Below are 57,671 nucleotides of genomic sequence, written 5' to 3' on the forward strand. Positions count from 1 at the left end.
TCCTCCTGTTTTCACAGTTGACCTATTTATCAGCTGAATGATGATGCCCCTTTGCTCCATTTCCATTACAGAAGTTTCATCGCTACTACGAGCATCTCCCCCCTGTACACTGCATCTCTACTTTCGGCCTTGACTTTCTGTGCCTTGTACATTTTCGATTCTCATCAGTGCCCAGGTTCCTGCGTTCCACACCATAGCCTGTTCTATGCTCATGCCACCTTCATGCCGGATGCCAAGCAGACGGATTCAGGATTTTCCTCTGCTTTTATCCCTATCTGGTCCTGGAAGATAGGTTTTGACATCACTTTACGCTATCGATACCTCATCAGCGGTTCACTTGCGTTCATCTTCATAGAACCCACATGCTCATTTCATATGGACTTTTCCTTCGTTGCTCACTACCATAGCTTTTAACTACAGCAGCAGAAGGCTGTTTGGCAGGTCTGACTGACCAGTCCCTGCCGGAGGGCCTTCCTCCATCTTTGGTGCAGCTTTCGCAGCACACCAGAACCGTACGTGCGGTCTTCCCGCATACACCTCTTCTACACGCATGTACTAGTGCATTTCTCGCTCATCAAGTCCAGATATTTACCGTAATCTCTCTTGACATATCACCGTAATTTTCGGTGATTTTGTTATAGGCCATGAATTTTAGCAATAACGATTAGGCATTCAGCCAAACTCCCTATCAAAAACAAAGCCAACCATATTACAGCATTTAGTAAATATATAACCTGTCTATACAAATTTTTTAGACAGACTATTTTGATTATAGTAATATTATCGGTCATTAATTGCAAGCAAAATTTTGAGGAAATATACCGGCTTGACCCCTAATTTTGGAGATTATGCACTGAATTCTTCGATTTTCACACCGTTGCTCATAAATGCTTTATAAAACCTATCTATTAGACTAGTAAGCTCGAGCTCTTTTCCTCCAAGCAGTTTCTCTAATTTAATGTTTTCTTGGCTTACGGCTTTTAAGCGCATCTCCGCATATTGTTTTTATGTCATAAATTATTTGCACCCCTAACGTTTATTTAAATGTTATCGCAGTTAACGTTAGGGGCCTAATAATTATCATCTTCCTGTTATAATGTAATTTCCCATGTTATCAGGCGAGATCACTATTTTTTTCACATTATTAGGGAATAGAAATTCCTCGCCTTTTTGCCTGCTTATTATATATTCGCCTGATTTATAAAACTTACCTATCTCCAAGCTTTGAATATACTCTTCAAGGGTTAAACCTTTTTTATATATAATTTCAGAATGAGGCAGACCGACATACCTTATATGCCATGGTTCAAACTTCATACCTGTTATTCTCTTCTTAAATGGTGGATAACGAACAATAAAGCCATATTTCCAACAGTTCTCATACACAAATTGACCTGCTTCCGACTTGATAAATCCCTCTCCTGCAAAGAATTTAACATATACATCCAATGCTAAGCCTATTTCATGTTCACTAGAGCCTGGAGTAGTTGCTGTATTTTTATCTTCACTATAAAGGCTCTCCTGTTCTTCCTCTGAACGATAACTATCCATTATGTATAAATTTTTTCCGACTTGGCTTTTGACTGCTTCACTCAATTCGCCATATGCATCCGCAACTGATTCGTCCATTTTTACATCTGTATCTTTATAATCGACAATATTGGGGACTATGCCTTCGGAAATAGGATGATCTTTATTTACCAAAACTAATGAATTATTATAGACAATGTCAGCTTGATCGTCTTTTACACTTCCAATAGATACGGATTGTAAATCTTTCTCATCAATGGGTATCTCATGAAAGTCAGACTCTTCTCCCAACATTTCCCAAGTATTTTTAATTATAAAACGTATATCCGGACGTCTGTATATAAAAACTCCAACCACAATAATACTGATTACTAAAATCCATAATATAATTTTTCTCTTTTTCATGTTCATCAAAAATTGGCGCAGGAAACCCCATCCTCTGCAGGGTGGAGAGAAATGCTCCTTTGCTACCTCCCAATTTTATAACCAAAGTTATACTTGTTAAGCAATTCAATCCGATTAATGCATCTGCTTCCATCAAATTATAAATCGCTTATCTTTTTTTGTCAATTATTTTGGTTTAACATTATTATAATTTTATGATAATGTCATATTGAAATTATTTGAGAGGGTATTACGGTAATATGTAAAAATGGTAGGCAAAAAAATGGAGCTTTCGAAGGGACTCGAACCCTTGACCTGCTGATTACGAATCAGCTGCTCTACCAACTGAGCTACGAAAGCTTATCACGTATTATATTATGCCATAAAAGCACTATAATTTCAAGCACCTTTTTTCGCTTCTTCGACCTCTTGAGGCGGTATCAATACTATTTTGCCATCCTCCAACTCCACTTTTATCTTATTTACGCCATCCAAGCCCAGTGCTTCCAGATATTCTCTCGGTATTTGAAGCCTGCCCGCTCTATCCAATACGGCCAGTTCTTCGTGGGTTTCCTCTTCGCTTTGCTCTATACCCGCCTCTATCTCAGCCAATTCTTCGGCATAGGACTTGCGCCGTATCAATTCACTGCTGGTCTTGCCGTCCCTTATAGCCACTACTCTATCCACCTTTTTAGCCAAGCGCATATCGTGCGTAACTATGACAGTAGTTATCTTCATGCTTCGGTTCAGTTCACGCAATAAATCGAGTATTTGGTCAGCCATCTTGGTATCCACCGAGCCGGTCGGTTCGTCGGCCAGCAGCAGGCGTGGATTATTGGCCAACGCTATGGATATCGCCACTCTTTGCTGTTCGCCGCCCGATAGTTCACCCAGCTTACGGTTCATTTTACCCTCCATACCTACCCTCTCCAATAGCTCTCTAGCACGTTCCTTCAAGAGTTTTCCGGCTATAAGCATCGGCAATTCTACATTCTCCAGTGCTGTAAGATATGGTATGAGATTCCGGCCGCTGTTCTGCCATATAAAGCCTACCGTATCCCTTTTATATTTTACTAGGTCCTTATCGCTCATTTTAAGCAAATCCTTACCGTCGACAAACAGTCTGCCGGCTGTAGGTCTATCTAATCCGCCCAGCATATTGAGCAATGTACTTTTGCCACTGCCGCTGTTGCCTATGACGGCCAACAGCTCTCCTTCTTCCACTTCCAAGTCCAAACCCTGTAAAGCCACTACTTCTAAATCCGCCACTTTATAAATTTTAACCAGTTCTTCGCATTCTATCATCAACATCTGCTTTACTCCTCCCCCATCTTTATGGCCTGACTTATTTTTATCCGAGACAGTATATGAGCTAATATAGCCAGACCTGATCCCAACATTATACCTACCATTATATAAAGCTTCGCTCTATCACTAAAATACGATATTACCTTAAACGGTGGCACTTGAGCCACAGCACTGTATGCCACCTGAAGTAGCGGCACAAACAATGTACTGGTCAGTCCTCCGACCAATATGCCCGCTACTATAGCCATGCCCGAAGTCAGGATCTGTTCCCATACCATCATGCCTAAAAGTTGCGGCAACGACATGCCTATAGCGCGCAACACACCGAATTCAAATGTCCTGCCACGCATCGACAGTATCCAATACAACAAAAAGCCCAAAAACGTTATGATCAGCGATATGATAAATCCCAATGTCATAGCACCGTTAAGTCCAAGCTGCATAGGATCATTTTTTATTTTTATTATCTCCTGGCTGGCATCTCTCAAATCGCTTACTTGAAGGTTTTTATCCTCTATACCTTTATATAATTCCGCACTGGTTGCCCCTGGTTTCATCTTCAGCCATATTTCATAAGGTTCCAATGCGAGATGATTTTGTACATATTGAAGATTAGCTACTACAAGCATGGGATCGCTGGGGAGATATTCTGCGTTTAAGTTTTGGTCAGGGTCTCTGTTGGGATTCCACGACGGCCAATAATCGATGACCTCATATACTATAAAACTGGCGGCATCCACACCTTCCCAGTTTAAATATATATAATCTCCTTTATTTATTCCGTAAGCCTCGCTCATAGATCTCGAGATCAATACCGCACTAGGTTCCTGAGATAGCAAATTAAGATAATTATTTATGTGATATGGCTTCAGCAAATCATCCCTAAACCATGCTGTCAATCCAAAATCATACGGTTCTATTGCCATCAGCTGTACATCGCTCACCCTTTGTCCGCCTGCCGTCACATCCACCATGCCGCGTTGAAACACCTTGGCAGCATGTTCTACGCCGGGTAATTGCTGATAACTCAGAAATGGCGGCTCGGAATATTGTATCCTCTCAGGTGCTTCTGTTTCATTTCCCGCTCCCGATGCCGGTGCAGGCTGAGGGGTTGGTGACGGTACTGCCGCACCTGCCGGCGGAGCATTGCTCTCCCAAGCCGGCATCATAGCCACATCGGCACCTATTTGATAATATATACGGTCTTCTACGTTCTTATTAATAGTACGTGCAGAGTTTGCACTAAATAAGCCGGTGGCTATAGTCATTATAAGGAATACCATCAAAAACTGATATTGCCTAGATGAGCGGCTGACCTGCGTTAAGGTTTCATATAACGAAGGTGTCCACCACCTGTTACCCAATCTATATATAGCTTCTACGATCCAAGGATATATTCGCAAAAAGAATAACCCGATACCCAGTGCAAACAACGTAGATGCAAAAAACAGCAGAGGATTAACTTGCAATTCCGTAGCGCTGGCATTGGTTATAGCAAGTACCTGCTGATGCTGATTGAACGTGTATAAACCGTATCCTGCTATGAGCATAAGTATGACATCTATAAAAGACCTTTGCCACCATGAACTGCCGGTATATCTGGCAAGCTGCTGTTTATGGACAACAATGCTTATGTTGGAAGCAAAATAGGCTGGTATCAACAGCATTATAACTGAAGCTGCCGCAGCGATTAAGGCATATTTATATGCGCTGGCGTTCAACGCCACCGGCAAAGCCTTTCTATTAACAAACTCCATGAACCCGTTGGACATGCCTAGAAATTTAGTAAGCAAGAGCCCCAACGGTGGGCCTAATATAAAGGCTACGCCGGCCAGTATGATACCCTCTATCAAATATTGAGCCATGATATGGAATCGCCCGGCGCCCCTGCTGCGCAATATCGCTATCTCATTCTTATCCGAATCTATTATTAAAAACGATACCATAAATATATAAAAGATAAGCATGAGCAACACAGGTACATTTAGCGCCAAAAGCAGCATACTGACCTGTTTTTGTTGTTCGGTATATTTCTGAAGTATACCTATCATAGGTACATTGACGGTAAAACCGTTGTATATGTTGTTTAAATCCTTTACTATGGAAACATGGTCTGCCAACAGCCTGTTTATATCCTGCACCAGTATAGTATTGTAATCAAACGCATAATACCAGTTGCTGCTCTTTACCAATGCATGCGTTTGATTTATAAAATCCCTCTTGAAAAGGTCATAATCTATAATAAAGCTTTCGTTATAAACCGATGGGGCTCTAAACCAATATACATCCCTCTCATCTTTTGGTTCGAAAACGCCGACCGGTTTGATCTTTATGGGCTTAAATTGCTCATCCTCCGGATTATCAATTATAAACACATTGCCTAAGACCATCTCCAGTTTATTAAGCGCGCCCTCGGTAACTAACGCCTCATATACCCCGTCCACTTTATCTTTAGCAGGCATCCGGCCGTCAATAAGCTTTATGTGTTCCTCGAAATCCATTAATGCCTGTATTTTACCATAACGGTTGGGTCTTGGATCTACTTTATTAGGATCCTCTGGCGTCATCTTATATGGGTCTAATGAAACATTCTGCGTGTATATCAAATAAGGTTTATTTATTATACCAGGCACGTTCTGTTTTATATATCTGTCCAACTCATTATATATATCGGCTTTATCTTCAGCCTTGGTTTCTTCCTTATAATATAAACTGAATTGATATGAACCCGGATAGTTATTCGATGAAACCTGGTATTCTTCCAAATCTTTGGTTAATAACCTTTGCAGTACGCCGCTGCTATACATCGGTATACTGCTTACCAGCGCAACAGATATTATCAAACCCAGCAGCAAGCACAGCACCAGCCACCGGTTTTTGATCATCTTGCGCAAAACCATTACAACCGCTGCCATTAAGCCGCCCTCCTTACCTCAATATGACCTTTTGACCTTCTTTTAAACCTGACACTATTTCTACTTCTGTAGGAGATTCTATGCCCGTCTTTACATCTATCTCCTTTTTGCTGCTGCCATCCAATATCTGTACGTATTCTCTCCCCATGTAACTGCGCACTGCCTGGCGCGGTACTATAAGCGTATTGGATTTCTGCTGGAGTACTATTTCTATATCTGCACTATCGCCTAATTTCGCTTCTTTAGGAAGGTTATCGGCTTTTATGATAACCTGATTTTTATTTTTAGGATCCACATCAGCAGGCATATTGTAAGGGCATGAAATCACTTTCCCTGTAAGGTTTTTATCGTGTATGGTTATCTGTACCTTCATATCAGGTTTTATAAGCATAGGATCGTTAAGTAGGCCGGCATCATAGCTTATCTGGAGATCACTCGGATCAGCTACTTGCACCAGTGTTTGAAACGGCTGTACCACGTCGCCTTTTTTTATATTCATATCGATAAATACCACGATACCGTCTATGGGTGATTTTAATTGGGAATTAGACATTTGGCTTAGCAACGCATCCAGCCTGATCTGCGCCGCTTTTAAATCGATTTGGCGTTGATCCACATTGTATTGAGCGTTTTTCACATTATCAGATGCTTGATTTACAGCCGCTTGAGCATTATTCACGGCTTGTTCGGCCGCTGTCAGGGCCTCCCTTGCAGTGATTACATCTACCAAGGCGCTGACAGGTGCATCCTGAGCATTTGCAGCGGCTTGTGCGGCCGCCATCGTCTCCTTGGCAGACTCTAAATTCGCTTTAGCCTGATTTAATTGAGCCGGGGCTGAGCTTTGAGCAGCCTTCGCTGCTTTCAGATTATCATTTGCCTTGTCGAGTTCTATCTGAGCATTACGTAAATTTATTCTGGCCAACTCTATCTGGGTGTCTAAGTCGCCTATATCCAATTGTGCCAATACCTGTCCTTTTTTTACTTTATCCCCGCTCTGGACAGTTATAGTATCCAGACGCCCACCGGCTTCAAAATAAAGAGGATAATCTTTAGCTGATACCAGCGTACCGATACTCTTTACCCTATTTACTATATCGCCCCTCTTAACCTCAGCCAATTTGTATTCTTCCTGCTTTGGCTTAACAAGCGGGGGAGCCAATACCTCCTCTTCTTCCGGAAACATCGCGCAACCGGATAACAAACTTATAAATATAAAGGCTACAGAAATAAGCATCCCTCTAAAGCGCTTTGCTTTGTTGCTCTTGTTCATCCACGACCCTGCCGTCTTCCAGGGTATAAACATAGTCCGCCACCTCCATAATTATGGGATCATGGGTAGCCATTACGATCGTTATACCCTCTTTATCTACCAGATCCCTGAATAATTTCATTATCTGCAACCCCATACGGCTATCCAATTGTGCTGTAGGTTCATCGGCCAGTATGACGCTGGGACTATGGGCCATAGCCCTGGCTATAGCGACTCTTTGTTGTTCTCCACCGGACATCTCCATCGGTCTATGCTTCATTCGTTTGGATAAACCGACCAGTGCTAATACTTCTTCAGCCCTTTTGCGCCTTTGAGCGGCAGGTATCCCGGCTATTCTGAGACTGAACTCCACATTCTCATAAGCAGACATCAGTGGTATAAGGGCTGATGCTTGAAAGACAAACCCCAATTTACGCCTTCGCAATTCGTCTCTTTGATTTTCGGGAAGCTTGCCTATTTCTACTCCTTCGAAAAACACCTGCCCATCGGTAGGCCTATCTAATGCGCCTAATATATTCATGAGTGTGGTTTTGCCAGAACCGGAACGCCCGCGAAGCGCTACAAAAGTACCCGGCATAACAGAAATGGAAACATCATTTAAGGCATACACGTCCTCCCCTCCGGACTTGAACACCCTCTTAACAGAAACGGTTTTTATAACAGGTTCCATAACGGTAATTCTCCCCCACCTTCCCCTTGTCATATATAAAGAGTTTGGTTGCTAGGGATAATTATACTACAACGAATATGTAAAATCAAACATGATGGGATGCCTTCTTAACATTGTTAAATCCATCTATTGTACCCAACATGGACATAATAGGAAGAATTATGCAAAATACGCTTAAGACAATAATCGATATGCGTTCAAGTTCGGTCGCATAGCTGTATTTCACCATCTGCATATATACATATATAACATAGGCAGTATCAGGTATAATGCCTATAATGCCTATCAATAAACCATATAAGAACGGTTTGGCATCTAGATGAGAACCGAATTTTTTGCCAAAGATAAACCATATTACAAAATAAGGTATGCCAAGCAGCAGCAGCAATAGTCCCACCGGCTGCGGTACAGGTATGTACAGCGTCTGAAGGGCTGCCACCAATTTATATGCAACCTCCCACACAACAGCCGCCGCGAGCAAATAAGCGCAGCTAGCGGCCATCAAGCGCAATCCCTCGCGCAGCCAATAGCCGCTGACCGGCGTAAATATCTCAACGATTATCTTCCATAGTCTGTTCCATACATTCATCCAGAGCCATCCTCAATCCCCTCATAAATTCGTATATATCCCGATCGGAGGCTCCTTGTTCTATTCGCCGTACCAATGCGCTACCAACTATAAGACCGTCGGCCAAATGACCCAATCGGCGCATGTGTTGCGGCTCGGATATGCCAAAGCCAAGAGCTGTGGGAACTGCACTGTATAGATTTACCTTCTCCATAAAGGCGTCTATGTTGCTACCGAAAGCCTGTCTCTCACCCGTAACCCCCAGCGATGATACGCAGTACAAAAAGCCCTTGGCGCTCGAGGCTATTTCCTTTATACGTTGCGCCGACGTCGGCGCCACCATGGATATAAAGTATACCGGTGCATCATCCAAAAACGGCTTCAGAGCCTGTCGCTCCTCATAAGGCAGATCGGGTACTATCGCACCATCCACGCCCGCCTTGCCACATTGTTCAATGAATTTCTCCAACCCATATTGATATATACAATTATAGTATATCAAAAACACTAAAGGAATGGAAGTATTTAGACGAAGGTTTTGCACCATATCGAAGGCTATGTCCAGGTTCATTCCCTTTTTTAAGGCGCGCTGCGATGATGCCTGGATCACCGGTCCATCGGCCAGTGGGTCGGAATACGGTATGCCGAGCTCTATTATATCGGCACCGGCTGATTCCAAAGCCCTCACAGCATTCATCGTATACTCCACATCAGGATCTCCGGCTGTGATAAACGGTATTAGCGCCTTTTTGCCATGGCGTTTTAGCTCATCAAAGCGCTCATCTATCCTATTCATCGATGTTTACCCCCTTTAATCTGGCAATGGATTGTACATCTTTATCCCCTCTGCCCGATATATTTATCACTATGATATCGTCTTTTGATGTCTGAGGCACCAGCTTCACGGCATACGCCACCGCATGAGCGCTCTCCAGAGCCGGTATTATGCCCTCCATGCGAGACAACATCTCGAAAGCCTCCATTGCTTCATTATCGGTAACAGAAGTATAATGCACACGTCCTATATCATGCAGGTGTGCATGTTCGGGACCTACCCCCGGATAATCCAGACCGGCAGATATGGAGTAAACAGGCTGTATCTGACCGTATTTATCCTGTAATAGGTATGTCATCATGCCATGCAGCACCCCCACGTTGCCCTTGCTTATAGTAGCCGCATGTTTATCGGTATCGAGACCCAGACCGGCTGCTTCCACACCATATAACTTGACCGTATTATCGTCCACAAACGGATAGAACATGCCCATGGAATTGCTTCCGCCACCCACACAGGCTATAATATGATCAGGTAAGCGCCTTTCGGCCTGTATCACCTGCCGCCTGGTTTCATCGCCTATAATACGCTGAAAATCCCGTACCATGGTCGGATATGGATGCGGCCCTACCACAGAGCCTATAATATAATGCGTATGCTCCACATTGGACACCCAATCGCGTATGGCTTCATTGGTAGCATCCTTTAATGTGGCCGTACCAGATGTTACGGGTACCACCTTGCCCATACGCCTGGCCAATAGCCCCTGACCCAATGCATTGTTTATCTTGTGCGCACCTGTATGGTTCAAGTCTTCGCGTTTAAGATACACCTTACCGCCGCCAAGGTATTCTGTAAGCCGCTTGGCGAAATACAACGGTGTCGGCCTGCCTACATATTTGTCCAAATAATAATTTAATTCTTCTGTAAATGAACTGTCGGCCATGGCTTCGTTATACGCCCTCTCCAGTTCATCCAGCGCATTCATAAGAGTCTCGGGCACATATTGCCCGCCAAAACGCCCAAAACGTCCTTTATTCATTATCCTCTATCCCCCTTACTGCTTCTATAAACTCCCGTATTTTTTCCGCATCTTTGTGGCCATCGGTTTCTACACCGCTGCTGACGTCTACACCATATGGCCGAGCCGTAGCTATAGCCGCTTTTACATTATATGGATTTAACCCGCCTGCCAGTATTATATGACCTTTAAGCTCTACGTCATGCAATAAACTCCAATCAAAGGTATGGCCGCTGCCCGGCACCGCTCCATCCAGCAATAGAGCATCCACAGGCCACGCATCCAAGCCTTTGAGGTCGTCGCAGCCCCTGACTCTTATCGCCTTCCACACCTCTACGCCTGAAAATTTACCGCAGAAATTCGGCATCTCGCTGCCATGAAGTTGCACTACGTCCAGCCTGCAGGCCTTTATGACTTCATTTATAAAGGCCATGCTTTGATCGGCGAATACCCCGACGCGCTTTATATCGCTATTCAGCATATCACACATTTCGGCCGCACGCTTTATCGTAAGGCGGCGCCGACTGTTTTGCGCAAATACCAATCCCGCATAATCCGGTTTATATAGGTTCACCGCTGCTATGTCCCGTTCATCGGTCAAGCCGCATATCTTTACTTTAACCATATTTTTCCATTAAACCCCTGGCGGCCATTTTGAATTGCTTTATGGTATTTCCCGGGCAATCGGAGCGCATAAGCGTTTCCCCTATCAGCAACGCATCGATGCCTAGAGATGCCATATAACGGACATCGTCCGCATCTCGTATGCCGCTTTCGGCTACTACTATTTTATCGGACGGTATACCTTTCATAAGCCTTTGAGTAGTGGACAAATCCACGCTGAAATCGTTGAGGTTGCGGTTATTTATGCCTATTATAGAGGCTTCGGCCTCCAGAGCCGCTTCGAGCTCCCTCTCGTCATGGACCTCTACAATGCAGTCCATGCCCAGCATATCAGCTATAATGTGAAACTTTCTAAGCGATGCTTTGTCGAGTATGGCCGAGATAAGCAGTATGGCATCGGCACCCAGAAGGCGCGATTGATATATCTGCCATACATCTATTATGAAATCCTTGCGCAGTACCGGTATGGCAAGCCGACTTTTTATCATGCTCAGATACTGGTCGCTGCCCTCAAAGAAACGCCTTTCGGTCAAAACGGATATGGCATCAGCACCGCCGTCTTGGTACGCTCTTGCTGTTTCCAGCGCGTCGAAGTCGGCAGCTATAACACCCTTGGATGGCGAAGCTTTTTTTACTTCGGCTATTATGGAGAGCCCTTCCTTTTTTAAAGCTTCTTTAAAGCTGTACCTTTCATAGGATGGCATATTCTTGAGCATATATTTCATGCCGTCCAAAGATATATGTTGCTTTTCAATTTGCAATTGTATGGTTTTGGCCGCTATGATATCCTCCAGTATCATGGTACACCTCATGCCATTTCTTTTCGCCGTTGTATATCATAGCGGCTGCAAAATTCAATAAATTGGTTTAATTTGGCGCCGGCGCTGCCGTCATCGATGAGCTTTTGTGCTAAAGCGACAGCCTGTTCCAACGTTTCTGCTCTTTTGCCAACATATATTGCGGCGGCACCATTTAAGACGACAGCGTCGCGATAGGCCCCTTTTTGTCCATCGAATACCGCTCTTATTATAGCGGCGTTGTACTGTGCATCTCCGCCTTTCAACGCACCCTTTGCTGCTCTTTCCATCCCGAATAGTTCCGGCGATATGGTGTATTCGATGATGTCCCCGCCATTTATCTCGGCGATCATGGTTTCTCCGGATATCGTTATCTCGTCCAATCCATCTGTGCCATGAACCACCATTGCCCTATCGGCACCGAGTTTGGATAGTACCTGTGCCATCGGCCGCACCATTGCACCATCGTAAACCCCTAATACCTGCCCTTTAGTGCCCGCCGGGTTGGATAAGGGCCCTAAAATATTGAATATGGTCCTGATGCCGAGCTCCTTTCTGGGACCGGCGGCGTGTTTCATAGCGGTATGATACATCGGGGCGAACATAAAGCCTATGCCTATCTCTTTTATGCTTTGGGCCGTATAATATGGCGGCATGTCGGTTATTATACCCAGTGCTTCCAGCACATCGGCACTGCCACAGCGGCTGGATACCGAACGGTTGCCGTGTTTGGCCACCAGTACGCCGGCCGCTGCCGCGACAAAAGCCGCCGCCGTCGATATATTAAACGTCTCGGCCTTATCGCCACCGGTACCGCATGTGTCCACGCAATATACGTCCAGCTCCAGCTTTTGGGCTTTACTGCGCATAGCCAGTGCCGCGCCTGTTATTTCATCCACCGTTTCACCTTTTAGGCTCATAGCCGCCAAAAACGCCCCTATTTGAGCTTGTGTCGCCTGCCCGCTCATGATCATATCCACGCATTGCATGGATTCCTCTACTGACAAGTCCTGCCCTTTCACCAAACGATCGATAGCTTCCTTTATCATCTCATCAAAACTCCTCTCTTCTCAACTGATGCTATAGCCTCCAATAAAGCTTTGGCTTTATTACTCGTCTCCACATATTCGCGTTCAGGTACCGAATCGGCCACTATACCCGCTCCAGCCTGAACATATACTTTATCGCCTACAAATATAGCCGTCCTTATAGTTATACATACATCCATGTTGCCGTTGTAGGCTATATAACCTATGGCCCCTGCGTATGGGCCGCGCCGCACCTCCTCCATTTCGTCTATTATCTGCATGGCCCTTACTTTGGGAGCGCCGCTGACTGTGCCGGCCGGCAAACAAGCCGCCAACGCGTCGAAGGCATCTTTACCATCCTTGAGCCTGCCTTTAACATTGGTTACCAAGTGCATAACATGAGAATATTTCTCCACATGCATGAGGTTTTCGACCTTTACGCTGCCATACTCAGCCACCTTGCCTATGTCGTTGCGGCCGAGATCCACAAGCATGATATGCTCGGCCTTCTCCTTCTCATCGTTAAGCAGCTCGCTTTCCAGCTCAGCATCCCGTTCAGGCGTATCGCCACGCGGGCGGGTCCCTGCTATAGGACAGGTCTCCACCGTGCCATTCTCCACCCTGACCAACGATTCCGGTGACGAGCCGGCTATATGGTAGTACCCGAAGTTAAAATAATACATATATGGCGACGGGTTAAGCGTCCTCAAAGCCCTGTAGACATCGAACGGATGAGCATTAGTCGCCGTTTCGTATCGCTGTGACAGCACCACCTGAAATATATCGCCGTCGAGTATATATTGTTTAGCCCTTTCAACCCATTCTATATATTGTTGCCTGGATACATTGCTTATAGGCGATATGTCGTCTGTGCTTTTATGCAGTTCGACAGCCGCAGAGGCTTGCTGCGACATTATCTCGTCGTACATTAACTTTATTTTGCCTATGGCTCGCTCATAAGCGGCATCGTCTTCATGTTCAACATTAACATTAGTTATTATGATGATCCTCTGCTTTAGGTGATCGTATACTATAAGATCGTCACACGACACGAAGTGTGCATCGGGCAGCTCAAGGTCATCCTCAGGCATATCGGGCAATGGTTCAAAAAGCCTTACTATATCATAGGCAAAATAACCGGCACACCCTCCCGAAAAACGCGGTAAACCTCTCATCTGCGGACAATAGCGCCGGCCTATCCAATCCTTCATATAGGCTATTGGATCGGAGCACGGCACTTGACCAGCATCAGTTTTAAGCACACCGTTTTTGAATTCGAATGACACCGCCGGATTGATGCCTATGAAAGAATAGCGTCCCCATTTTGCTCCGCCTTCGACGCTTTCGAGCAGGAAACTGCCATGCCTATCGGCAAACCGTGAGAATATGGATATAGGCGTTATGGTATCTGCCATGAATTCGGCCCATACCGGCACTATATCGTATTTGGCCGCCATTTCATAAAAATGTCGTTTGTCCGGATAATACAAATAAGCTCTCTCCCTTCCAGAGAGGCCGAAAAGATATGCAAAAGGCCGAAACGATGTTTCGGCCGAAAGTTCATAAATTTATTCCCTATACTCTTCTCGGCTCATCTCATCTAAACTCATCTCAACTAAATCCAACTTGCTACTATAATACACCATTGGACAAGAGCATGTCAAATTTTTTTATGGGAAATTTTAATTCGAAATCGCAGGTAAAAACTAAGGAGAACGGGAAATATTTTTTGAACATTGAGCACAGATATGTTAAATTATAAATAATAGCAAATATCGTACATAATAGCAGGAGGAAATACAATGATAAACGCATGCGATCCGAACATGGGCTTTAAGCCGCCATCAGCATCAAAAGTGGAAATGACAGAAATGGTATTGCCCAATGACGCCAACGGGCTTGGCAATCTTTTGGGCGGCAGGCTTATGCACTGGATAGATATAGCCGGTGCCATAGTGGCTTCACGACATTCTGGTCATACGGTGGTAACAGTAGCAGTCGACAGCTTAGACTTTAAAGAACCTATAAAAGTAGGTGAATTAGTCATATTAAGAGGCAAAATAACATGGTCCGGCCGTACTTCTATGGAGGTAGCGGTGGATGTTTATGGTGAAAATCTGACCACAGGCCAGCAGCGTTTGACCAACGAGGCTTATCTGACGTTTGTGGCATTGGATGACAACGGGCATCCTACACCCGTGCCCTGCGTATCGCCAGAAACGCCGGATGAACATAAAGCGTTTCAAGATGCCGTAATCAGGCGAGAGCAGCGCCTAAAGCGCCGTTCGGCGGAATGATCATAGTATCTGAACCTCTATATTTATCACTAGATATTCGCCTTCGCCGCTTTCAATATAGTCTATTGCTTTATCTATTTCGCCGTTGGCAACCTTTCCATTATTGGATATACACGCTATACCCAAGACCGCGCGCTGCCAAATGTCCATATATTCCATCTCGGCGACAGAAACGTTGAAACGATTGCGCAGGCGGGCGGTTATACCCTTGACCACATGTCTCTTATCCTTGAGCGAATGAGCAAAAGGTATGGATATCTCTATCATGGCTACGGCCACAGGCAATTATTGCGCCTCCTTCCACCTTGCCGCCAAGCGTTCAAATCTGCTTTGGCTGTATTTATAAAACCGTTTGTAGGCATCGCAATAATATGTGCGATGCTGAGCTATCCCACCTTCACTCTGATAAAACTTGCGGCAGCCTCCCCAGCACATGGATAAATACTCACAGTTTTGACATTCATCCGCTATAGGTTGCTTGCCGTTGCGAAAGGCCTCATATTTATCCGACAGCAAGAGCTCTTTTAAAGGCTTATCGTTTATATTGCCCAAATGCCATTGCGGTTCTACAAAAAAATCACAAGGATAAATATCCCCGTTATATTCCGCCACCACAGTGCTATTGCAAAACGGCGAGCAGGTACACGATGGATGCCGCCCGGTCACATAATATATCATCAACTCGTCGAAATCGCGTATATAGCATTCGGGTTGTCCCATATTATACCACTTATCGAACATGCGGCAAAGGAATTCCCCGTAATCATCCGGCGACACGGAAAATGGCGCTATATTACCATGCTCATCGGTCTCCAGACACGGTATGAATTGCATATACCTTATACCCATATCAAAGAAATAATTGAAAAGCGCCTCAGGCTTCTTGGCGTTAACGTCATTTACGACCGTCAATATATTGAATTCCACCCCATGCCGTTCAAGCAATCTGACCGCTCGCAATACCCTGTCATGGGTAGGATTGCCGCCTCGATCCTTTCTATAAATGTCATGAAATCTAGCCCGACCATCCATGCTAATGCCTATGAGAAAATTATTCTCGGCAAAGAATTCAGCCCAATCATCATCCAACAATATGCCGTTGGTCTGAAAGGCGTTATTAACCTGTTGTCCATCTTTTTTATACTGCTGTTCTAAAGCTACAGCCGTTTTATAAAAATCCAGGCCCATAAGCGTAGGTTCTCCGCCTTGCCACGCCAGAGTGGCCACGGGACCGGCCACATCCAGATACTGCGCTATCATCTGTTCCAATGTTTCCGCATTCATGCGCGTTATACCGGGGTAAAGCTGCTGCTTGGGCATATAGAAACAGTATTGGCAGGCCAGATTGCAATCGGCCGAGGCCGGCTTTACAAGCAGGCTGAATCCTTCAAATAATAATTCTTTGTCTTCAGGCATGGCTTTTTTTACCCAACTCGGTCAATCCGAACAGTTTTACGGCGTTGTGTCCGGTTATGCGCACGACGTCATCGTATTGCATCCCTTTTATATCTGCTATCTTTTCGGCAACGTAACGCACATTCCCCGGGTAATTCCTTTGCCCCCTATGCGGTTCCGGCGATAAGTAAGGGCTGTCGGTTTCTATCATTATCAGCTCTATGGGAATCGCTTTGACCACATCTATAAGTCGGCGGGCATTTTTAAATGTTATATTGCCTGTAAACGATATTAAAAATCCGAGCTTCAAACATTCTTCAGCCATTTCCACGCTGCCGGAAAAACAATGCAACACACCTTTTTGATTTTTGCCGCGGCTCTTCAATATGTTCATCATATCGCCGTGGGCATCGCGGTCATGTATAATGACCGGTTTACCCGCTCTATCGGCCAATTTCAGTTGGCTCTCAAAGCAAACCTTTTGAACATCGCGTCCAGGCTCATCGTAATGGTAATCCAGCCCTATCTCCCCTATAGCCACTACTCTATCGTCTTTAGCCAATCTCTCTAATTCGGCCAAATCCACATCGTTTAAATGTTCAGCATCCTGAGGGTGCACGCCCACCGCAGCATATATGAACTCATATGCATGGGCTAATTCCACGGCCTTGCGCGAGGAAACCATATCAGCTCCGGGATTTATAACGCAGTCCAGACCGTCCTGCCTTATCTGTTGTATTACATGCTCTCTGTCCTCGTCAAAACGCGCATCGTCTAAATGGGCGTGAGTATCTATAAGCAATGTCATGCCTCCCTATTGTATCCTCGGAAATAGCGCCGGACCTTTTTTGACCATTGTTCCGGGTTCTATAGCACCGAAATCATATAAACTCCGCCATGATGTGGTTGGGCCTTCGGCAAGTCCTATTTGTTCCCATATCATAGGCGATGTATTGGGCATATATGGTTGTATCATGACGGATATCATGCGTATGACCTCGGTCAGATTATAGAGCACGGTGCCCAAACGGTCTTTTTGTGCTTCATCCCTGGCTAATACCCACGGCATGGTTTCATCTATATATTTATTGCTTCTAGCGACAAGCGTCCATATCTCTGACAAAGCGTTACTGAATTGGAGTTTATCCATCAGTTCCTCTATTTTCCTTGGGGTACTTAAAGCCATGGATTTTAAGCCGTCATCGATCGTTTGAGCGGTAGAGGGGGCAGGTAACACGCCATCGAAATATTTCTCCACCATGGCTACCGTACGGCTAACCAAGTTGCCTAGATCATTAGCCAAATCGGAATTTATACGATTGACCAGCGCCTCGTTTGAAAAATTACCGTCTGCCCCAAATGGCACCTCGCGCAACAGGAAATAGCGCACAGCATCCACGCCGTACTGTTCGACCAATTTGAGCGGGTCTATTACATTGCCTTTTGACTTGGACATCTTACCGCCATCCATGACCAGCCATCCGTGGCCAAATACCTGTTTTGGAAGCTCTATGCCCAAAGCCATCAATATGGCAGGCCATATTATAGTATGAAAGCGCACTATTTCCTTGCCTACCAAATGCACATCAGCCGGCCAGTATTTTCTAAATGCCTCGTCATGGTCAGTGAATGCGCCTAGTGCTGTTATATAGTTGCTGAGAGCATCTATCCAAACGTATATCACGTGCTTAGGGTCGAAGGTCACCGGAATGCCCCAGCTGAAAGATGTACGCGATACGCACAAATCCTCCAATCCGGGACGCAGGAAATTATTCAACATCTCGTTCCGTCGCGATACAGGCTGTATAAAATCAGGATGGGTTTCTATATACTCTATCAACCTGTCCTGGTACTTTGAGAGCTTAAAAAAGTAAGCCTCTTCGCGCACCTTTTCCACCGGTCTGCCGCAGTCCGGGCATTTGCCGTTAACCAATTGCAATTCAGTCCAAAATGCCTCGCACGGCGTACAATACCAGCCCTCGTACTCGCCTTTATATATGTCTCCCTGCTCATAAAGGCGGTTAAATATAGTCTGCACTATCTTCATATGTTCCGGATCTGTGGTACGTATGAATTGGTCATACGATATATCCATCATTTTCCATAGATTTTTTATCCATGCCACTATATCATCCACATACTGCTGCGGCGTCACGTTATGCTGCCTGGCTACTCTCTCTATCTTCTCGCCATGCTCGTCGGTGCCGGTCAGAAACCATACATCATAACCGGTCATCCGCTTAAAACGCGCCATAGCGTCGGCCGCCACCGTAGTATAGGAATGCCCTATATGCAGTTTATCGCTCGGATAATATATAGGTGTAGTTATATAATAGGTTTTACCCTTCGCCATATTTAGCTCCTTTCGGAATAAACAAATTAAACTATTATCAGTAGTATACCCCATTCCGTTGTTTTTGGCAATTAGGGCATCGTGAAACAGAGCTTTTTATTTTGCTGCCACGCCGGTTTTTCTGGCGGATTCGGCCACTGCTTTGGCCACGTTTGCGCTTACTTCTTTATTGAAAGCATAGGGTATTATGAAATCTTCGCTTAGCTCTTCAGCTTTTACCGAGCCGGCTATGGCATAAGCCGCCGCTATCTTCATCTCATCGTTTATCCGGCGCGCTCTTACATCTAATGCTCCACGGAATATACCGGGAAAGGCCAACACATTGTTTATCTGATTGGGAAAATCCGAACGGCCAGTACCCACTATTCTTGCTCCGGCGCTCTTGGCCTCATCAGGGAATATCTCGGGCACAGGGTTTGCCATGGCAAATACCATCGGCTCGGGCGCCATGGTACGCACCATATCTGCCGTAAGCACACCGGGCGACGATACGCCTATGAACACATCAGCGCCTTTTATAACATCGGCAAGCTTCCCTTTTTTCTTGTCCAAATTGGTTATAGCAGCCATTTGCCGTTTTATGTCATTAAGTCCATCTCTTCCTTCATATATAGCCCCTTGCCTATCGCATAGCACTACATCCTTTAAGCCCATCTTCATAAGCAATTTGGCTATGGCTACGCCAGCCGCCCCTGCACCATTGATGACCACGTTCAGATTATCCATGACCTTGCCCGTAAGCTTCAGGGCATTTATCATAGCTGCCAGCACAACTACTGCGGTGCCATGTTGGTCATCGTGGAATACCGGTATGTCCAGCTCCGCTTTTAAGCGTTGCTCTATCTCAAAACACCTGGGTGCCGATATGTCTTCAAGGTTTATGCCTCCAAATGCCGGCGATATCAGCTTTACGGCCTTCACGATCTCTTCCACGTCTTTGGTAGCAAGACATATGGGAAATGCATCTACATTACCAAATGCCTTAAACAGTACGGCTTTGCCCTCCATAACAGGAAGGCCGGCTTCAGGGCCTATATCGCCCAATCCCAATACAGCGGTGCCATCTGTTACCACCGCTATAGTATTGCCTTTAATTGTATACTCATAAACATCATCGCGGTTTTCATGTATCCTCCTGCATGGTTCCGCCACCCCCGGCGTATACGCAAGGCTTAAATCATAAGCGGATTCCACCTTTACCTTGGATGTTATCTCGAGTTTCCCTTTATGCTCTTTATGTAATTTTAATGCTTCTTCTTGTATATTCATATGCAGATATCCTTTCTACGATAGTTTTGCAAATACATGCCTGCGCTGATATTATAAATTCACCGCAATATATTTTAAATATGGAATAACGCCTATAGAATTTTTTATTTTCTAAGGCGTTATTCCATTAATCTCTTGATACAGCATGTCATTACAGATAGCTTTTCACTTTAATTGCTCAAAAACTCCACTATTGCTTTCATATACTGCGGTAAATCGGCCGGCGTACGTGACGTAATGAGGTTGCCGTCCACCACTACGGGTTGATCGATATATTTGGCGCCGGCATGGATAACATCATCTTTTATAGCCGACACACATGTCATTGTTCTGCCCTGCAAAATCTCAGCCGATGCAAGCACCCAGCCGGCATGGCATATAGCAGCCACTAATTTACCGCTTCTATTCATCTGGCGCACAATATCAAGGGCTTCTCTATGCCTGCGTATGCCGTCCGGAGCCCAGCCGCCCGGTACCAACACCCCGTCAACTTGGTCGGCTTTTACATCGGCAAATGCTACTGTCGCCTCTACAGGATACCCATGTTTGCTCATCACTGTGCCCGGCTTGGCTGCAGCTACTACAACCTCAGCTCCGGCCTCCTGCAGCCTTATAACAGGATACCATAGCTCTAAATCTTCATAATCGTTGGCCGCAAGCATTACCAGTTTCTTTCCTTCCAAAGCCATATAAACCAGCTCCTTTTATATTGATTTTTATATATTATATCATATATCCAGCCTTCGTAATAGATACGGCCAATTTTGTATAAATACCCAAAGCTCTTTTCGTATATATAGCACGGCTTGCAGTCTTTAATTTTCGATTGCTGAATTAGCTGATGCAGGCTTTATATTACTTGTGAGCGTTTTCGCATATTTTATACCCGCAACGGCTGCAGTGTCTATAGGATGGAGGGAAATCATCCATTCCTTTCGCTGATTCTATAGCTTTTACGGCGTCGATAAGGCGTCGGCGTGCCTCATCTATAGCTTCGGGGCTTATATCCACCTTATATGCGATATTGGACTCAAGGTAATATATGACAGCTTCGTCCACAACCAGCCCGAACACTTGCCGAGCGGCCATGGCATATGCCGCAAGCTGCAGCATATATTCCGTCGATATGCTTTCTATATTATCAGCATGGACAAAGCCGGTCTTAAAGTCCACAATAGTAGCATGCCCATCCTTTATGATCATTCGGTCTATTCGTCCCGCCAGTGCTATGTTTTCATCCAGCTTCATTATAAATGGCAGCTCTACCTTGACTTCATCGGCATCACAGCTAAAATAAGGGCCCTCCGCGTATGAAACCACCATATTCCTTATCCTCTCGCGGAGCTGGATGCTTGCATCCAGACCGTCCAACGCCTCGTCCACCAAAGCATCTATCTCATCGGCATGCTTTAATTTCTCACATATGCTGTGCACTATATCCCCTATCCGGACGGCGCTCATCCCTTCTGCATGGCCTATAACGCCGGTATCGGGTGCGGCAAACCATTCGGAATCGAGCTGCAGTACATATTCGTAGTAATACTGGCGCGGGCATTGCATGTATGTGATAAGCGGCGTAACCGGCCTGTACAGCAGCTCTGGTAGAGTACCTTTAGCTATCATATTCGTTTGAACAGCGCCATTGCGTTTTACAGGCATATCGGCACTATCCAAAGCAGCCGCTATTTCCGGCAACGGATGATTATTCTGAGTCAGCGATATACCGCTGTCTTTCAGCCACTTCCACCACGATGGCTGCTTTTGTTTAGTCGTATCCACATCATCGCTGGACAGGATGAGCCGGTCTTTGGCTCGCGTAAACGCGACATACATAAGGCGCATATGCTCTCGTTGCTGTTCCTGCGCCAGTTTATCCTTTATATCCTGCCATTTTGAACCCTTGCTATCGCCGTCCGGCTTTATGCCTATGCCTTTATCAACATCGAAAATCATCGGTGAGCTATCGCTGCGGAATATCGATGACATATCCGGTATGACTGCCACCGGAAATTCTAAACCTTTGGCCGAATGAACGGTCATTATGGAAACGGCATCATTGCCGTCGATCTCCAGCGGCGCTTCGCCTTCATCAAGCGCATCGGCCATGATCCTGATATGCATTAAGAATTCATCGATCAACACACCGCTATGGGCCGCTGACGTCACCATATCGCAGAATTTCCACACATTACTGACCATGTGCGCACCACCCTGCCGCGATGCCAGACGTTTCTCATATCCGCTGTCATCCAGTATCAATTGGAGCATATCCGATATATTCATAGTATCGGACATGGCTCGCCACTTAGCCATATATTCGGCCGCACGGTTTATAGGCACGCGGTATGCATCTGGCAATCGGTCGGCATGATCCAGTGCATATGGTATACCGCCGCAACTTGCCATGGCCAGCAGCATCTCATCATTAATGTCGAAAAAAGCCTTTAGTGTGCCGACCAGCGCTATGATATCGGACGGATGCGCTATACTGGTTAGAATATTTATCATATCCTTTACTTCCTGGCAATCGTAAAAACCGCCGCCGCTTATCTCCTGATACGGTATATCATAACGCTCAAATGCATCTTCAAATGGTAAAAGGTGCGTCCGTTTTTGAAACAGCACAGCTATATCCCTGTACCGCGGCGCTCGAAATGTTCCGGAGGCATCGTCGTATATCACCGCTTCCCTGTGCTCCACCATATGCGCTATTCGTTGAGCCAATGCCTCGGCTTCAGCCTGTTTGCGGCTTTCCATCGAGCCTTCAACATCAACGGGCAGTATTTCCACCGATATGTAGCCGTGATCCTTTCTTACAGGCTTAACCGCTTCGTAATGATCCATCAAACTATGAAACTGCCGGTTCACGAAATCTATTATACCGCCGCCGCTGCGGAAATTTTCAGCCATCGTCAATTTCCGGCCTCCGTTGGCAGAGATATCCTCAGCCATCTTATCGAACAGCTCCACTTGCGAGCCCCTGAAACGGTATATAGATTGCTTGGCATCGCCTACGGTAAAAAGGCGGCATCCCTCATGGCCCGCTATGCTTGTAATCAATCTATATTGTATGTAGTTTATATCCTGACCCTCATCCACCATGAGAAATTTAAATCGATGATTATATAGATCCGCCATGGCAGGCATCTGCAAAAGCTCCACCGCTTTGCGCTGCATATCCTCATAATCGAGACTGTTGGCCGCACGTTTTCTTTCTGAATAGTTCTCTTCCGTCGCGGCCAATATATATATGACGGCTTCTGCATCTGGCTGTTCCATATCGGTCTTTTTCGCCGCTTCAGCTATCAAAAAACCGCAATCCCTTATCTGCTTATACAGGGCTTTTATATTTGCGCATAGCTTATCAAAGCCATAGCTCATTATAAGAGGGCGAACATCCGGAGCTCCGGTCGCCTCCAACGCCTCTACCACGGCTTTGGCTACGGCCTCGTCCAGCCATATATCAGCCTGTGCTGGCAGCACTACATCGAAAAACGGGTCCACATTGGCTTCCACCGGATTTTCGCGCAATAATCTGCCGCAAAAGCTGTGTATAGTGGAAATATAAGCAGTGGTCAAACGCTCTTTTACATCCGACCAATAATCTTTATCGCCGGACTTCATCTCGTCATCCGCTGCTTTGCGTATGCGCTCCGACATCTCAGCCGCTGCGCGTTCGGTAAATGTTATAGCCGCTATTTCATCTATATCGGCCAGTCTTTCCTTTAATATATATATGTATCTATCGACCAACACGCGGGTTTTGCCGGCGCCGGCACCGGCTGTCACGACAATATCTTTATCCATCGTATATACGGCGGTTCGCTGGGCATCAGTATATTTCATGCTCACACTCCAATCTAAGCATTGCATATATTTGTAAAATCGCAAAATCCACCGTTGTAAGCATCATATAGCGGGCATTTTTGGAGCTGTTTGGGATATAGGCCGCACATTATGGAATCGAAATTCTCAAAAAGCTTTTGCTCAAGCTGTTTCAACATATCATCCCATTCTTTATCGTCCAGCACGCCCTTTTTCTGCCTCGCCGTATTTATGCCGCTGCCTTTCTTCACCATCATGCCTTTTAATCCCGCTCCCTCTATCGAATAATAAGCCGCACCCGCGGGCGCATAGCCTTCATGTTCGAGCATTTTGCCGGCCGCCCATATATACACGGGCAATTGAAAATCCATGCCGTCAGCTATATCATGTACATCCGGCGTGCTTTTGCCCTTTTTATAATCGTATATGATAAATCGGCCGTCTTGGGCCGTATCTATTCTATCTATTCGCCCTATAAGCCTTATGTCGTATAGGTCATCGCTCAATATAAGCGGCGGCGCGCCGTCCATGCCGAAGGCTTGTTCCAATCTATATGGTTTATAAGTGCCTTTATGCCTTTGCTCAAGCGCCAACTCGGCATCCAACCATGTTGCCAGCAAAGCCACCATTCGCTGTTTTTCCACATCGTAAAGCGTTTCCGTGGCATACTTCAACTTTATACCGGATGCATCGATATGCCCTATCGCTATATCGGCCAACCGTTGTACATATTGCTCACGCTTATCCGGCACAAGTCCGATGCCTACATAATCTTGCATAAATTCTTTCAGCACCGCATGATATATACTGCCTATATCCAATGCCGAAGGCCTCGTTTTATCTTCTTCAGCGCTCAATCCCAACAGCCTGCCCATAAAAAACTTGTACGGGCACATTGCGTATTCGTTAAAAGCCGTAGCCGAGAATGAACTGTTTTGAAATTTGTTTTTTATATATACCTGCATATCGCCACAAGCCGTATAGCCAACCGATTCGTTCGTCTCCTGCCGGATATCATCGTGCATATCCAGCATATCATTCACAGATACGTCGTATACAGGCATATCATGCAATAAAGCTTTTATATCCTCCACAAACGATGATATAAGCGCGGGCGTACCATCCGGCTTTACTTTGGGATATGTCATAAAAAGCATGCGTTGAGTTGCTTGTACGGCTAGGTTGAAGAAAATGCGCTCCTGTGCCAGCAGACTGCGCGATGTCGGCATAACTCCAGCCTTTAAGCGCTCATCGTTTTTTATAAACCAATCGGCTCGTATAGCCCTTGGAAACTCGCCTTCCACCATGCCTGCCATGAAAATCACAGGAAAGGTAAGCCCACGCACCGCACTGGGCATAAGCAGAGAAGGGCCCCTGTCGTAAGATATGCTGCCGCGATAAGCTGCACGCCCGCACATGTCGCGCAACGTGCCGCAAAACTCGTCCAAGCCTACAGCGTTTGTCATGCCGCTCCATTGTTGGGCTGACACCAGCGACTGCAGAATATATACAAACTGCTCATAGGCTTTCACATCGGCCGCCATCTGCTCTATCTCCCCTAAACGTCCGCGTTCTGCGATGGAAAACCGTAAGCCGGAGTTTTCCAGCGTGTCAATAAGCTTTTGCGCATAGCTATCAGGCGTATCATGCAGAGATAAATTCATTGCTTTAAGATTTAACTGCCTTAAATAAATACCGTCGCTTATAGCATCTATCGATACACTATCATCCCACAGACTATCCAACCAGCGCAGTATGCTCGAAATCATAGGGCTATCGAGCAAACTCGCGCTTTCACCGGGCGCAGCCAAGCCCTTTCGCCTAAAAGCCCATCCCATCGTTTCCCTATAAGCAGCCGCATCGCGCACAACTATGCATATATCCGAAGGTTTATACCCCGCCATTAGAAGCTCTTTTGCCTTATCGGCTATCCACAAACACTCGGTGCGCCTGTCCCATGCACCGGTCATGCTTATATTCAACGCCTTTATATGCGCCACATGATCATCTTGGCGCACAATACCGTCCACCACTTTGCACGGAATATGCTTTTTTACAGCGTCTATAATGCGCTGCTGAAGCGGTGTGGCATCGAAAAAATACATAAATGCCATTTCGTTTACGCTGCATAAAAAAGTCGGCAGCCCCTTCGATAAGGTTTGCTCTGCCAATATATATCTATCCTCTTTGTCATACAGCAGGTTTTTGCGCAATATTTCTTCATAACTGTCGTATATATGGTACATATCGGCAGCCCGGGCAGCGTCGCCGACCGGCCACAAGCTTTTGAACCGGTCTGGCGTTATACCGGCCATTTTAAGCTCGCCTATATCCTCGGCAACCGTCCATACATAACCCGGCAAAATCTGCTTAAAATAAGACAAATTTTCTTTGCGCATAATAGCATCCACTATAGAGCGCCTATACATATCATCTATGTGCGTCATATGATTTACCCGCGGCATACACCGGTCAACAAGATCATCGAACGTCATAGCGTTTACCACAGCAAACCCTGCAGTGCTTTCTCTAATACACTTGTCCCTGTACTGTCTGACCAAATGGCGCGTCGGAAATATGATAAATGTATCGCTATCCATATGTATCTCCTTTGAGAAACTTTATCTTTATACCATTATATCACATAGGTGCTGTGTTGACGGTTGCGATTTTTGTTTTGTAGAATAGAAAATGTGATTACATTGATAACATTATTTATTATCAATTGATAAATATCATCGTTTATTATTGTTGCATTTTCATTATTATTATAGTATAATTAGCAAGTTATTATATTTCAATTGATAAGAAGGTCAATTTTTGATGAAAGACAAATATTCGAAAAACCAGCAGGCCTCGCGTTTATCGCTAATAGCTAATGTCATGCTGGCTGTATTAAAGCTTACGGCCGGTATATTGGCCAACAGCACGGCCATGATAGCCGATGCCGCTAATTCAATCGGCGATATATTAACTGGCTTGGTAACGATGTGGGGGGTAAAGACAGCCGCTCAGCCGGCTGACGAGGAACACCCTTACGGCCACGAAAAAACCGAATCGCTGGCCGCATGGATTTTAGCTATAATATTGATTATAACGGGCGGCATGATAATATACAGGGCAGTAACGTCCTTAAGCTCCGGCCCACAGATACCGGGTATGTTGGCAATAATAGCAGCTATCATAACCATAATAGTTAAAGAAATACTATATCGTTACACTATAAAAGTAGCTAATGAAACCAAAAGCACCGCTTTAATGGCAACGGCTTGGGATCACCGTTCCGATGTCCTATCCACCAGCGGCGTTCTCGTCGGTATAACAGGAGCTATGATCGGATGGACTTTTTTGGACCCCGTAACCGGTATTATAATGGCCCTTATAATCATACGAGCCGGCATAAAGGTATTGCACCGTTCAGCCGACGAGCTGTTGGATTCATCTGCAGATTCCGACGTGCTGGATAAGATAAAGCAGGTTGTTTTGAGTGTAGCCGACGTGGTTCATATAGATGATATAAAAACGCGACAATACGGCTCAACGCTGATGGTGGATATATCGATATCGGTAAAGGAAGATATGACTGTGGCACAGGGGCATGATGTGGCCGAAGAGGTTAAAGCTTCTATTATTAAAGCTGTACCCGAGGTCAAGGATGTACAGGTGCACGTAGAGCCTTACTCCGCCTGAATACTATACCCAATGCAGCACAAATACGATAAGAAATCCTGCCACGGCATTGCCGGCCAGTATCGTAACCATAGCCGGCAATAGCGGCAATCTTAGAAGTGCAGCTATAATAGAGCCGGTCCACACCCCTGTAGTGGGCAACGGTATTGCTGTAAATATAAAAAGGCCGAGCAGGCTGTAACGTCTTACAACATCGCTCCTATTAAGCGATCGCTGCTTAAGCCATTGAGAAAATCGAGAAAAGATCTCAGTGCGATCCAGATAATCCATGACCGGCCGCAGAAATACCAACAGCAGTGGAACCGGTATACCGCTTCCTATATAAGATAGCAAGAAGGCCTTAAGCGAATCCATACCGAAAGCCCTTGCCATCGGTATAGCGCCTTTGAGCTCCCATACCGGCAACATAGCCGAGAGCATGACTATCAGTTCTTCTCCTAATATATCAAATATACGGCTTAGATCCACAATAACACCTTCCGTCCTTTTTAACGCTCATACTCTCTCACTCGAAAACCCGCTCCCAATTTATCGGCAATAGCCTTGCATCGCTCTATATCGTCAGGCGGTAATACATTCACCACTGTAAGCGTAACATCCGGTATATATTTTTTGCACTCGGCTGCAAATTCTAATATGGCATCGAAGGCCTGCTCGCCGAATTCCGGATCGCATATTTCAGCATAACGTTTGGCATCCGGAGCATTAAGGCTTATAGATACGGCATCTATAAGGCCGACTAACTCCGGTACCACATTGCGGCCATGTATAAGATTGGCCTGCCCGTTGGTATTTATCCTTATACGCGCCCCCTTACTTTTCAAAGCCCTACTGATCTCCAAAAGTTCATCCAATTTTATCATCGGCTCACCATATCCGCAAAATACTATTTCTTTATATCTTCTCGGATCGCCCACAGCTTCCACGACCTCTTGCACGCTCGGTTCTCTATCCAGCCACAAGTCATAGCCTCTGTAGCCATCCTCATTTTCTCTGAGACAGAAACTGCATCTATTGGTACATCGGTTGGTAATATTTATATAAAGACTCTTTCCAACTTCATATACTATCTGCTGCACGTAGAACATCCCTTCTTTTATTTATTCATAAACCATTTCTATTATACTACAAATTGATAAATTAACATATTGCAATGAAAAACTATCCATTTGCCGATATATAAGGTATAATATTATTGCAGCATAATTCGACCGAAAGGAGCAATAATATAGTGAAACTTACGGTATTGAGCATAGCAATAAGGGCCGTACCAGAGGCCTTTATAATGATATGGCTTGGTCTTCGCCTTATGAGCATAAAATTCGATATGAAAAACCTCATATATGCAGCCCTCCTTCAAGGAGCCGTCAATTTCGCTGTGCGTACCTTTTTGCCCTTAAACTTCGGAGTACACACCTTAATTTTGCTTTTCCCCTATCTCGTGATAATATATGCTCTTTTACATCTGGACATAGGTCAGACAATAAACGTAGCCTTATGCAGCGGCATTGCATCCGGCATATCCGAGCTTATAACAAATCCCCTTATAGGACTTTTCGGTACATCCATGGAAGCATTGGAAAACAGCACGGCGCTTCAGTTGCTATATGGCCTGCCGTCGCTCATGATCATGCTCGCTATAGGATGGTTGGGCGGAAACTATATGGACAATATAAGAAAACGCCGCATCATTAAAGATAAGCATATACCGGAGGAAGTGCGATATGAGCGTCGATGATGCCGCTAAAAGGATATCATACAGCTTCCAAAAAAACCTGAGGTTGGACGAGCCGTCGCGCCAGGTCATAGAATATTCCATCACCATGGCGCTATCGGCCGCATTATCGGCCGGATTTACGGCTATGATCGGCTTGTTGGTCGGGGCCTTCTGGCCGACCATGGTTGCCGCATCATCGTCAGCCTGGCTTAGAAATTTCTCAGGTGGCGCTCACTGCTCCAGCGCCGGACGGTGTGCCATAGCGGGTGCCGTATCATCCCCACTGCTCGGCCTTACAGCGCTGCATGGATCAAAGGTTATGGGCAATTGGAACTATGCACTCATAGCGCTGGGCACTATTATCTCCTTATATATAATGCTCAAACACGCACCGGACGAGGCCCCCGAAAAGCCTATACCGGCCAGACGTAAGCCCATATTACATAAACGCTCTATGCTATGGGTTATGACTCTGGGAGCTTCATCCTTGCTCATGACCGCTCACCTACCGTGGCTGGGCGTATCTATAGCTCTAGGCATGTTGTGGCAGTGTTTCACGCTTTTGCCCGCAGGTCACGGCTTTGTAAGTTCTGTAGACAATCTATTAAGCCGTTGGATCAATATATAAGACAAGGAGGTGAAAAATATGAGGCGTAAGATGATAAAATGGGCGTTCTCGCTGGCCGCCGCCGCTTTAGCCTTGTTTGCAAGCATAAATGCGGCATCAGCTTGTTTTTGGACGTGGTATCAGCCCGAGTTGCCCGAGGCGCTGAGGGAAAAGTAATTGTCTCCGTACATAGAGGCGGGTATATACCCGCCTCTATGCATATCCAGCCGCCTGCCTGTTCATCACACTTTCTCAAATTTCCATTTGACAAGACTTTAGCGCACTGCTATAGTATATTTATACACGAGTAAAGTACAAATGTATTTTAGAAAGGTATGGTGTTTCATATTGAAACGGCTATTTATATTATTGATGGCCATAATGCTGTTAATCCCTCTGGCCGCGGGGTGTGGTACCGATACGTCCACGACCGGCTCATCAGGAAACGACGATACGATAAAGGTAGGTCTTAACTACGAGCTGTCAAACGATCTCGCGCAATACGGCCAGGCATCGGTAGAAGGCATCGAACTGGCGGTAGAGGAGATAAACAAGGCCGGTGGCGTATTGGGCAAAGAGATAGAATTAATCAAACAAGATAATAAGTCCGATCCTGCCGAAACTACCAATGTGGCAACAAAGCTGGCCAAAGATAAAGTAGTGGCTATACTCGGTCCTGCTACATCCGGTAATGTCAAAGCCGCAAGGCCAGTCGTAACCGAAAATAAAATACCGCTTATATCCGGCTCGGCTACAGCCGACGACGTAACCGTAACCGAAAATGGCGTAGCCGAATATATCTTCCGCACATGCTTCAATGACTCCTTTCAAGGCGGCAGCATGGCTAAATTCGCAGTGAACGATCTAAATGCTAAAACCGCCGTCATGTATGTGGAAACCACATCGGATTACAGCAAAGGTTTAGCTGCAAGCTTTAAGGATGTATTCACATCAAATGGCGGAGAGATACTGGCTGAAGAATATTATCAGGGTAAGGACAAGGATTTCCGCAGCGTGCTGACCAAATTGAAGGGTTACAATGCTGATGTAATATATGTTCCCGGCTATTATAACGAAGTAGGCCTTATAATAAAGCAGGCTAGAGAAATGGGTATAACCGCCCCTATACTGGGCGGCGATGGATACGATTCAAACGTAGTCCCTCAAGAAGCCGGCGCTGCAGCTTTGACCGATGTTTATTTCACTAACCACTATTCGGCGGATGATACCGCTCAAAAAGTCGTAGACTTCCGCGAGGCATTTAATGCCAAATACAATAAAGATCCTAATTCATTCCATGCATCAGGATACGATGAGATGTATTTTTTGGCCGATGCGATAAAGCGCGCCAATTCGACAGATCCGGTAAAAATAAAGGATGCCCTCGCATCCACAAAGGATTTTGAGGCCGTAACCGGTACTCTGTCCATAGACGAGAATCATAACCCTGTCAAATCCGTTGTAATAGTACAGTGGAAAGGCGATAAGCAGGAATTCGTTACCAGAATTGAGCCTTAACCCATTAATATAGGCTCATATATCTGCCAAACGGGGGCTAACCTGTTTGGCAATATTTATATTTATAGGAGAGGTGAGAAAGGCTTGGCGGTACTTTTACAGCAATTATTAAACGGCATATCCTTGGGCAGTATATATGCCTTGCTGGCATTAGGTTATACAATGGTATATGGCATAATAAACCTGATAAATTTTGCTCACGGCGATGTCTATATGATAGGCGCTTATATAGGTTTTATAGCCACGGCACTATTGGGCCTGGGCTTTATCCCCGCTCTGCTGTTGTCAATGGCCATAAGCGCGTTACTCGGCATGGCTATAGAGAAGGTAGCATACCGTCCTTTGAGAAATTCATCGAGGATAGCCCTCCTTATAACAGCTATAGGTATGTCGCTGTTACTCGAATATACCACAATGTATATAGCCGGACCGGACACGCGCAGTTTCCCTACAGTATTGACTAACCGTCAATTCAGTTTCATGAGCGGCCAGATCAATATAAGCAGCATGCAATTATATATATTGCTTATATCTATAATACTTATGATATTATTGCAATTCATAGTACAGCGCACTAAGATAGGAAAGGCCATGCGCGCAGTCTCCATGGATAAGGGCGCTGCGCAGCTTATGGGTATAAACGTAGACACCACTATATCGGCTACTTTCGCCATAGGGTCAGCTCTCGCCGGTGCCGCCGGCATATTGGTCGGTATATATTATAATTCGATAGACCCGCTAATGGGCATAACACCAGGCCTTAAAGCCTTTATAGCGGCGGTATTCGGCGGCATAGGCAGCATACCGGGCGCTATGGTAGGCGGTTTGCTGCTGGGCATGATAGAAACGTTGGTCAGCGGCTATTTGAACTCCAATTACAGGGATGCCGTGGCTTTCGTTATACTTATCATAATATTGCTCATCAAGCCATCTGGCTTGCTGGGAAAGAATACGGGAGAGAAGGTGTGAGCGATGGCTGATAAACGGCATAATCTAATACGCAATATAATGACGCTGGCCGCCATATATGCCATAATACAATTGCTGATATCCTTCGATATCATCGATCAGCACCTGCAGTTGAATCTATTTCTTCTATGCATAAACATAATTTTAGCTGTCAGCTTAAATCTCATAACCGGCTTCACCGGTCAATTCTCGCTGGGTCATGCCGGCTTTATGGCCATAGGTGCGTACGTATCGGCGGTTATGACGCTCAAACTGCATCTGCCATTTCCGCTGGCCATAGCAACATCGGCTGTATCGGCCGCTATAGTCGGTGTGCTGGTAGGCATACCCACGTTGAGATTACGGGGCGATTACCTGGCTATAGCCACACTCGGCCTGAGCGAGATAATAAGGATCATAGCATTGAATATAGATTATATAGGCGGTGCAAGCGGGCTGGCTGATATACCCAGATACGTCAATTGGCCCTGGATATTCGCCATGACAGCCGGTACCATCATAATAATATACAATTTTATTCATTCATCATACGGCCGAGCATGCATAGCCATACGCGAGGACGATGTGGCAGCCGAATCCATGGGTATAAATATAGCACGCTATAAAATACTGGCTTTCACTATAGGAGCCTTTTTCGCCGGGATAGCCGGCTCGTTATATGCAAATTACTTTTATTTCCTTAAGCCAAACGCTTTTGGTTTCATGAAATCCATAGATATACTGGTCATGGTGGTTTTCGGTGGCCTTGGCAGTATTACCGGATCGGTAGTAGGCGCTGCCGCGCTGACTTTGCTATCCATGGTACTGCAGGATTTGCCTACCTTGCGCATGATATTATATGCCTTATTGCTGCTGGTCATAATGCTGTACCGCCCTCAAGGGCTGTTGGGTAACGCCGAACTATCGTGGAAACTGTTGAAACGAGGTGATAAAGATGCCACCGCTACTAACGGCAAATGATGTAAGCAAGAATTTTGGCGGGCTGAATGCTATAGCCAACGTAAATATAGAAGTTCATCCAGGTGAAATTGTCGGCCTTATAGGGCCTAACGGTGCCGGAAAAACTACATTATTTAATCTCATCACCGGCGTATATATACCGTCGGGCGGTCAGCTTAAGCTGCACGGCGAGGTGGAAGTAGACCTGGCCAAAGCCTCCCCACATGAGATAGCCGGTATGGGCATAGGCCGGACGTTCCAAAACATACGCTTATTCAAGGAAATGACGGTATTGGATAATGTCATGCTGGCTTACCACGTGCATATAGATTACAGCCTATGGGACGCAATATTCCACACGCCTTCTTATACCAAAAGCGAGGCCGAATTAAGGCGCAAAGCTGTTGAATTGTTGGATATATTCGATATGGCTGATAAAAAGGATATACCGGCTAAAAATCTGCCGTATGGTCAACAGCGCCGCCTGGAGATAGCGCGTGCGCTGGCATTACAGCCGAAACTGCTGCTGTTGGATGAACCGGCTGCCGGTATGAATCCACAGGAAACCGCTGATCTCATGAGGCTTATAATGTGGATAAAAGATAGGTTTAACCTTACCATATTGCTAATCGAGCACGACATGTCGGTGGTTATGGGTATATGCCAGCGCATATATGTATTGGATTATGGCAAGCTTATAGCTGAAGGAACGCCGGAAGATATAAAAAGTAATCCACAGGTTATAAAAGCCTATCTGGGGGAGGATTAAACATGGCTGCCATGCTTGAGTTAAACGATATACATGTATTCTATGGTGCGATACATGCCATACAGAGCATATCGCTTACCGTGGAAGAAGGTGAAATAGTTTCACTTATAGGAGCCAACGGTGCCGGAAAATCCACTACATTGAATACAATATGCGGCTTGACAAAGCCAAAAAACGGGAGCATAACCTTTATGGGTAATGACATAACCCATCTATCGCCTCCTGATATAGTAAAACTCGGTATAAGCCAGGTTCCCGAGGGACGCCGCATATTCACCAATATGACTGTATTGGAAAATCTCGAACTTGGGGCTTATAAACGCGCTGACAAAGACGGCATAAGGCAGGATATAGAAGATAATAAAAGAGATAAACAACAGCGGCACTACAATATTGTTGGTTGAGCAGAATGCACGTATGGCTTTGTCAATAGCCAACCGGGCATATGTGATGGAAACCGGGCGCATAGCCCTGGAGGGCCCAGCTAAGGAATTGGCCGACAATCCTCAGGTGCAAAAGGCTTACCTTGGCGGATAAGCCGGCTATCATATTCTATAAGATGCGCAACCTCAGGTATTGTTATCAGCATCTCCCATGCTTGAAAGCATCGATTTATGAATTCTCGGTTCAATTGCCTTATAGATAGGGGGCACTGTCCTATAGGATTTTTTATAAGCATCAACCTTCCACCGCTCATATACGGCATAAGAGGATATGTGCGGCATTGTATAGGCCTGTAGCGCCGTGCCGTACTATCCTTACCGCATACGTCATCGCATGATGCAAAATACAGATACGGTATATCGCGAGGGATATTGTATCGTCTCCGCCTGTGTTTTTTCATGTGAAACATTTTTGCACGAACTATTCTCTCCTCGCCTGGCAAAAGGTATATACCCCAACCCTCCCTTGCAGCACAGCAAATGCGGCCGCATAATCGGCCGCAATCGCCGCCTTCAATCGGCACATCCATGAGATGATACGCACGTTTATATATCCTTAATGCTCTCATACCCCGCCCCTACTATTACCACTTTATCTTTCACGTCTTTACCTCCTGCTTAACCTTTCAGTACATCGCTCATGGATTTATATAACCCAAGATATATGAAATTATCCAATATGGCTTTATTGCGTTTAATATCCAACAGCCTATAGCTCTCTTCCACCCTGCTCAAAGTATATGTCAGATTGAATTCTACCCACTCTTTTATACTAACTTTAAATTCTTTTATATCCCGCCCTTCATAATGAAATTGAAGAAGCACGGGATTATAATTACCCGAAGAGGCATCCTTCTCGACATCGTCATAAGCGTCTAAGATATATATCCAGCGCCCGAGATCATAGGCCATATCCTGTATATACCGGGATTGTTCGAACGGTATGTCATCCCATGGATAGGTCAAAATTTCTCTTAAAAGGCCGGCAAAAGGTTCGGCAGCCTCATCGACAACATCACATCGCGCTTTCTCCAGCACGTCCAGCTCGCCTAGCTTATGTGCGATATGCCGGCTTTTAGCCGGATATCTTAACTTAGCTGATTTAAAGCCACAATACAAAGCAACCGCTGCTGTTTTTGCCGGCAATGAATGATCGTTATGCCAATCATCGAGCAATTTATGATACATGAGTATAATATTCATGTCGGCGGCATAATCCACAAAACGGTTGTTTTTAATTATAGGCTTCTTGTGAATTGGGTCCGCAATGCATCGTTCAGATGCTATTTCATCCTGCCCATCATGCAGCGAAGCAAATAACAGCGCAGCAAAAGCAAGGTCATAGCTTACAGTAAAGCGGGAAACCTGACCTAAATTTTTGCCTAGCGCTTTGCATAAGCCGCAATAATATGAGCGAAAGTATTGATATTCTTTTATCTTAAGCTCCGGTTTATCGGGTTTTATATAACCGAACAGGTACCTCTCCCCTCCTAATTGCAATATTGTGAACATCCTATTCGTTCCAGCCATATCCCGGTGTCTGCATCTTTTATGATATGACCTTTTATATGAAATATTATATCATAAATAATATTTATATAAAATCTATTCGTGTATGTTCCAGTATCCAGCTTCCTTCAGATTTCCCCTCACGATGGACGCCCTTGCCTTCAGCTATATTCTTCCCACTGCTGAGCAAATCCGGGACTTGCACTCGTTAGACTGCGCTCATGCTGAATGTACCTAAAAAGCTATTGCCCATAACAGAGCAATAGCTTTTCGTTTTAAATAATAACATTTTTATAAGTCGCTACTGACAATATCAATATATCTTTTTGTTGCACCTGAATAGTAACTTGCTAAAGATACGTGTCTACGATCCGTAGTGTGCGTACAAACCAATAAATCGCATCTGACATAAGAAGAATACTCAACGCCACTAATTATCAACGAATGATAGCCCTCTCCACCATTAGTAAGTTGAATAATATCTGCATAACTCACGCTACTCCAGTTGCTCATGCTAGCATTTATTTTTGAAGTGCTACCGAAGATATAATCATATAATTCCTCTACACCAGTCCAAGATGATGAACGATTTGTTGACGTTGTGTAATACCAATTTATAAATACATTGGCATCTACTCCTTTCAGCCGTTTAATAACCTACTCCATCAATAAGCCATCTGTCATCACTCTTAATCAAGATAAATAACTTTTCCTTAATGCCGCTCGGTTCGGTCACCATATGCTTGTATTCATCTTTATAGGTTATCTCGTATTTTACTTTATATGCCACTATGTCAGTATATTCTCCAGAATATCTAGTGTTGTGATTTGCAGCAAATAACGGATCTACCTTTTCACATTCAATGAACTTAGTGTCATCAATAACTTCGGGATTCAGAAAACTTTCAACGGCAAAATTTTGATATTTAGCAGGATCATTTACATACTTCTCAATAACGTCTTCCGGAGAAGTTATGGTTTCAACTGCAGATGCATTAATCAAATAAGCACCTCCAATTAATACAGCAGCCATACCTACTACAAATAAAGCAATCATCATGGGCTTTATTTTTATTTTTGCCATAATTAGGCTTCATCCTCTTTTCAATAAATTTGAGTACTTTCGAAAACTCCGAAAGCGCTTAAAATCTATGTTAAAGGCTCGACTGTTTATGTCTTACCTCCAACATTCACCTTTACTAAGCTTTCTTCCGAAAGCTGTATGAACTACGTTAGGAATCCATTGAATTCCCAGTCAGTTTTTGAGAGCCTTTTATTGTAATAATGATTATATTCAATAAAGTCGCTATTATAAAGAAAAATATCATCACCATTTTTCTTATAATAAACAATGCTGAGACACTCCTACCGATTATTTTCATTTTACCTCTCTAAACAAATATTTGCAACATATCTAAAGATATATTTTGGCATTTTTATAAACGGGGTTTCGACATTTAACTGCTAAAAATTTAGGATCCATATGATCGGGAAATGCTTTAAGCAAGCCGATTTCCGGCCGATATTTTTGCCAATATTTTTAAATACTATGTTGTATGGTGTTTTTATCCAGATGGGATTTCGCAATGCCAAAAAGACTTCAACCAAAAATGTTAAGAGAATCGGTAGACATCCAATAATATCTGCATAAAAGATGAAATTTTAAATACAAAATATATGCTTGACATTGATAATATTTATGATATAATAATAAGTATCAAGTACGAATAATTTAGGAGGTATGAATTACGGAAAATTTACATACTATGCCATTATTAGGGGAACCGTTTCCGCACATGGAAGTAAAAACCACTCATGGCGTTAAAAAACTCCCCGAAGATTATAGCGGTAAGTGGTTTATCTTGTTTAGTCATCCCGGCGATTTTACGCCCGTATGCACGACCGAATTTGTTTCTTTTGCTAAAAATTTTGACAAGTTCCAAGAGCTTAATGTAGACCTGATAGGTTTATCTGTCGATCAACTATTTGCACACATAAAATGGACCGAATGGATAGAGCAAAACCTGGGTGTAAAGATACCTTTCCCTATAATTGCTGATGAGCTGGGTAACGTAGCTAAAACGTTGGGTATGATCCATGAAAGCAAAGGTACAAATACTGTAAGGGCTGTTTTCATAGTAGATGACAAAGGAATTTTACGCCTTATGATGTATTATCCCCAAGAAATAGGAAGAAATATCGGTGAAATACTTAGAGCGGTTAAAGCCTTGCAAATTGGAGATACCAATAAAGTAGCGCTGCCTGCAAACTGGCCAGACAATGAATTAATCGGCGATAAGGTGATAGTGCCTATAACGCCTACAGAACAGGCAGTAAAAGAAAGATTGGAAAAAGCTAAAAACAAGGAAATCGAATGTTATGACTGGTGGCTTTGCTATAAAAAGCTATAGCTTGGCATAAAACAATAGGAATTCGCGGGAGTGAAGCCTTGCGGATTCCTATTATAGTTTTTCTTGCTTTAAATGTTATTCCTTATCTTCCTGCTTCAGCGACTCTATAAAAGCATCCAATTCTTTTTTAACTGCATAGTGGACTGTGCCTTCTGGATATTCACCATTTTCATCAATTTCGCCGGCAGGCAATCCCGTCAGCAGCTCTATACCCTCATCGATGGTCTTAACCGCATATATATGGAACAATCCTTCTTTAACGGCGTCTATCACCTCGTCCTTGAGGTTGATGTCCTGCAGATTCCTATAAGGTATCATGACGCCTTGAGTACCAGTCAGCCCGCGCGCTTTACATAATTTATAAAATCCTTCTATTTTATATGTAGCGCCTCCTATCGGCTGAATTTCGCCATGTTGATTAACCGAACCGGTAACAGCTATATCCTGGCGCAGTGGTATACCGCTTATAGCTGAAAGCAAGGCATACAACTCGGTACTGGAAGCCGAGTCACCGTCTACCCCGCCGTATGACTGCTCAAAGCATATGCGCGCAGACATGCTGAGAGGCCTTTTTCTGGCATATTTCTCGCCCATATACCCTACTATTATCATGACACCTTTATCATGTATATTACCGCTCAACTTACTCTCGCGCTCTATATTTACTATGCCTTCGCGGCCGGCATATGCCGAAGCTGTAACGCGGCTTGGCTTGCCGAAGGTATAATCACCCATGTCTATCACCGATAAACCATTTATAGTACCTACGCGTTTGCCTTCTACATCGATCATTATCTGATCATCCAGCGTCATCTCCAACATACGCTGCTCGTACTTATCGAAACGATGCTCTTTTTCCTCGATAGCCCGTTTTACGTGCTGTCCGGTTATTATATCACCGCCGTCAAGTTTAGCCCATAGATTGGCTTCATGCAACACCTCGGTTATTTCATTAAACCTGGTAGAAAGCTTTTTCTGACTTTCAGCCATGCGCGAGCTGAATTCTAATATGCGAACCACCGCACTTCGATCAAACGGCCTGAAATTATGCTGTTTCCCATACGAGCTTATAAAATCGGCCATACGCAGCACATTAAAGTCCTCCATGGGCATATCGGCATCAAAATCGACCAGCACTTTGAAATACTTTTCAAAGTCTTCATCGTAAATGTAAAGCATCTGATATATAAGAGGATTCCCTATTATAACCACCTTAACCGAACACGGTATTGGCTCCGGCCGCATAGAACTCATTGATACCAGACCTAATCTGTCTTGAGGGCTTTCTATAGCTATCTCATCGGTTTTAAGCATCCTCTTTATGCCATCCCACACCAAAGGAAGCGATAATATATCTTTAGCATCAACTATAAGATATCCACCGTTGGCTTTGTGCAGCGCGCCGGCTTTTATATGCATAAAATCAGTAACCGCCACGCCAAATTCGCTGACGTACTCCATTGCTCCCATTATATTATTATACGTGGGATTAAACTCCGTCACTACCGGTGCTCCATTGGTCTTGCTGTTGTCCACTAGAAGATTTACGCGGAAACGAATAAAATAATCGCCGCGCCTTCTTTTCATAAAAGCTGCATACATATCGTCCTTATCACTGCCAGCAACAGGCTGTAAAAATTCCTGCAAATTATTAAGCATTTCTTCCTGCATATCTTCTATGTATTTAACTGCTTTAGGATATTCGCTGTAAGTGTCTTTAAGATCGTCTATAACATGGCCTATGGCAAACAAACCCACTCGCTTATTTAGCTGATCCAACTCTTCGCGATATTGCTTTTCCATGGCTTGTATGCGTTTCAACGTATCAGCTATTATTATTTGCAGTTCTCCCAGCTTATCTTCTATCTCATGTCGGGCTTCGTCGCTCAGGGCTTCAAACTCCTCCTGGCTCATCTTACGCCCGTCTATAAGCGGTATGGTCACAACGCCGGCCGGACCCATCTCAATGGCAAAACCGCGGCGCCGCGCTATTTCGTTTAATTCCTCCATCGCTTTAACGCGCATATCCTGATATTTTTTGGTTATTGTGTTTTTCTGCTCATCATATTCGTCACTTTCAAATGCTCTAGGTATCTGAACTCTCAAGCGTTCTATAACGTCATCTACATCTTTTTTAAATTTGGCGCCTACCCCAGCTTGAAAGCTCAATGCTATCGGACGTGTCGGATTATCAAAGTTAAAGACATAGCACCAATCATTAGATGTTGGTTTGTCCTTAGCAGCTTCGTTAACAGCATACATAGCATAACTCGTACGGCCGGTACCCGTTAAACCTGATATATAAATATTGTAGTTTTTGCTATCCATCTGAAGGCCGAATTCCATAGCCCTCTCCGCACGTTCCTGCCCTATGATGCCTTCTCTTGGTTCCAGCTCGTCCGTCGTATTAAAAGAAAACATTGACGGATCGATCGTTTTTTTCAATTGCTCCGGTTTTAATTCATAAGCCATAATACCTTTCCTCCTTCAATCTATCACATTATGAAACCGATGCATCCATCGGATTATGATTATTATATTCCATAGCTTTGAGCTCAGCCCGTTTTATCTTGCCGCTTATAGTTTTAGGTATATGATTAACAAATTCGATGGCACGCGGGTATTTATACGGTGCAGTATTAGCCTTTACAAATTCTTGCAGTTCCCGCGTCAATGGCCCTGACGGCTCGTACCCCGGAGCCAATACTACAAATGCCTTAACTATTTCGCCTCTTACATCATCAGGGCTGGCTACAACCGCAGCTTCCGCTACAGCAGGATGTTTCAGCAGCTCGCTCTCCACTTCAAATGGCCCTATGCGATATCCCGAGCTTATTATAACATCATCAGCCCTTCCTATAAACCAAAAATAACCATCCTCATCCATATAACCTTTATCGCCGGTCAGATACCAATGGCCTCTGGTACGCTCATCATTGGCTTTGGGATCTTTCCAATATTCCTTGAATAAGCCGGCCGGCCTTACAGGTGTTATGTTCACAGCTATATCCCCTTCCTGATCAGGCGGCAGACGTCTGCCGGCCTCATCTACCACCGCTATATCGAATCCAGGCGATGGTATACCCATAGAGCCAGGTTTTATATCCAAGAACGGAAAGTTAGCTATCAGCACCACCGACTCCGATTGACCATAACCATCTCGTATGGTAATGCCGGTAGCCTTCTGCCATTTGCGTATAACCTCGGGATTTAGCGGTTCGCCGGCAGCTACGCAATGGCGCAGTTTTGGGAATCTGTACGTTGATAGGTCCTCTTGCACCAACATGCGGTAGGTGGTGGGCGCCGCGCAAAAGGTCGTTATATCATATTGCTCTATAAGTTCCAATACTTTTGTGGGGTTGAATTTGCCTCTCAAATCAGGAATAAATACCGATGCACCTGCATTCCATGGACCGAATATACTGCTCCACCCAGCCTTGGCCCAGCCTGTATCCGAGAAATTAAAGTGAAGATCCTCAGGTTTTAAATCTATCCACAATTCGCCTGTTATCTTATGCGCTAAAGCATAGGAGTGTGTATGCAGCGTCATTTTAGGCAATCCTGTGGTACCTGACGTAAAATACATCATAGCCGGCTCATCGCTACGGCTCTTAACCGCCTTAAATGTGTCCGGCATATTCTCTCTCTCACGCTGATAATCTAGCCATCCGTCTCTTGTACCATCGGCTAGAATAAGCGTTTTCAGCGTGGGACAGCGGCCTTTTATTTCTTCAAATTTATAAGCATTTTCGCTATCAGTTACCACCGCCTCTATGTGCCCCACCACTGCGGTATGCGCGGCAGCATTATAAAGACATTAGCCCCTTTTCGCACATGATGCTTTCTCAATAGATTAGCAGCTTTATTCGACAAGCGCTTAAAATCTGAAAAGCTATAGCTGAAATCATTGCCATCTCTATCCACGAATAGCATAGCCTGTTTATCGTTCTCATCAGCCCTGCGATCGACCACGTCGCAAGCAAAATTAAAATACTCCGGTACATCGAGCTTGAATTTGGCAAAATATTCCGGATAATCATGTCTAAAAAGCCGTGACACCGCTTGGACTACCTCTTCCAAAAAGGATTTATCCTGTATGCCAAAAGCCTTCGGCGTATCGCTGTCTATATCTATCTCGCCTACTACAACGCCACTCACTTTTATAGGCACCACTATTTCGGATTGTGTCTGCAGACTACATGCCAAATAATTATCTTCCATGTTAACATCATCTACAATCACGGTATATCCTTTAGCCGCTGCTTGACCGCAGATACCCTGCCCTATATCTATACGCACATGTTCAGTAGAACGACCTCGATATGGCCCTAAAACAAGAGCCTCGTCTTTCATAAAATAAAAGCCTACCCAATCATAATACGGTATCCTGTCATACAGCAATTGCACTATGGCATCGCATACATAATCCCGATCATAACTTGAGGATATGATGCTATGTATATCCTCTAACAATTGTTCAAATACACTGTCCATTATCGGTTATCAGCCCTCCATAAATAAATGGTATGTCGTTATTATACCACATTTAGGCTAGATAGGGTTATATATTGCGGAGAAAAAGCGGCCGCGATATAGATTGACTATATCGCGGCCGCTTTCTGTTAATATCAATTATTTGTTATAAGTAATCTTATATTGTTCGGTCATCTGTTCTATAACCTCATCGCCATGAGAACTTCTCCATTGATTTACAAAATCATCAAAAGCGCTTAAGGGGAGATCCCCTGTCACTATCTTAGCATAAGTTTCATCTCTCAACGTATCCAGCGATGCACCGTATTGTATACGAGCATCACACGTTATGGCATCACCGTCATTCTCTATTATGGGCTGTTCTCTGGCAAACAACTGCGCTGCCACATGCCTATCGCTCCAGCCAGGGAAAGATGTTATGTCAAGTTGCGGTTCAAAAAAGTTCATCACTTCTATCCATTCGCGATCCTCATCATATTGTGGCAAAAACTCTATATCATCTACTCGTTTATCCAATTCGGCCGGCGTATCAGGCGTAGGTTGACCGCTCTTCCATTTCCAATGCACGCCTTCAACACCATAACGTCCCAGAAGCATGCCTTCTGGTGTATGGAAGAAGTCTATAAATTTCAGCGCGCTCTCCACCTTATCCTCCTTCTCTGCCTGTACGGTGATAGCAAACATGCGTCCCAAACGACCAGACGGCATATTGCCGCTCTTACCATCCGGCCCTACAGGAGGTGCTATCGGTTCTATCACCGCATCCGGAACCACTTCTTTTAGGTGCACTTCTCTATCCGGGCCATATGTCCACCAACCATTAAACATACCGACTTTACCGCTATCAATAAGGGCATCCGCCTCCGGCCCTTTTACCACCATCCAATCGGGATTAATCAAGCCTTCTTTATATGCTTTATTCAAAAAACTTAAAGCATCTTTCATTGCCGGATGTATATCGTACGGCAGGAGTTGTTGTGAAGCATCATCCCAATACCATAGCGTAGGCATTACCCCAAATGCACCATAGATAGAATTGAACGCCCCTATACCCGATCCGCCCCAACCATAAGTATTAGCTGTGCCGTCACCGTCAGGATCGTTTTTCGCAAAAGCCTTCATTACCTCATAATATTCATCTAAAGTCTTAGGTGTTTCGAGCTTTAATTTGTTCAACCAATCCTGTCTTACATACACTGTGTTTTTATGTGTTATCTTCCACGAAGGAATAGCATACGTTTTATCGTTCCATTTCATAAACGGCCATACATCCTGAGGAACATAAGATACGCTATTTGGAGCATATTGATTCAGCATATCATCCAACGGTACCAACGCTCCTTGCTTAGCATAAGATTTCATATCAGTAAGATTTCCTCCGGGAAACATCACTATATGGGGCAGATCACCCGATGCCATAGTTATATTGAGCTTCTGCATATATTCCTGTGTGGAAGGTGCAATTATAGTAAGCTTTGTATTAGTGCGTTTCTCCACTTCCTTAACTATTATATTGTCAGGAGCAGGATTTTCATTAGCTCTGTTCCAAAAAAGCGTCAGCTCAATGATTTCGCTTTGGCTTTCACCGCCCCCTGTTTCCTCTGCTTGTTGATCAACGTTATCTTGCGTTTCTTCTCCCGTCTGTTCGGCCGAACAAGCCGTCAGCAACATGCCCGCAACCAAAACAAGCGCCATAAACAACATCAATGTTTTTCTGCACATAGTATAAATTCCTCCTCTTACAAATATAATTTATTGCCAAGGGTCTATCCCTTTATGGCCCCAATCATAACGCCTTGAACAAAATAGCGTTGCAAGAATGGATATAAACATAACATCGGTATTACCGCAACCATTGTGGTCGCCATTTGTAATGGAAGTTGCGGCGGCAATGCCGATGCTCTCTCGGGTATAAGTTCGGTCAATTGGCTCATTAGCAATATCTCCCTTAAAACCACTTGCAATGTATATTTGCTACGATCGTTTATGTATATCAATGCATCAAAGAACATGTTCCATTTGCCAACAGCATAAAACAAACCCAAAGTTGCTAACACCGGCATTGATAAAGGTAATACTATACGAAATAATATAGTAATATCATTGGCTCCGTCTAATTTGGCCGATTCTTCAAGGCTATCGGGTATCCCTGAAAAAAATGTCCTCATAATTATCATGTTATATACCGACATCGCCGACGGTATCATTAAAGCCCATAAAGTGTTTATCAGACCAAGTGACCGTATTACAAGATAAGTCGGTATCAAGCCGCCACCAAACAACATAGTGAAGAAAAATATCCACATTATCCCATTCCGCCCCGGCAAATATCTTTTCGATAGCGGATATGCCGTAAATGCCGTAATCAGAAGACTTATAGCTGTTCCTATAACCGTAACTATTCCTGTAATAAGATACGCTCTTGGAACTGGAGAATTTTCATTAAAAACATAACCGTAGTATTCAAATGTTATATTGGTAGGCCAAAGTATAACCCCTCCGCGTTTAAGCGTATCGGCATATGGCGTCAATGAAACCGATATAGTATATAATATAGGCACTATCACTATAAGCGAGATTACAACCAATATGACGTATATAACAACCTGCGTTATATTATCCTGCCAGCTTTCTCTTCTCACGTTTCTCTCCTCCTATCAAAACAAACTCTCTTGGCCGGCTTTTTGGGCTATATAATTTGTACCAACCACGAATATTATGTTAATAACAGATTTAAAAAGCCCTACGGCGGTAGAAAAGCTATACTGTTGCTGTTCCAGACCCACTCTATAAACAAATGTATCTATAATATCTCCAACCGCCATTACACTAGGGTTAAGCAAAAGGAATACCTGTTCAAAACCTGCATCCATTATACTTCCCATGCGCAATATGAGCATGATAATAATGGTAGGCATAAGGGACGGTAAAGTTATATGTCTCATACGCTGCAGCCGGCTGGCACCATCTATAACAGCCGCTTCATATAGTTGTGGGTCTATTCCAGCCAACGCAGCCATATATATAACCGTACCCCACCCTGATTCCTTCCATATATCGGATAATACCAATATTGTACGAAAGTATTCCGGCCGAGCCATCCAAGTAGTACTTTCGCCTCCAAACATCGTTATTAAACCGTTTATCAATCCGTCCGGAGATAAAAGCGTTACTATAAGACCACCCACTATTACCCAAGATAAAAAATGGGGGAAGTATATGACCGTTTGGACTGTTCTTTTAAAAGAAATATTCCTAACTTCGTTTAACATAAGTGCTATTATTATAGGTATAGGGAAACCAAACATTATCTTATACAAGCTTATAAGCAATGTATTGCGCATAAGAGGCCAAAAGTAATTGTCTTGGAAGAAGCGGTTAAAATTAGCCAGTCCTACCCATGGACTATCGTTTATGCCTTTGAAAATATTGTAATCCTTAAAAGCTATAACAATGCCGTACATGGGCAGATATCTAAAAACTATTACCCATATGAGACCAGGTAACAGCAATAGGTAAAGGTATCGATATTTATGAATATTGGTTATAAATGGATTTTGATGTTTAGCAACCCTTACATCGGCAATAGTTATATCGTTCATAGCGGCTCTCCTCCTCCAATTATTTGATACTATGAATGATATAACTGCCCAACTTATCAGTAAATAGACTATATAAAATATCATGCATTAACGTATAGACAGATTTATTTATTATAGACCATTACAATATATAAGATAGAATTACACAGGGATATCATTGATCTTTTGCTCCAATAGGTGATGTCTGTATTGACCTGGTGTCATATTCTCGTATTTTTTAAAAGCCCTTATAAAACCGCGAGCCGTATTATAACCCACTTTATCGGCAATATCTTCTATCTTTAGATTTGTTTCCTTTAACATTAATTTCGCCTTCTCCATGCGAACAGCATTTATAAAATCCAAAACGGTCTGCCCTCTCATCTCTTTAAATATTTTTTCTAAATAAGCTGGGCTAAGGTATACTTTGCTCGAGAGCTCTTCAACCGATAATTGTTTATCACTATAATGTTTGTTTATGTATTCTGTACACGAATCAATGAGGATCACATATTTATTGTTCTGTTTGCTTTCTATATACAGAATAGTCTCATCTACGAATTTTATAAGTATAGTTTCTATATCCTCTATTAATTGGCATTTTGATAAATCTTCGAATATGTTGCCTTTATCCCATATTTCAGTAGCACTAGCTCCAAATCCATATATTAATCTCATTATACTGCCTATTAATTGTGCAAATATATAATATACATAATCATGATTTATCCATTTATAACAGCTTATGTGTTTTACAAAAGAAAGTACAGCTCTATGGGCAGCCTCTTTATCCATCGCTTTTAAAGCGTTTATTAATTCTTCTTCTTGGTGTTGCGGGTAAGCGTATAAAGGCTTATCAGCCAAAGCAGTATGCCCAAAATATATTATATTATTTCCTCCTTGTGTTATACGGTATTTTATAGCCTCACAAGCCTGCAAATACATATCACGTATCTGGCTTACATCGGTTACTGATTTACTTATACCTATAGTAACACGAAGATTCAGTTGTGTATTCACAATGGCCTTCAGATTTTCCGCAGTTCTAAATGCAATATTCAATATATATGGATCATCAAAGGCACTATCATGTGATACTATTATACATGCCCATTGATGCGGATAGGTTTTGACAACATTTACTTTGATATTACCACCGGTTAAAATGCTGGAATTACATATCTCCGTTATCAAATATTGGATTCGGCTTAATTGATCGTCAGTATAACGCTGTATAAGTTCTTCATAGTCATCCATGTCTATAACCAGCATTATCAATTTGTTAAACCCTTTAGATATAAAGTCGAGGTTGTCGGCTTTTAAATCGTTTATGGATACGTTACCATATAATAGGCCTAATATAATCCTCTCTTTAGCATATGATTCAAAATGTTTATTTTCTTGAATTAATAGTTCATTGTTTTCAACCACATCGCTGATAAAGCCTTGTATAGCCTTAAATTCTTCAAATCGGTAGTAACTGCTGCGGCAGCCTTCTTTCTCCTTTATGTTTCCATCTATGACTGCACCCATCAGCTCTTTTATCGGTGTATATAAGCGCTTAGAAAATGTCGATGAAAGTATAATTCCTATAAATAGTGCCAGCAACGTACTTATAAATACGATATTTCTTATCATATTTTGCGTATTCATCAATGTTTCCATAGGAGTAAACATAATATATGTCCAGTCCCTATCATCTTTAAAGTAGGACTTTATATAGTATTTACCATCTAAATTTGCCTTTTCATAATCATTAAGAGCTTCATTTTGTTTGATATCTGTCAAAATCGTTTTGGAATCTATGTTTAAACCTTTAACCGATGATGCCACTATATCTCCATCATCATTCACTATCATCACACCACCGGCGCCTATATCATTTTGATCCAGCATGGCGTTTAACTTATTTACGTCTATATTTACTATTACCGCACCATTTTTATATGCAGAGCCTAAAGGCATGTAACGTATATATGATATAACGGACTTATTTTCGTATCCGTTCGTTCCCCTGGGCCTGCTGAATCTTCTATTAAAAATCCATTGAATTTCTCCTTGAAAGGATAACTGTTCCATCCAGAGTGTATCATAAAAACTTTCCAAACTCATTTTTCCGTCTGGAGATGTAATAATAGCATCGTTATCCTTATAATAAACATATATAGAATCAAGATATGAATTGGTAATTTTAAGGCTATCTATATTTTGTGATAAACGCTTTAATCCGAAATAGTCATCTGAAAAAGCTCTATAAGCAAAAAAATTTACACCTGGATCGTTTGACAATTGCAATGCTATATTGTCTATGTTCTCAAATGCAACATTCATATTATCAACTACATAATTGAGGGCCTTCATATTGGCATTATATATCTCCTGCGTCACTATCTTTGTGGAAAAATAACCGAATATCAACGCTGAGCATATCACCCCGATCAACAATATCAACACAAACGAGAGATAAATATTGCTATAAAATCTCGTACCCAATTTTCACATCCCCCTTAAAAAACTAAAAAAGATGTTCAAAACTCCCCGGTATTTGAAGTAGCGGCTCCTACCTCTACAAGTATATAATTATACCTATGATAAAACAAAATGAGGAGGAACCGTTTACTTAAAGTATATCACAATACTAAGGTCATTACTACAAAAATAGCTAAACGCTATTTTTCATATTTTGCTCATAACAGATGCTGTTGCTATGGTTTATGCAGCTACTACAATATTATTTTTCGACCTGTTGTGCTAACTCCTCTGCTTTCACACAAAGCTCAGCTGCTTTAAATGCGTGTTCTTGGGTCATAGCATTTTCTGTACGATTCAAGCAATCGAGTATAAGTGCGCCAAAGAATGGATAACCAACCTTGCCTCTGACTGGGAAGCGGCGCTCACCCTCGTTATTTACAAGATATACCTGGTCACCTTCGGGGTCCCTGGCTATATCGGTGTATTTTCTAAGCTCTATATAGCCTTCTGTACCGAGTATAAACAATCTGCCGTCCCCCCATGTGCTAAGGCCATCAGGAGTAAACCAGTCTACTCTGAAATACCCTGTCGCACCATTGTCTGCTAATAGCGAAACATCACCGAAATCTTCAAAGTCGGGATAATTTTTGTGGTTGTAATTAGCCACCCTGGCATTTTGTATTATAGCATCCTCTGCGCCTGTAAAATATAAAAATTGCTCTATCTGGTGGCTTCCTATATCGCATAATATCCCGCCAAAGCGTTTCTTATCATAGAACCAATCCGGCCTGCCTTTTCCCTCTCTGTGCGGCCCCATACCGATTACCTGTATAACCCTGCCGATAGCCCCTTCTTCTATCAGCTGACTGGCAAAAACAGCACTTTCTACATGGATGCGCTCGCTGTAATATACTGCATATTTTTTGCCTGTTGCTTTGACTTTATCCTTTGCCTGCTGCAATTGTTCTAACGTGGTAAGCGGTGGTTTGTCGGTAAAATAGTCCTTGCCGGCATCCATAGCACGAAGCCCGATCGCGTAGCGGTCGCATGGAATGGCAGCACTGGCTATCATATTTACCGAGTTGTCGCTTAGTACTTCATCCTCGCTGCGAGCAGCTTTTGCCTGTGGGAAGGCTTTTATGTATTGTGCAACTTTCTCAGGATCTGGATCATAAACCCATTTTACTTGCGCACCGGCCTCTATCAAGCCGTTGCTCATGCCGTAAATATGACCATGATCTAATCCAACTGCAGCAAATATGAATTCACCTTCTTTACATACTTTATTCGGTCTTCCTTTTGGCGCATAATTCATTCCGCTTTCATTTGACATAATATATCAACTCCTTTATTTAATTATACCTCTCTGCCGAAGGTGATGCTTTCATCCTCGAAATTTTCTATACTGGCCGATTTTTCATAGAAATGAGGCAGATTAGCCTGTAGACCAGCTACCGTATAAAATGGATCATCCTTTGTAAGCGGTAATTTTACAGATTGATTTATGGAAGCTGATTTATATATTGCGGTTATAAGTTCGAGTGCTCGCCTGCCACCTTCCCCGGTACTCAGCGGTTTACTGTTCGTCTCGAGTGCTTTCAATACATCATCTATTTGCGGCGTATGACCTTCATATTTTTGAGCAGGAAGGCTTTCGTAAAATTTTTCTATTTCGTTTTCCAGCTCTTTGTTTCTTTCAGGAAAACCATTGCTTTTTCCTTTTGATGCATATACTTTCCATGGAGCAGAAATCCTGGCTTTCTTGCATTGAAACACAATCTGTTGTTCTTCGCCGTGATGCACGACAGAACTGGTTATTTGACCCAGAGCTCTATTTTTGAATTTCAAGATAGCAACAGAAAGGTCCTCTACTTCTGCATTATCATGCGAGGTGTTAGACATGGCAGCTTGTATCTCTTCAGGCATACCTGCCATCCATATCATCATATCTATGTGGTGAATGGCATGGTTAAGCGTACAACCGCCACCTTCTTTTTCCCACGTACCGCGCCACCAAAGATCATAATACGAGTGGTCTCTCCACCAATATGAATCTACTTCGACGTGGGAGATATCACCGGCGAGTCCGGAATCAAGGACTTGCTTTAACCTCATATAGCCTGTTCTAAAGCGATTTTGTGCCACTATGGAGAGCAGTTTATTATTGCGCTGTGCGGCTTCTAGCATCGCATCGCATTCTTCTAATGATGCTGCCATAGGCTTTTCGACTAGAACATTTTTTCCTGCATTTAAAGCGTTAATGGTAATTTCAGAATGCACATATGGAGGTGTGCATACATCAAATAGCTCTATGTCATTTCTATCAAGTATTTTTCTGTGATCGTCATATACTTCAGCATCTGTGAGACCAAACCTCTTTTTCTTTTCCTCAGCTTTTTCGGGATAAATATCAACAAGAGCAACAATTTTGCATCGCTCTGGAAATTGAAGATAGCCTTCAATATGAGCGGCAGATATATTCCCTGTTCCTATTATAGCAACCTTTATCATAATTTCTCCTTTTATTTGTGATGAATTTTTCTATCTCTTTAATTATAGTGCTTATCCATTATATTTACATATATAATTTAATTATTTTTTGTACTATACTATTTTAAATATATAGCTATTCAGTTATTGTCGCATATATATTACGAATCGCAGAAACATAATAAGCCCGCTATTGATGTTATTATAATTTTAATTATGAATTTTTGAAATATTCCGGATGTCTTTCCTGCAAATATGCCAAATCAGTGTTTATCCTTGATAAATGTTGTTCCATCAACGCCGATGCGCCTTTTTTATCCTTTGCTTTTATAAACTCGAACATACGTTTGTGTTCATCTATGGTTCTTTGCCTATCCATTTCGGCGAGGTTCAACATACGCGCCCTATTGAAATGGCCCATTATATTTTCCATGAAATCGTATATAGCTTCTTTGCCAGCCATGGAAAAAAGCAACCTGTGAAACTCATTATCCAGATACAATAATCGTTTGTAATCTTTTTGCTCGGCACAACTTTGCTGAAGCATGAGGTTCTCTTCTAAATAAGCGATATATGTTTTGTTGCTGTTATCACAATCAATCTCTATTACAGCTCTTTCGAGCACAGCGCGCATAAAACGCGACTGTTCTATTATGCCGAGATTTATAGGCGCTATATAGGTGCCCTTTTGTGGGTATATATCTACCATTGACGCCTTGGATAGCTCTATGAAGGCCTCTCTAACAGGCGTGCGACTTATGCCGAGCTGCTGGGCTATCTCATTTTCGCTCACTATTTGACCGGGCTTTAGGTTTAGGTTCATTATATTGTATTTTAATATCCGTACGGCGTATTCTTTGGCGGTTTCCTTTTTCTCTTTCTCTAGCACTTCCAGCATAATCTCACCTGCCATTTGTCATCTTATCTATGGCCTCTAGCAACCCCTGTATATATACAGCGCCCAATGCCCTATCGTATAACCCATAACCGGGACGGCCCTTTTCGCCCCATATCATGCGGCCATGATCAGGACGCACATAACCGTCAAAGCCAACATCATAAAATGCTTTAACTATTTCAAACATATCCAATGAGCCACATTGCGACAGATGCGCTGTTTCATGAAAATCTCTACCGTCTTGGTATTTGATATTGCGTATATGCGCAAAATGTATTCTGCCTTGGCTACCAAATTCCCGTATGAGCGACGGTAAATCGTTTTCCCTATTGGCACCTAACGAGCCAGTACATAGTGTAAGACCGTTGTATGGGCTTTTATTTAGATCTAGAAACCGCTGTATATTCTGCCTGTTGGTTATAACCCTGGGCAAGCCGAATATAGGCCATGGCGGATCATCAGGGTGTATAGCAAGCTTTATATCATATTTCTCAGCATATGGTATAACACCGTCCAAGAAATATTTGATATTATTCCAATATTGTTGTTCGCTAACATATTTATATTTTTCTATCATGGTTGACATCTCTTTTAACCGGTCAGGCTCCCAACCAGGCAGGCTAAAGCCTCCTGATTGCTTTTCCATCTGAGCATTCAAATCTTTTGGGTCTATTTTGACGGTATCTTCTTCTTTATAAGCCATAGCATAAGAGCCATCTTCCAGTTTACGTTCCAGTTCTGTTCGCACCCAATCCAGTACAGGCATGAAGTTGTAACATATAACTTTTACGCCTATTTCATGTAGATTTTTCATGGTATCTATATAGGCTTGTATATATCTATCGCGTGTCTTAAGACCCAATTTTATGTCCTCATGAATATTTACGCTTTCTATGACATCCAAGTGCAAACCATAAGCGTTTACTTTCTCTTTTAGGGTTTTTAGCCTGTCAATTGGCCAAACTTCACCAACCGGTATGTCTATAAGGCTGGTAACTATGCTGTACATGCCGGGAATCTGCCTTATATATTGAAGCGGTATATTATCCTGGCCTTCGCCAAACCATCTAAAACTCATTTTCATAGCACATTATCTTCTTTGCCTATATATATTTTTTTTGAATGGTCTTTCTGACAGCGCCTTTTGAACCTATCATCTCAGCAAACATACTCTCTACTTTTTGGGATAAGCCGTGCTCATATAAATCTATACCGAATATTGCTTTATCTGACAGTATCGGAGCCAATTTCTCCGTAAACGGTTCTTTGTCGCCAAGCGATATGCTTTTCAAGTAGCTACATAATGTCGGTAACATCGGATCAGGGCTTGGTTCGAATGCATTGCCGTCGTCATCTATGCCAACCAGGTACCGCAGCCAGCCTGCAAAGAAAAGCGGTATGTAGACAAGTTCGCTTATGTTTTTGCCGTCTGCTATGTAAGCCTTAAGCGTTTCACCGAATCGTATGGATATCTTTTGCGATGTGTCGCACGCAATTCTCTGCGGTGTATCGGGAACAAACGGGTTGGGCAAACGCTCTTCCAATACCTCTTCCATGAAATCTTTAGGCTTTATTATACCGGGGTCGACGGCTACAGGCAAAAATTCCTCATATCCTGCTTTTTCAACGAATGCTTTAAGATCATCATCTTTCATTTCGTCAGCTATAGAACGATACCCTAAAAGGCAACCAAATACAGCCAATATCGTATGCAAGGGATTAAGGCAGGTACACACTTTCATCTTCTCAGCTTTATCTACAGTATCCCTATCTGCGAATATTATACCGGCTTTTTCTAATGGCGGTCTGGAATTTGGGAATAAATCCTCTATTATCAAGTATTGGGTGTATTCGGCATTGACAAATGGAGCTATATAGGTATTTTTTGAGGTTACCATTATGTCCATGTCCTCTATGTCTTCCGATTCTAGCATAGCCTTTATTTGTTCTGATGGTCTTGGCGTTATCTTATCTATCATACTCCATGGAAAAGTTATAAAATGGGGGTCTTGTATATAATCAATAAAGCCTGCTTCTACCAGACCGTGTTCAACCCAACTGTATGCGAATGCCTCTATCGCTTCTTGAAGTTTTGCACCATTGTGAAAGAAATTATCCATGCTAACCAACGCGAGTGGTAGTTTGCCGGCCAAATAGCGCTTATAGCACAACATCGCCACAAGGCCCATGGCAGTTTTAGGTGCGTTTGTAAGATGCTCGAGCTCATCTTTTGCATAAGCGAGCGAATAACCCTTCTCAGTGATAGTAAAACTGGCCATTTGAAGCGTCGGCGAGGTAAATATTCTTATAAGCTCATCGATATCCTTATCGGAGGATAACGCGTTAGCCACGCTGCCTATCACCCTTTTCCTCATAGAGCCATCGGCTTTTAACTCGACAACTATATGCAGGTTATCGTACGGTATGTATACCCTGTCGATTATCTCATAATCGAAGGTTTCGCATGCTATAACGCCTTTATTGCAGAGAGCCTGGTTGAGAAGTTCCTGATGGGCTGCTGCCGGAAATGCTCTGAATATGTTGCCGGCCCCAAAATGAATCCATATCGGCGCTTCTAGAGTATTTTGCCTCATGTCTTCTATATTGAAGTGAGGGATTTCGTACCCTAGTTTTTGCCATGGCTCTTTATTAGTTGTTAAATTGGTGAGATTAAGTTTCATTTTCGCTCCCTTCCGCTATTTATATTATGTTTTTAGTCTAGCATGCTAGTATACAACAGTCAATGGTTTAAATTGCTAAGGTAATTGCTATCTTAAACAGAACTTTAACACTTGCACTAAAGAAAGGAATTTTTATGAGCCTTAAAAACAGACTTTTCTATCGAAAAAATGTTAAATCTTCAGTTTTTACTACTGAGTAATGTTGGATAATGTATTATGATATATTATCATTATCATTATAATTAATATTAAGAGATTGGAGGTTATATCGGTATAGTATTTTATAATTGAAGCAGCAAATATAAAGGAGGTACTTCAATATGTAATGAAATAGGAATATTGCGGCTGCAGAGGGTGATAGCATCCAAGCATTCTAGGTATCTAGCTAAAATGAATACAGTAGACGCTTCAAATCAGCTATGAGAAATAGACATAAAATATGGATATATAACGGGAGAGGATAAGTTTTTTTCAATTATCGGTTATAGAGATATATAACCGGCCAATAATAGATCATCATGTACAGCCCAAGATGCTTGCAGGGTACTCAAAACCGTATTAGCGGCAAGAGGGCTTAACGATTGTGCCAGTCTACCAAAGATAAGGACAGATAATGGCCCGCAATTTGTTTCTAAACCGTTTAATGATATACAGTAAAAGAAATGGGGATCATACATGAGAGAATATCAGTAAAGACGCCCAATAATGAACACACATATAGAATCATTTCACTCGATACTGGAATATGAGTATTATAGCCGGTATGCGTTCGAGAGTTTTATGGAAACATATGACGTTATAAATGAGTACATGATATACTATAACGAGAGAAGGAGACATGGGAACATAAAATATATGGCCCCAAATAAGTTTTATGACGCATTCATGAGCAATGGTGTGAAAATCAAAGAATTCAGTGCATAATCTTCGGAATTAGGGGGTCAATCCGGTTGCCTTATGTGGTTTCTGTTCGTCAGGCCGGAGATTTGCCTGCACCTTCCTTCAGATTCCGCCTCGCGACGGACACCCTTGGTGTTCAGCTATACCCTTCCCACTACCGGGCGGGTTCGGGACTTCCACCCATAAGAGTGTGCCCATGCCGGCGCACGATAATGCCAGACACGTGAAAAACGTGCCTAGCAAAAAAACTGATATGAAAGATGCTGAATGGATTGCTACTCTTTTAAGGGCGGCCTCTTAAACGAAAGCTTTATTCCAGATAAAGATATCCGGGAACTAAGAGATCTTACCCGATACCGCAAAAGAACCGTATTGAGAAGTTTCTGCAAAGTTGCGGTTTTAGGCTCTCATCTTTCATATCAGATATATTTGGCGTTTCCGGCAGTACAATAATAAAGCATCTCTATAGCCACGGCAGCATTACTATAGAGGACCCTGACAGTTGTCTCAAAACTCAGAGCCGCAAAAAGACAAATGAAATAACGCAGGCTATAAACGGCAAACTGGATAAACACCAGATGCAGTTTCTTAAGATGATGTTTGATCATCTTGAGAGTCTTAAAGCCAATCTCGTAATAGTTGATTAACCTCGGCACAATGTTACGAAGAACACATGCTAAAATTTAGCACGAGGTTAATCAACTATTAAATTTACAATATACTAAAATTATTTATTATAAACAATCATAGAATACTGTATTGTTAAAACAATCCCCCAGCATTTAATATTACAATACAAATTATGCAAAAAATCGCTGCTACTATCTCCGGTATAGTAATGTATTTTATACCTTGTTTTACATTCAAATTAAAAAACTGTGTTATTACCCAAAAACCACTATTATTAACATGATTGATTGCCAGAGTACCGGCACCTATAGCTAAAGTAGCTGCCAACGGTGATAGCCCCAGTGCTGGTAGCATTGGTAAAACAATGGCTGCAGCAGTCATGCCAGCTGTAGTCATTGAACCAACCGCTGTCATCATTATTGTTCCTAGGAAAAAAGGAACCAATATAGATGGTATATTAAGCCCATCTACAAATCCGTTAAGTTGAGATACTGCAGGAGCCGACTTAATTATGGTACTTAAAGCGCCTCCCATACCAGTAACAATTAACGCTATTATAGCAACATTTAATCCTCTTACTACCCAATTGTTTAATAATATATCTTTAATATTTTCGCTCTCATAATTTACGCTCATATCTTTATTGTTTTGAATAACGGATTTTTTATATTTTAATCCCAACAACATTGTATATATTACACCTAAAGAAAGTGCTACTATTTTATTACCCAAAAACGCAGACGCTTCTCGGAAAATATTTCCTTCCGGCAATATCATAGCTATAAAAGAAGACATTGATATTAATATTACTGGAATAAATATAGGCAGCAATGATTCTAAGGTTCCTGGCAAATTTTCACCTTTTATGAGTAGATCGTCAATATCATCCGTATTAACTGGGCTTATCCCTTTTACAAGCTCAGG

The 57,671-nt window shown here is 43.2% G+C and carries 49 protein-coding genes, 1 tRNA gene and 3 pseudogenes (1 of these 53 running past the window's edge); 13 read left to right on the plus strand and 40 right to left on the minus strand.

Features of this window, described 5'->3' with window-relative positions; all coding sequences use genetic code 11:
• Positions 1 to 1,080: 1,080 nt before the first annotated feature.
• The 13 genes from JG770_RS04240 to trpE all read right to left on the minus strand — a co-directional run bounded on the left by JG770_RS04240 (position 1,081) and on the right by trpE (position 14,347).
• Positions 1,081 to 1,941, minus strand: a complete 861-nt coding sequence (locus tag JG770_RS04240) for a M15 family metallopeptidase (RefSeq protein ID WP_291955644.1) — start codon at positions 1,939 to 1,941, stop codon at positions 1,081 to 1,083.
• Between the two features lie 257 nt (positions 1,942 to 2,198).
• A tRNA-Thr gene (locus tag JG770_RS04245) sits at positions 2,199 to 2,274 on the minus strand.
• A 39-nt stretch (positions 2,275 to 2,313) separates the two neighbouring features.
• Positions 2,314 to 3,219 carry an ABC transporter ATP-binding protein gene (locus JG770_RS04250; protein ID WP_363320917.1) on the minus strand — a complete coding sequence of 302 codons (906 nt, stop codon included), beginning with the start codon at positions 3,217 to 3,219 and terminating at the stop codon, positions 2,314 to 2,316.
• 11 nt (positions 3,220 to 3,230) lie between these two features.
• Positions 3,231 to 6,137 (minus strand): ABC transporter permease, encoded by a 2,907-nt coding sequence (locus JG770_RS04255; protein WP_291955650.1) that lies wholly within the window; start codon positions 6,135 to 6,137, stop codon positions 3,231 to 3,233.
• 13 nt (positions 6,138 to 6,150) lie between these two features.
• Positions 6,151 to 7,407: a biotin/lipoyl-binding protein gene (locus tag JG770_RS04260; RefSeq protein WP_291955653.1), complete on the minus strand. Its 1,257-nt coding sequence runs from the start codon at positions 7,405 to 7,407 to the stop codon at positions 6,151 to 6,153.
• The gene (locus tag JG770_RS04265) at positions 7,376 to 8,077 is read right to left on the minus strand and encodes an ABC transporter ATP-binding protein (RefSeq protein WP_291955656.1); all 702 of its coding nucleotides are present in this window, start codon (positions 8,075 to 8,077) and stop codon (positions 7,376 to 7,378) included. Before JG770_RS04265 ends, JG770_RS04260 begins: the two co-directional genes overlap by 32 nt.
• Before the next feature lie 85 nt (positions 8,078 to 8,162).
• On the minus strand, positions 8,163 to 8,666 hold the full coding sequence (locus tag JG770_RS04270) for a hypothetical protein (RefSeq protein ID WP_291955658.1): 504 nt from the start codon (positions 8,664 to 8,666) through the stop codon (positions 8,163 to 8,165).
• Positions 8,629 to 9,441 carry a tryptophan synthase subunit alpha gene (gene trpA, locus JG770_RS04275; RefSeq protein WP_291955661.1) on the minus strand — a complete coding sequence of 271 codons (813 nt, stop codon included), beginning with the start codon at positions 9,439 to 9,441 and terminating at the stop codon, positions 8,629 to 8,631. The genes JG770_RS04270 and trpA overlap by 38 nt, the downstream gene beginning before the upstream one ends.
• Positions 9,434 to 10,462, minus strand: coding sequence for a tryptophan synthase subunit beta (locus JG770_RS04280; protein WP_291955664.1), 1,029 nt, complete (start codon positions 10,460 to 10,462; stop codon positions 9,434 to 9,436). The genes trpA and JG770_RS04280 overlap by 8 nt, the downstream gene beginning before the upstream one ends.
• A complete protein-coding gene (locus tag JG770_RS04285) occupies positions 10,455 to 11,066 on the minus strand; it encodes a phosphoribosylanthranilate isomerase (RefSeq protein ID WP_291955667.1) in 612 nt (203 codons plus the stop codon). The genes JG770_RS04280 and JG770_RS04285 overlap by 8 nt, the downstream gene beginning before the upstream one ends.
• On the minus strand, positions 11,059 to 11,865 hold the full coding sequence (trpC, locus tag JG770_RS04290; RefSeq protein WP_291955671.1) for an indole-3-glycerol phosphate synthase TrpC: 807 nt from the start codon (positions 11,863 to 11,865) through the stop codon (positions 11,059 to 11,061). The genes JG770_RS04285 and trpC overlap by 8 nt, the downstream gene beginning before the upstream one ends.
• An 8-nt stretch (positions 11,866 to 11,873) precedes the next feature.
• Positions 11,874 to 12,911: an anthranilate phosphoribosyltransferase gene (gene trpD, locus JG770_RS04295; protein ID WP_291955674.1), complete on the minus strand. Its 1,038-nt coding sequence runs from the start codon at positions 12,909 to 12,911 to the stop codon at positions 11,874 to 11,876.
• The gene (gene trpE, locus JG770_RS04300; protein ID WP_291955803.1) at positions 12,908 to 14,347 is read right to left on the minus strand and encodes an anthranilate synthase component I; all 1,440 of its coding nucleotides are present in this window, start codon (positions 14,345 to 14,347) and stop codon (positions 12,908 to 12,910) included. Before trpE ends, trpD begins: the two co-directional genes overlap by 4 nt.
• Before the next feature lie 345 nt (positions 14,348 to 14,692).
• On the opposite strand from trpE, the gene JG770_RS04305 reads away from it, so the two are divergent.
• Positions 14,693 to 15,187, plus strand: a complete 495-nt coding sequence (locus JG770_RS04305) for an acyl-CoA thioesterase (protein ID WP_291955676.1) — start codon at positions 14,693 to 14,695, stop codon at positions 15,185 to 15,187.
• Here JG770_RS04305 and JG770_RS04310 read toward each other — a convergent pair whose 3' ends face one another.
• From JG770_RS04310 to JG770_RS04345, 8 genes and pseudogenes are all read right to left on the minus strand, one after another.
• On the minus strand, positions 15,188 to 15,466 hold the full coding sequence (locus JG770_RS04310) for a DUF503 domain-containing protein (protein WP_291955806.1): 279 nt from the start codon (positions 15,464 to 15,466) through the stop codon (positions 15,188 to 15,190).
• A 6-nt stretch (positions 15,467 to 15,472) separates the two neighbouring features.
• Positions 15,473 to 16,603, minus strand: a complete 1,131-nt coding sequence (locus JG770_RS04315) for an anaerobic sulfatase maturase (RefSeq protein ID WP_291955679.1) — start codon at positions 16,601 to 16,603, stop codon at positions 15,473 to 15,475.
• Positions 16,596 to 17,384, minus strand: a complete 789-nt coding sequence (locus JG770_RS04320; protein WP_291955682.1) for a TatD family hydrolase — start codon at positions 17,382 to 17,384, stop codon at positions 16,596 to 16,598. Before JG770_RS04320 ends, JG770_RS04315 begins: the two co-directional genes overlap by 8 nt.
• A gap of 18 nt (positions 17,385 to 17,402) precedes the next feature.
• Positions 17,403 to 18,989 (minus strand): annotated as a pseudogene (gene metG / locus JG770_RS04325) (methionine--tRNA ligase); the annotation flags it as partial.
• A gap of 42 nt (positions 18,990 to 19,031) precedes the next feature.
• On the minus strand, positions 19,032 to 20,204 hold the full coding sequence (locus tag JG770_RS04330; protein WP_291955687.1) for a malic enzyme-like NAD(P)-binding protein: 1,173 nt from the start codon (positions 20,202 to 20,204) through the stop codon (positions 19,032 to 19,034).
• Positions 20,205 to 20,374: 170 nt separating this feature from the next.
• On the minus strand, positions 20,375 to 20,893 hold the full coding sequence (locus tag JG770_RS04335) for a type 1 glutamine amidotransferase domain-containing protein (protein ID WP_291955690.1): 519 nt from the start codon (positions 20,891 to 20,893) through the stop codon (positions 20,375 to 20,377).
• Positions 20,894 to 21,059: 166 nt separating this feature from the next.
• Positions 21,060 to 24,050, minus strand: coding sequence for a UvrD-helicase domain-containing protein (locus JG770_RS04340; RefSeq protein ID WP_291955693.1), 2,991 nt, complete (start codon positions 24,048 to 24,050; stop codon positions 21,060 to 21,062).
• Between the two features lie 14 nt (positions 24,051 to 24,064).
• Positions 24,065 to 26,629 (minus strand): PD-(D/E)XK nuclease family protein, encoded by a 2,565-nt coding sequence (locus JG770_RS04345; protein ID WP_291955696.1) that lies wholly within the window; start codon positions 26,627 to 26,629, stop codon positions 24,065 to 24,067.
• Between the two features lie 223 nt (positions 26,630 to 26,852).
• Here JG770_RS04345 and JG770_RS04350 point away from each other — a divergent pair, with 223 nt between their 5' ends.
• The gene (locus JG770_RS04350) at positions 26,853 to 27,719 is read left to right on the plus strand and encodes a cation diffusion facilitator family transporter (protein ID WP_291955808.1); all 867 of its coding nucleotides are present in this window, start codon (positions 26,853 to 26,855) and stop codon (positions 27,717 to 27,719) included.
• A 3-nt stretch (positions 27,720 to 27,722) separates the two neighbouring features.
• Here JG770_RS04350 and JG770_RS04355 read toward each other — a convergent pair whose 3' ends face one another.
• Together JG770_RS04355 and JG770_RS04360 are read right to left on the minus strand one after the other, a co-directional pair.
• Entirely contained in the window at positions 27,723 to 28,187 is a 465-nt protein-coding gene (locus tag JG770_RS04355) for a small multi-drug export protein (RefSeq protein WP_291955700.1), read from the minus strand.
• Between the two features lie 20 nt (positions 28,188 to 28,207).
• Positions 28,208 to 28,798, minus strand: a complete 591-nt coding sequence (locus tag JG770_RS04360; RefSeq protein WP_291955704.1) for a TatD family nuclease-associated radical SAM protein — start codon at positions 28,796 to 28,798, stop codon at positions 28,208 to 28,210.
• Between the two features lie 152 nt (positions 28,799 to 28,950).
• On the opposite strand from JG770_RS04360, the gene JG770_RS04365 reads away from it, so the two are divergent.
• The 8 genes and pseudogenes from JG770_RS04365 to JG770_RS04400 all read left to right on the plus strand — a co-directional run bounded on the left by JG770_RS04365 (position 28,951) and on the right by JG770_RS04400 (position 34,775).
• A complete protein-coding gene (locus tag JG770_RS04365; protein ID WP_291955706.1) occupies positions 28,951 to 29,457 on the plus strand; it encodes a hypothetical protein in 507 nt (168 codons plus the stop codon).
• A complete protein-coding gene (locus JG770_RS04370) occupies positions 29,444 to 30,064 on the plus strand; it encodes an accessory gene regulator B family protein (RefSeq protein WP_291955709.1) in 621 nt (206 codons plus the stop codon). Before JG770_RS04365 ends, JG770_RS04370 begins: the two co-directional genes overlap by 14 nt.
• 18 nt (positions 30,065 to 30,082) lie before the next feature.
• Positions 30,083 to 30,220 carry a cyclic lactone autoinducer peptide gene (locus JG770_RS04375; protein ID WP_291955712.1) on the plus strand — a complete coding sequence of 46 codons (138 nt, stop codon included), beginning with the start codon at positions 30,083 to 30,085 and terminating at the stop codon, positions 30,218 to 30,220.
• 141 nt (positions 30,221 to 30,361) lie between these two features.
• Positions 30,362 to 31,561: an ABC transporter substrate-binding protein gene (locus tag JG770_RS04380; protein WP_291955715.1), complete on the plus strand. Its 1,200-nt coding sequence runs from the start codon at positions 30,362 to 30,364 to the stop codon at positions 31,559 to 31,561.
• Between the two features lie 84 nt (positions 31,562 to 31,645).
• Positions 31,646 to 32,530 (plus strand): branched-chain amino acid ABC transporter permease, encoded by an 885-nt coding sequence (locus tag JG770_RS04385; protein WP_291955718.1) that lies wholly within the window; start codon positions 31,646 to 31,648, stop codon positions 32,528 to 32,530.
• A gap of 3 nt (positions 32,531 to 32,533) precedes the next feature.
• A complete protein-coding gene (locus JG770_RS04390) occupies positions 32,534 to 33,490 on the plus strand; it encodes a branched-chain amino acid ABC transporter permease (protein ID WP_291955720.1) in 957 nt (318 codons plus the stop codon).
• Positions 33,465 to 34,238, plus strand: coding sequence for an ABC transporter ATP-binding protein (locus JG770_RS04395; protein WP_291955722.1), 774 nt, complete (start codon positions 33,465 to 33,467; stop codon positions 34,236 to 34,238). Before JG770_RS04390 ends, JG770_RS04395 begins: the two co-directional genes overlap by 26 nt.
• 11 nt (positions 34,239 to 34,249) lie before the next feature.
• A pseudogene (locus JG770_RS04400) lies at positions 34,250 to 34,775 on the plus strand (ABC transporter ATP-binding protein).
• Here the strand turns inward: JG770_RS04400 and JG770_RS04405 are convergent.
• The 4 genes from JG770_RS04405 to JG770_RS04415 form a co-directional block, all read right to left on the minus strand.
• Complete coding sequence (locus JG770_RS04405; protein WP_291955725.1) at positions 34,723 to 35,250, minus strand: hypothetical protein; 528 nt, start codon at positions 35,248 to 35,250, stop codon at positions 34,723 to 34,725. The pseudogene JG770_RS04400 and the gene JG770_RS04405 overlap by 53 nt on opposite strands.
• 49 nt (positions 35,251 to 35,299) lie before the next feature.
• On the minus strand, positions 35,300 to 36,181 hold the full coding sequence (locus JG770_RS04410; protein ID WP_291955728.1) for a DUF5685 family protein: 882 nt from the start codon (positions 36,179 to 36,181) through the stop codon (positions 35,300 to 35,302).
• A gap of 300 nt (positions 36,182 to 36,481) precedes the next feature.
• Complete coding sequence (locus JG770_RS10635) at positions 36,482 to 36,844, minus strand: amidase domain-containing protein (RefSeq protein WP_363320919.1); 363 nt, start codon at positions 36,842 to 36,844, stop codon at positions 36,482 to 36,484.
• Positions 36,840 to 37,274, minus strand: a complete 435-nt coding sequence (locus JG770_RS04415; RefSeq protein WP_291955729.1) for a DUF4829 domain-containing protein — start codon at positions 37,272 to 37,274, stop codon at positions 36,840 to 36,842. The genes JG770_RS10635 and JG770_RS04415 overlap by 5 nt, the downstream gene beginning before the upstream one ends.
• A gap of 682 nt (positions 37,275 to 37,956) precedes the next feature.
• On the opposite strand from JG770_RS04415, the gene JG770_RS04420 reads away from it, so the two are divergent.
• Positions 37,957 to 38,601, plus strand: coding sequence for a peroxiredoxin (locus JG770_RS04420; RefSeq protein ID WP_291955732.1), 645 nt, complete (start codon positions 37,957 to 37,959; stop codon positions 38,599 to 38,601).
• A gap of 75 nt (positions 38,602 to 38,676) precedes the next feature.
• Here the strand turns inward: JG770_RS04420 and JG770_RS04425 are convergent, their stop codons facing one another.
• The 12 genes from JG770_RS04425 to JG770_RS04480 all read right to left on the minus strand — a co-directional run bounded on the left by JG770_RS04425 (position 38,677) and on the right by JG770_RS04480 (position 55,217).
• Entirely contained in the window at positions 38,677 to 41,073 is a 2,397-nt protein-coding gene (locus JG770_RS04425; RefSeq protein WP_291955735.1) for an ATP-binding protein, read from the minus strand.
• Positions 41,074 to 41,101: 28 nt separating this feature from the next.
• Positions 41,102 to 42,367, minus strand: a complete 1,266-nt coding sequence (locus tag JG770_RS04430; RefSeq protein ID WP_291955738.1) for an AMP-binding protein — start codon at positions 42,365 to 42,367, stop codon at positions 41,102 to 41,104.
• A gap of 5 nt (positions 42,368 to 42,372) precedes the next feature.
• A complete protein-coding gene (locus tag JG770_RS04435) occupies positions 42,373 to 43,095 on the minus strand; it encodes a GAF domain-containing protein (protein ID WP_291955741.1) in 723 nt (240 codons plus the stop codon).
• Positions 43,096 to 43,233: 138 nt separating this feature from the next.
• Positions 43,234 to 44,817 carry an extracellular solute-binding protein gene (locus tag JG770_RS04440; RefSeq protein ID WP_291955744.1) on the minus strand — a complete coding sequence of 528 codons (1,584 nt, stop codon included), beginning with the start codon at positions 44,815 to 44,817 and terminating at the stop codon, positions 43,234 to 43,236.
• A 44-nt stretch (positions 44,818 to 44,861) separates the two neighbouring features.
• The gene (locus JG770_RS04445) at positions 44,862 to 45,737 is read right to left on the minus strand and encodes a carbohydrate ABC transporter permease (protein WP_291955747.1); all 876 of its coding nucleotides are present in this window, start codon (positions 45,735 to 45,737) and stop codon (positions 44,862 to 44,864) included.
• A gap of 15 nt (positions 45,738 to 45,752) precedes the next feature.
• Complete coding sequence (locus JG770_RS04450) at positions 45,753 to 46,697, minus strand: ABC transporter permease subunit (protein WP_291955750.1); 945 nt, start codon at positions 46,695 to 46,697, stop codon at positions 45,753 to 45,755.
• 141 nt (positions 46,698 to 46,838) lie between these two features.
• A complete protein-coding gene (locus JG770_RS04455) occupies positions 46,839 to 49,169 on the minus strand; it encodes an AraC family transcriptional regulator (RefSeq protein WP_291955753.1) in 2,331 nt (776 codons plus the stop codon).
• 238 nt (positions 49,170 to 49,407) lie between these two features.
• Positions 49,408 to 50,481, minus strand: a complete 1,074-nt coding sequence (locus JG770_RS04460; protein WP_291955756.1) for a Gfo/Idh/MocA family oxidoreductase — start codon at positions 50,479 to 50,481, stop codon at positions 49,408 to 49,410.
• Positions 50,482 to 50,504: 23 nt separating this feature from the next.
• On the minus strand, positions 50,505 to 51,659 hold the full coding sequence (locus JG770_RS04465; RefSeq protein ID WP_291955759.1) for a Gfo/Idh/MocA family oxidoreductase: 1,155 nt from the start codon (positions 51,657 to 51,659) through the stop codon (positions 50,505 to 50,507).
• A 193-nt stretch (positions 51,660 to 51,852) separates the two neighbouring features.
• On the minus strand, positions 51,853 to 52,536 hold the full coding sequence (locus JG770_RS04470) for a GntR family transcriptional regulator (protein WP_291955762.1): 684 nt from the start codon (positions 52,534 to 52,536) through the stop codon (positions 51,853 to 51,855).
• Positions 52,537 to 52,540: 4 nt separating this feature from the next.
• On the minus strand, positions 52,541 to 53,620 hold the full coding sequence (gene uxuA, locus JG770_RS04475) for a mannonate dehydratase (protein WP_291955765.1): 1,080 nt from the start codon (positions 53,618 to 53,620) through the stop codon (positions 52,541 to 52,543).
• A gap of 19 nt (positions 53,621 to 53,639) precedes the next feature.
• Positions 53,640 to 55,217 carry a mannitol dehydrogenase family protein gene (locus JG770_RS04480; protein WP_291955768.1) on the minus strand — a complete coding sequence of 526 codons (1,578 nt, stop codon included), beginning with the start codon at positions 55,215 to 55,217 and terminating at the stop codon, positions 53,640 to 53,642.
• Between the two features lie 705 nt (positions 55,218 to 55,922).
• Here JG770_RS04480 and JG770_RS10640 point away from each other — a divergent pair.
• Both JG770_RS10640 and JG770_RS04485 read left to right on the plus strand, forming a co-directional pair.
• Entirely contained in the window at positions 55,923 to 56,141 is a 219-nt protein-coding gene (locus JG770_RS10640) for an integrase core domain-containing protein (RefSeq protein ID WP_363320915.1), read from the plus strand.
• Between the two features lie 187 nt (positions 56,142 to 56,328).
• Positions 56,329 to 56,731, plus strand: a pseudogene (locus JG770_RS04485) (transposase); the annotation flags it as partial.
• Between the two features lie 148 nt (positions 56,732 to 56,879).
• Here the strand turns inward: JG770_RS04485 and JG770_RS04490 are convergent.
• Positions 56,880 to 57,671: the 3' portion of a gluconate transporter gene (locus tag JG770_RS04490; RefSeq protein ID WP_291955770.1), read on the minus strand. Its footprint extends 627 nt past the window's final position; the window shows 792 of its 1,419 coding nt (coding positions 628-1,419); its start codon lies off the right edge, out of view; it ends in the stop codon at positions 56,880 to 56,882.

The sequence above is a fragment of the Mahella sp. genome, from assembly GCF_020054945.1.
Taxonomy (GTDB): Bacteria; Bacillota; Clostridia; order Mahellales; family Mahellaceae; genus Mahella.

Excerpts from the sequence above, each read along its gene's own strand:
- JG770_RS04350 (WP_291955808.1), top strand. The coding sequence starts at position 26,853 with ATGAAAGACAAATATTCGAAAAACCAGCAGGCCTCGCGTTTATCGCTA.
- JG770_RS04425 (WP_291955735.1), bottom strand. The coding sequence starts at position 41,073 with ATGGCTTATGAATTAAAACCGGAGCAATTGAAAAAAACGATCGATCCG.
- JG770_RS04265 (WP_291955656.1), bottom strand. The coding sequence starts at position 8,077 with ATGGAACCTGTTATAAAAACCGTTTCTGTTAAGAGGGTGTTCAAGTCC.
- JG770_RS04370 (WP_291955709.1), top strand. The coding sequence starts at position 29,444 with ATGAGCGTCGATGATGCCGCTAAAAGGATATCATACAGCTTCCAAAAA.
- JG770_RS10640 (WP_363320915.1), top strand. The coding sequence starts at position 55,923 with ATGAACACACATATAGAATCATTTCACTCGATACTGGAATATGAGTAT.
- JG770_RS04435 (WP_291955741.1), bottom strand. The coding sequence starts at position 43,095 with ATGGACAGTGTATTTGAACAATTGTTAGAGGATATACATAGCATCATA.
- JG770_RS04285 (WP_291955667.1), bottom strand. The coding sequence starts at position 11,066 with ATGGTTAAAGTAAAGATATGCGGCTTGACCGATGAACGGGACATAGCA.
- JG770_RS04415 (WP_291955729.1), bottom strand. The coding sequence starts at position 37,274 with ATGGCAAAAATAAAAATAAAGCCCATGATGATTGCTTTATTTGTAGTA.
- JG770_RS04470 (WP_291955762.1), bottom strand. The coding sequence starts at position 52,536 with ATGCTGGAAGTGCTAGAGAAAGAGAAAAAGGAAACCGCCAAAGAATAC.
- trpA (WP_291955661.1), bottom strand. The coding sequence starts at position 9,441 with ATGAATAGGATAGATGAGCGCTTTGATGAGCTAAAACGCCATGGCAAA.
- JG770_RS04420 (WP_291955732.1), top strand. The coding sequence starts at position 37,957 with ATGCCATTATTAGGGGAACCGTTTCCGCACATGGAAGTAAAAACCACT.
- JG770_RS04440 (WP_291955744.1), bottom strand. The coding sequence starts at position 44,817 with ATGTGCAGAAAAACATTGATGTTGTTTATGGCGCTTGTTTTGGTTGCG.
- JG770_RS04335 (WP_291955690.1), bottom strand. The coding sequence starts at position 20,893 with ATGGCTTTGGAAGGAAAGAAACTGGTAATGCTTGCGGCCAACGATTAT.
- uxuA (WP_291955765.1), bottom strand. The coding sequence starts at position 53,620 with ATGAAAATGAGTTTTAGATGGTTTGGCGAAGGCCAGGATAATATACCG.
- JG770_RS04240 (WP_291955644.1), bottom strand. The coding sequence starts at position 1,941 with ATGAACATGAAAAAGAGAAAAATTATATTATGGATTTTAGTAATCAGT.
- JG770_RS04280 (WP_291955664.1), bottom strand. The coding sequence starts at position 10,462 with ATGAATAAAGGACGTTTTGGGCGTTTTGGCGGGCAATATGTGCCCGAG.
- JG770_RS04375 (WP_291955712.1), top strand. The coding sequence starts at position 30,083 with ATGAGGCGTAAGATGATAAAATGGGCGTTCTCGCTGGCCGCCGCCGCT.
- JG770_RS04260 (WP_291955653.1), bottom strand. The coding sequence starts at position 7,407 with ATGAACAAGAGCAACAAAGCAAAGCGCTTTAGAGGGATGCTTATTTCT.
- trpE (WP_291955803.1), bottom strand. The coding sequence starts at position 14,347 with ATGGCGGCCAAATACGATATAGTGCCGGTATGGGCCGAATTCATGGCA.
- JG770_RS04390 (WP_291955720.1), top strand. The coding sequence starts at position 32,534 with ATGGCTGATAAACGGCATAATCTAATACGCAATATAATGACGCTGGCC.
- trpD (WP_291955674.1), bottom strand. The coding sequence starts at position 12,911 with ATGATAAAGGAAGCTATCGATCGTTTGGTGAAAGGGCAGGACTTGTCA.
- JG770_RS04380 (WP_291955715.1), top strand. The coding sequence starts at position 30,362 with ATGTATTTTAGAAAGGTATGGTGTTTCATATTGAAACGGCTATTTATA.
- JG770_RS04465 (WP_291955759.1), bottom strand. The coding sequence starts at position 51,659 with ATGATAAAGGTTGCTATAATAGGAACAGGGAATATATCTGCCGCTCAT.
- JG770_RS04250 (WP_363320917.1), bottom strand. The coding sequence starts at position 3,219 with ATGATAGAATGCGAAGAACTGGTTAAAATTTATAAAGTGGCGGATTTA.
- JG770_RS04255 (WP_291955650.1), bottom strand. The coding sequence starts at position 6,137 with ATGGCAGCGGTTGTAATGGTTTTGCGCAAGATGATCAAAAACCGGTGG.
- JG770_RS04480 (WP_291955768.1), bottom strand. The coding sequence starts at position 55,217 with ATGAAACTTAATCTCACCAATTTAACAACTAATAAAGAGCCATGGCAA.
- JG770_RS04405 (WP_291955725.1), bottom strand. The coding sequence starts at position 35,250 with ATGAGAGCATTAAGGATATATAAACGTGCGTATCATCTCATGGATGTG.
- JG770_RS04395 (WP_291955722.1), top strand. The coding sequence starts at position 33,465 with ATGCCACCGCTACTAACGGCAAATGATGTAAGCAAGAATTTTGGCGGG.
- JG770_RS04330 (WP_291955687.1), bottom strand. The coding sequence starts at position 20,204 with ATGAATATACAAGAAGAAGCATTAAAATTACATAAAGAGCATAAAGGG.
- JG770_RS04270 (WP_291955658.1), bottom strand. The coding sequence starts at position 8,666 with ATGAATGTATGGAACAGACTATGGAAGATAATCGTTGAGATATTTACG.
- JG770_RS04345 (WP_291955696.1), bottom strand. The coding sequence starts at position 26,629 with ATGGATAGCGATACATTTATCATATTTCCGACGCGCCATTTGGTCAGA.
- JG770_RS04305 (WP_291955676.1), top strand. The coding sequence starts at position 14,693 with ATGATAAACGCATGCGATCCGAACATGGGCTTTAAGCCGCCATCAGCA.
- JG770_RS04460 (WP_291955756.1), bottom strand. The coding sequence starts at position 50,481 with ATGTCAAATGAAAGCGGAATGAATTATGCGCCAAAAGGAAGACCGAAT.
- JG770_RS04315 (WP_291955679.1), bottom strand. The coding sequence starts at position 16,603 with ATGCCTGAAGACAAAGAATTATTATTTGAAGGATTCAGCCTGCTTGTA.
- JG770_RS04450 (WP_291955750.1), bottom strand. The coding sequence starts at position 46,697 with ATGAACGATATAACTATTGCCGATGTAAGGGTTGCTAAACATCAAAAT.
- trpC (WP_291955671.1), bottom strand. The coding sequence starts at position 11,865 with ATGATACTGGAGGATATCATAGCGGCCAAAACCATACAATTGCAAATT.
- JG770_RS04340 (WP_291955693.1), bottom strand. The coding sequence starts at position 24,050 with ATGAAATATACTGATGCCCAGCGAACCGCCGTATATACGATGGATAAA.